This is a genomic window from Candidatus Cardinium hertigii, from assembly GCF_050864855.1.
GTDB classification, from domain to species: domain Bacteria; phylum Bacteroidota; class Bacteroidia; order Cytophagales; family Amoebophilaceae; genus Cardinium; species Cardinium hertigii_C.
Genome location: NZ_JBOZWW010000056.1, coordinates 1 through 57,671, shown reverse-complemented (window position 1 = coordinate 57,671; position 57,671 = coordinate 1). Strand labels below are relative to the sequence as shown.

Annotated in this window: 37 protein-coding genes, 2 tRNA genes and 1 pseudogene (1 of these 40 running past the window's edge); 27 read left to right on the top strand and 13 right to left on the bottom strand. The window is 37.0% G+C overall.

The window, feature by feature from the left end; translation table 11 throughout:
• The 5 genes from queA to tsaE all read left to right on the top strand — a co-directional run.
• Nucleotides 1-865 carry the 3' portion of a tRNA preQ1(34) S-adenosylmethionine ribosyltransferase-isomerase QueA gene (gene queA / locus ACRRVB_RS03155; RefSeq protein ID WP_432466532.1) on the top strand. 182 nt of this gene lie to the left of the window's left edge, so only the last 865 of its 1,047 coding nucleotides appear in the window; its start codon lies beyond the left edge, outside the window; it ends in the stop codon at nucleotides 863-865.
• A gap of 144 nt (nucleotides 866-1,009) precedes the next feature.
• Nucleotides 1,010-3,631 carry a BamA/OMP85 family outer membrane protein gene (locus ACRRVB_RS03150; protein ID WP_432466531.1) on the top strand — a complete coding sequence of 874 codons (2,622 nt, stop codon included), beginning with the start codon at nucleotides 1,010-1,012 and terminating at the stop codon, nucleotides 3,629-3,631.
• A 159-nt stretch (nucleotides 3,632-3,790) separates the two neighbouring features.
• Complete coding sequence (gene topA, locus ACRRVB_RS03145; RefSeq protein WP_432466530.1) at nucleotides 3,791-6,094, top strand: type I DNA topoisomerase; 2,304 nt, start codon at nucleotides 3,791-3,793, stop codon at nucleotides 6,092-6,094.
• A 146-nt stretch (nucleotides 6,095-6,240) separates the two neighbouring features.
• On the top strand, nucleotides 6,241-8,409 hold the full coding sequence (locus ACRRVB_RS03140) for a MutS-related protein (protein ID WP_432466529.1): 2,169 nt from the start codon (nucleotides 6,241-6,243) through the stop codon (nucleotides 8,407-8,409).
• A gap of 9 nt (nucleotides 8,410-8,418) precedes the next feature.
• Nucleotides 8,419-8,832 (top strand): tRNA (adenosine(37)-N6)-threonylcarbamoyltransferase complex ATPase subunit type 1 TsaE, encoded by a 414-nt coding sequence (gene tsaE, locus ACRRVB_RS03135; protein WP_432466528.1) that lies wholly within the window; start codon nucleotides 8,419-8,421, stop codon nucleotides 8,830-8,832.
• Between the two features lie 124 nt (nucleotides 8,833-8,956).
• On the opposite strand, the gene ACRRVB_RS03130 is transcribed toward tsaE, so the two are convergent.
• From ACRRVB_RS03130 to ACRRVB_RS03110, 5 genes are all read right to left on the bottom strand, one after another.
• Nucleotides 8,957-9,631, bottom strand: a complete 675-nt coding sequence (locus tag ACRRVB_RS03130) for a 4'-phosphopantetheinyl transferase superfamily protein (protein ID WP_432466527.1) — start codon at nucleotides 9,629-9,631, stop codon at nucleotides 8,957-8,959.
• Between the two features lie 76 nt (nucleotides 9,632-9,707).
• Nucleotides 9,708-9,860 (bottom strand): hypothetical protein, encoded by a 153-nt coding sequence (locus ACRRVB_RS03125; RefSeq protein WP_432466526.1) that lies wholly within the window; start codon nucleotides 9,858-9,860, stop codon nucleotides 9,708-9,710.
• A 114-nt stretch (nucleotides 9,861-9,974) separates the two neighbouring features.
• Nucleotides 9,975-10,048 (bottom strand) — tRNA-Val (locus ACRRVB_RS03120).
• 61 nt (nucleotides 10,049-10,109) lie between these two features.
• The gene (locus ACRRVB_RS03115; RefSeq protein ID WP_432466525.1) at nucleotides 10,110-11,018 is read right to left on the bottom strand and encodes a site-specific tyrosine recombinase; all 909 of its coding nucleotides are present in this window, start codon (nucleotides 11,016-11,018) and stop codon (nucleotides 10,110-10,112) included.
• Between the two features lie 104 nt (nucleotides 11,019-11,122).
• A tRNA-Asn gene (locus tag ACRRVB_RS03110) sits at nucleotides 11,123-11,196 on the bottom strand.
• 293 nt (nucleotides 11,197-11,489) lie between these two features.
• Between ACRRVB_RS03110 and ACRRVB_RS03105 the strand changes: the two genes are divergently transcribed.
• The 4 genes from ACRRVB_RS03105 to dnaX all read left to right on the top strand — a co-directional run bounded on the left by ACRRVB_RS03105 (nucleotide 11,490) and on the right by dnaX (nucleotide 15,855).
• Nucleotides 11,490-12,089, top strand: coding sequence for a 1-acyl-sn-glycerol-3-phosphate acyltransferase (locus ACRRVB_RS03105; protein WP_432466524.1), 600 nt, complete (start codon nucleotides 11,490-11,492; stop codon nucleotides 12,087-12,089).
• A 133-nt stretch (nucleotides 12,090-12,222) separates the two neighbouring features.
• Nucleotides 12,223-12,945: a nucleotide exchange factor GrpE gene (locus tag ACRRVB_RS03100; protein WP_432466523.1), complete on the top strand. Its 723-nt coding sequence runs from the start codon at nucleotides 12,223-12,225 to the stop codon at nucleotides 12,943-12,945.
• Nucleotides 12,946-14,079 (top strand): molecular chaperone DnaJ, encoded by a 1,134-nt coding sequence (dnaJ, locus tag ACRRVB_RS03095; protein ID WP_432466522.1) that lies wholly within the window; start codon nucleotides 12,946-12,948, stop codon nucleotides 14,077-14,079. It begins immediately after the preceding gene.
• A gap of 30 nt (nucleotides 14,080-14,109) precedes the next feature.
• Nucleotides 14,110-15,855 carry a DNA polymerase III subunit gamma/tau gene (gene dnaX, locus ACRRVB_RS03090; RefSeq protein ID WP_432466521.1) on the top strand — a complete coding sequence of 582 codons (1,746 nt, stop codon included), beginning with the start codon at nucleotides 14,110-14,112 and terminating at the stop codon, nucleotides 15,853-15,855.
• A gap of 318 nt (nucleotides 15,856-16,173) precedes the next feature.
• Here the strand turns inward: dnaX and ACRRVB_RS03085 are convergent, their stop codons facing one another.
• Nucleotides 16,174-16,377 (bottom strand): hypothetical protein, encoded by a 204-nt coding sequence (locus ACRRVB_RS03085; RefSeq protein WP_432466520.1) that lies wholly within the window; start codon nucleotides 16,375-16,377, stop codon nucleotides 16,174-16,176.
• Between the two features lie 1,343 nt (nucleotides 16,378-17,720).
• Here ACRRVB_RS03085 and recG point away from each other — a divergent pair.
• From recG to ACRRVB_RS03060, 5 genes are all read left to right on the top strand, one after another.
• Complete coding sequence (recG, locus tag ACRRVB_RS03080; RefSeq protein WP_432466519.1) at nucleotides 17,721-19,808, top strand: ATP-dependent DNA helicase RecG; 2,088 nt, start codon at nucleotides 17,721-17,723, stop codon at nucleotides 19,806-19,808.
• A gap of 79 nt (nucleotides 19,809-19,887) precedes the next feature.
• Nucleotides 19,888-21,387 carry a carboxypeptidase M32 gene (locus ACRRVB_RS03075; protein ID WP_432466518.1) on the top strand — a complete coding sequence of 500 codons (1,500 nt, stop codon included), beginning with the start codon at nucleotides 19,888-19,890 and terminating at the stop codon, nucleotides 21,385-21,387.
• Between the two features lie 102 nt (nucleotides 21,388-21,489).
• Nucleotides 21,490-21,852: an FtsL-like putative cell division protein gene (locus tag ACRRVB_RS03070; RefSeq protein ID WP_432466517.1), complete on the top strand. Its 363-nt coding sequence runs from the start codon at nucleotides 21,490-21,492 to the stop codon at nucleotides 21,850-21,852.
• The gene (locus ACRRVB_RS03065) at nucleotides 21,794-23,965 is read left to right on the top strand and encodes a penicillin-binding transpeptidase domain-containing protein (protein ID WP_432466516.1); all 2,172 of its coding nucleotides are present in this window, start codon (nucleotides 21,794-21,796) and stop codon (nucleotides 23,963-23,965) included. Before ACRRVB_RS03070 ends, ACRRVB_RS03065 begins: the two co-directional genes overlap by 59 nt.
• A complete protein-coding gene (locus ACRRVB_RS03060; protein WP_432466515.1) occupies nucleotides 23,965-25,440 on the top strand; it encodes a UDP-N-acetylmuramoyl-L-alanyl-D-glutamate--2,6-diaminopimelate ligase in 1,476 nt (491 codons plus the stop codon). The genes ACRRVB_RS03065 and ACRRVB_RS03060 overlap by 1 nt, the downstream gene beginning before the upstream one ends.
• 19 nt (nucleotides 25,441-25,459) lie before the next feature.
• Here the strand turns inward: ACRRVB_RS03060 and ACRRVB_RS03055 are convergent, their stop codons facing one another.
• Both ACRRVB_RS03055 and ACRRVB_RS03050 read right to left on the bottom strand, forming a co-directional pair.
• A complete protein-coding gene (locus tag ACRRVB_RS03055; RefSeq protein WP_432466514.1) occupies nucleotides 25,460-28,996 on the bottom strand; it encodes a sodium:solute symporter family transporter in 3,537 nt (1,178 codons plus the stop codon).
• Between the two features lie 202 nt (nucleotides 28,997-29,198).
• The gene (locus tag ACRRVB_RS03050) at nucleotides 29,199-32,759 is read right to left on the bottom strand and encodes a sodium:solute symporter family transporter (protein WP_432466513.1); all 3,561 of its coding nucleotides are present in this window, start codon (nucleotides 32,757-32,759) and stop codon (nucleotides 29,199-29,201) included.
• A 342-nt stretch (nucleotides 32,760-33,101) separates the two neighbouring features.
• Between ACRRVB_RS03050 and ACRRVB_RS03045 the strand changes: the two genes are divergently transcribed.
• The 3 genes from ACRRVB_RS03045 to gltX all read left to right on the top strand — a co-directional run bounded on the left by ACRRVB_RS03045 (nucleotide 33,102) and on the right by gltX (nucleotide 36,275).
• A complete protein-coding gene (locus ACRRVB_RS03045; RefSeq protein WP_432466512.1) occupies nucleotides 33,102-33,938 on the top strand; it encodes a phosphatidate cytidylyltransferase in 837 nt (278 codons plus the stop codon).
• An 83-nt stretch (nucleotides 33,939-34,021) separates the two neighbouring features.
• A complete protein-coding gene (locus tag ACRRVB_RS03040; RefSeq protein WP_432466511.1) occupies nucleotides 34,022-34,678 on the top strand; it encodes a phosphatidylserine decarboxylase family protein in 657 nt (218 codons plus the stop codon).
• 97 nt (nucleotides 34,679-34,775) lie between these two features.
• Nucleotides 34,776-36,275: a glutamate--tRNA ligase gene (gene gltX / locus ACRRVB_RS03035; protein WP_432466510.1), complete on the top strand. Its 1,500-nt coding sequence runs from the start codon at nucleotides 34,776-34,778 to the stop codon at nucleotides 36,273-36,275.
• 185 nt (nucleotides 36,276-36,460) lie between these two features.
• On the opposite strand, the gene ACRRVB_RS03030 is transcribed toward gltX, so the two are convergent.
• Together ACRRVB_RS03030 and ACRRVB_RS03025 are read right to left on the bottom strand one after the other, a co-directional pair.
• Nucleotides 36,461-36,667: an ankyrin repeat domain-containing protein gene (locus ACRRVB_RS03030; protein ID WP_432466567.1), complete on the bottom strand. Its 207-nt coding sequence runs from the start codon at nucleotides 36,665-36,667 to the stop codon at nucleotides 36,461-36,463.
• Between the two features lie 50 nt (nucleotides 36,668-36,717).
• A pseudogene (locus ACRRVB_RS03025) lies at nucleotides 36,718-38,123 on the bottom strand (IS5 family transposase).
• A gap of 220 nt (nucleotides 38,124-38,343) precedes the next feature.
• Between ACRRVB_RS03025 and ACRRVB_RS03020 the strand changes: the two are divergent.
• The 3 genes from ACRRVB_RS03020 to ACRRVB_RS03010 all read left to right on the top strand — a co-directional run bounded on the left by ACRRVB_RS03020 (nucleotide 38,344) and on the right by ACRRVB_RS03010 (nucleotide 44,980).
• On the top strand, nucleotides 38,344-39,012 hold the full coding sequence (locus tag ACRRVB_RS03020; RefSeq protein ID WP_432466509.1) for a hypothetical protein: 669 nt from the start codon (nucleotides 38,344-38,346) through the stop codon (nucleotides 39,010-39,012).
• Nucleotides 39,013-39,727: 715 nt separating this feature from the next.
• Entirely contained in the window at nucleotides 39,728-40,462 is a 735-nt protein-coding gene (locus ACRRVB_RS03015; protein ID WP_432466508.1) for a hypothetical protein, read from the top strand.
• Nucleotides 40,463-40,723: 261 nt separating this feature from the next.
• The gene (locus tag ACRRVB_RS03010) at nucleotides 40,724-44,980 is read left to right on the top strand and encodes a translocation/assembly module TamB domain-containing protein (protein ID WP_432466507.1); all 4,257 of its coding nucleotides are present in this window, start codon (nucleotides 40,724-40,726) and stop codon (nucleotides 44,978-44,980) included.
• 515 nt (nucleotides 44,981-45,495) lie between these two features.
• On the opposite strand, the gene yihA is transcribed toward ACRRVB_RS03010, so the two are convergent.
• Entirely contained in the window at nucleotides 45,496-46,101 is a 606-nt protein-coding gene (gene yihA, locus ACRRVB_RS03005; protein WP_432466506.1) for a ribosome biogenesis GTP-binding protein YihA/YsxC, read from the bottom strand.
• A gap of 356 nt (nucleotides 46,102-46,457) precedes the next feature.
• Here yihA and ACRRVB_RS03000 point away from each other — a divergent pair, with 356 nt between their 5' ends.
• A complete protein-coding gene (locus ACRRVB_RS03000) occupies nucleotides 46,458-47,669 on the top strand; it encodes a trans-sulfuration enzyme family protein (protein WP_432466505.1) in 1,212 nt (403 codons plus the stop codon).
• 93 nt (nucleotides 47,670-47,762) lie between these two features.
• Here the strand turns inward: ACRRVB_RS03000 and ACRRVB_RS02995 are convergent, their stop codons facing one another.
• Nucleotides 47,763-48,917 (bottom strand): mechanosensitive ion channel family protein, encoded by a 1,155-nt coding sequence (locus ACRRVB_RS02995; RefSeq protein WP_432466504.1) that lies wholly within the window; start codon nucleotides 48,915-48,917, stop codon nucleotides 47,763-47,765.
• Nucleotides 48,918-49,394: 477 nt separating this feature from the next.
• Here ACRRVB_RS02995 and uvrA point away from each other — a divergent pair, with 477 nt between their 5' ends.
• From uvrA to ACRRVB_RS02965, 6 genes are all read left to right on the top strand, one after another.
• The gene (gene uvrA, locus ACRRVB_RS02990; protein ID WP_432466503.1) at nucleotides 49,395-52,250 is read left to right on the top strand and encodes an excinuclease ABC subunit UvrA; all 2,856 of its coding nucleotides are present in this window, start codon (nucleotides 49,395-49,397) and stop codon (nucleotides 52,248-52,250) included.
• A 255-nt stretch (nucleotides 52,251-52,505) separates the two neighbouring features.
• Nucleotides 52,506-54,110, top strand: coding sequence for an AAA family ATPase (locus ACRRVB_RS02985; protein ID WP_432466502.1), 1,605 nt, complete (start codon nucleotides 52,506-52,508; stop codon nucleotides 54,108-54,110).
• A 199-nt stretch (nucleotides 54,111-54,309) separates the two neighbouring features.
• Nucleotides 54,310-54,903 carry a hypothetical protein gene (locus ACRRVB_RS02980; protein ID WP_432466501.1) on the top strand — a complete coding sequence of 198 codons (594 nt, stop codon included), beginning with the start codon at nucleotides 54,310-54,312 and terminating at the stop codon, nucleotides 54,901-54,903.
• Nucleotides 54,884-55,648 (top strand): DUF6048 family protein, encoded by a 765-nt coding sequence (locus tag ACRRVB_RS02975; protein ID WP_432466500.1) that lies wholly within the window; start codon nucleotides 54,884-54,886, stop codon nucleotides 55,646-55,648. The genes ACRRVB_RS02980 and ACRRVB_RS02975 overlap by 20 nt, the downstream gene beginning before the upstream one ends.
• 48 nt (nucleotides 55,649-55,696) lie before the next feature.
• A complete protein-coding gene (locus tag ACRRVB_RS02970; RefSeq protein ID WP_432466499.1) occupies nucleotides 55,697-56,308 on the top strand; it encodes a signal peptidase II in 612 nt (203 codons plus the stop codon).
• Nucleotides 56,309-56,319: 11 nt separating this feature from the next.
• Nucleotides 56,320-56,955: a lipoprotein signal peptidase gene (locus ACRRVB_RS02965; RefSeq protein ID WP_432466498.1), complete on the top strand. Its 636-nt coding sequence runs from the start codon at nucleotides 56,320-56,322 to the stop codon at nucleotides 56,953-56,955.
• Between the two features lie 129 nt (nucleotides 56,956-57,084).
• On the opposite strand, the gene ACRRVB_RS02960 is transcribed toward ACRRVB_RS02965, so the two are convergent.
• Nucleotides 57,085-57,369 (bottom strand): hypothetical protein, encoded by a 285-nt coding sequence (locus ACRRVB_RS02960; RefSeq protein ID WP_432466497.1) that lies wholly within the window; start codon nucleotides 57,367-57,369, stop codon nucleotides 57,085-57,087.
• Nucleotides 57,370-57,671 lie beyond the last annotated feature (302 nt).

Here is a 57,671-nt window from a genome sequence, read left to right as displayed (position 1 = left end):
TAAAGTATTACCTTGTAAGCTTTATGGTTGTAAAGAAAAAACAAATGCACAAGTAGAAGTACTTTTATTACGAAAATTAAATGATGAGCATGGTTTGTGGGATACCATTGTAGAGCCAGCACGCAAAATTCGTATAGGGAATAAAATTTATTTTGGAAATGGTGAGTTGGTGGCTGAAATTATAGATAATACAACTTCAAGAGGCCGTACCCTTAAATTGTTGTTTGACCGCACGGAAGAAGAATTTTATGCACTGATCAACCAAATTGGCCATATGCCTTTACCTCCTCAAATAGGACGTTCTTCTAAGCCAGAAGATAGAGACTATTATCAGACTATATTTGCGCAAAATATAGGTAGTATTGTATTGCCAGCTGCTGGATTGCATTTTACCCCTTATCTATTGAAATATTTAGCTTTACAGAACATTTCTGTTGTACCGGTTACATTGCACATTGGTTTAGGTGAACTGAGTACCATTGATATGGAAGATCTAACCAAGGTAAGGGCTTCTTCTGAGCGTTTTACGATCACCCCAGAAACGGCAATGGTGGTAAACGACAGCTTGCAGCATCAAAAAAAAGTTTGTGCTGTGGGGACTTCAGTATTAAGAGCTATAGAATCCTCTGTTTCAGTTGCTTGTCAAATAAAACCAGCCAGTGACTGGACCAATAAGTTTATTTTACCTTCTTATTCTTTTAAAGTTTGCAATGCATTATTGACTACCTTTCATCTTCCTTCTTCTATTTCTTTGGTGAGTGTAGCTGCTTTTGGAGGAGAGGAATTAATTTTAGATGCGTATGCCGAAGCAATCAAAGAAGCCTATCGATTTTTTCTGTATGGCGATTCTATGTTGATTATATAATTATAATGTAGTGCATTTTAGTATGCCATACCATTAATAATTCCCTATATTCGGAAGAAGTTGTCTCGTGGTAAGCTGTATTTTTTGAATCTTCAACGAAAAAGAACATTTATTCTATTTATTATGCTAATGATTGCTACAAATATGAAAAAAATTAAGCGGTTGTGCGGCTTATTTATTCTGTGCTATCTACATATAGGATGGGCACAACCCACTCTTAATACAACTGGTTATACTGTACGCAAAATTCAGGTAGAAGGCAATCTTTTTGTAGATACTGACGTATTGATTAGACTTTCTGGTTTACAAGAGGGCAAAATAATTGATTCATCTTCTGAACAAATTCCTCGTTCTATTCGAAAAATTGCCAAACATGATGGTATCAAATCTGTTGCGATCTATTTATCTGAAGTGGATCAGATCAATCATTTAGCAACGTTTATTATTCGTGTAGAAGAGCATCCTCAGTTGGTCAACTATCTGTTAGAAGGGTTAACCAAAAAAGACCAAAAAGCCCTTCTAGAAACCGTTCCCATAGATAATAATATTGCATTGTCTCCACTTTTTCTTCAAAAAACGATTGCTAAGATTAAAAAATTCTTTTTGGAAAAAGGCTTCAGGAATGTGCTGCTCTCTACAGAATTGATTCCTTTTCAAGGAATGGATCAAAAAATTACCTTAAAACTTAAGATAGATAAAGGTAAAAAAAGTACAGTGCATAAAATCATTCTCGAAGGAAACAACCATTTAGATACCGATCTCTTACTTTATAATATTAAAGCGTTAAAGGAAGCACCCCATTTTACACTGGTCCAGGATATTTTAAAAAAAAGTATCACCCTAGCACCGATTCGAAAAGGCGGTGTACTGTTGCAATTGCCTAAAACGATAGATGAAGTGAAGCGTTATTTATTTAGTCATGTTTCTTTTTTCCCTTCTGTTTTCACAGAAGAAAAATATCTAAAGGCTAAAGAGAATTTGATGCTTTTCTATCAATCAAAAGGATTTCGAGACGTACATATTGCAATAGAGCGTTTGAAACCTTCTAGGGCTGGAAAGCTAAATATTTATTTAAAAATTAATGAAGGAAAGCAATATACGATCCGCCATATCAAATGGGTAGGTAATTATATTTATAGTGATCAAGTACTAGATAAGTGGTTAAACCTGCAGAAAGGAAGAGTCTATGATCCAGACTATATTAAGAGCCGATTTACTCCTGGCATTGCAGCCCCAACCATTCGTGATTTATATGCCAATAATGGATATTTTAATTTCTGTGCAGAAGTTGTTGAAACCAGTCTAGAAGACAATCAGGTGGATCTAGAAATTAGAATGCACGAAGGTAAACAGTTTACCATCGGTCAAGTAGATATTATAGGCAATACATTAACCCATGATTACGTTATTCGCCGTGAGCTACTGACCTTACCTGGAGAAAAATACAACGAAGGACTTGTTCGAGCATCCATACGCAATTTGGCAATGTTAGAATTATTTAAGAATGAAAAATTAAATCCAGATATACAACCAAACCAAGCAAAAAATACAGTAGACCTGATCTATTCAGTAGAGGAACAGCCTAAGTTTGATATTAAACTCAATTGCACTGGTGGTCACGGTATTATGGCCGGGCTTACGCTTGGTTCTAATAATGTTTCTTTAAAAAACCTTTTTACAAAAAAAATACCCATAGGAGGTGCGCAGGAGTTGCATGTAACCGCTCAGATAAATGGTAAAGATTACAAAAATTTCACTTTTTCTTTTCAAGAACCTTGGCTTTGGTTAAAAGCCCATCCTTATATATTTTCTATAAGCTTCAATAGTGCCTTTCAAAACGCTTTGTACATTGGAAATCATGCATTGGACGATTGGGTAGACTTAAATATATTCCCAGTTGCAAAACAAGATAAAAAATGTACAATTTCCTCAATTGGTGGCCGAGTAGGCCTAGGAAAAAAGTTTGCTAAATATTGGGAAATCCATTGGGGACTGGACTACCACTACCACAAGTATACATCCTATCCATTATTACAAGATCAGACAAAAAGATCAGGACCCGTACATGATTTTACATTAGATTTTGCCTGCCAATATTCTAGTATCAATCATCCAAACTATCCTACTAGTGGAGCTTCTTGGTCTAACTTTTTAACCTTAACACCTCCCTATACTTTGTTGGGTTATAGGCCCTCTGTAACAACAGCTATACCACGGGTTAAAGAATTTGGGAAATTTATAATGGATGGATATTACTTTAAACGTTTGTTTGGTAATGTTGTCTTGCATTTTCGGGGCCATGTTGGATTTTTACACAGTTTGTCTAGAAAAAACATAGGACCTTTTGAGCGATTTTATTTGGGCGGTACATCCAGTACGCCGATAAAATTATTGGGTACTAATTTTGTTACGCTACGTGGTTATCCAGATGAGTGTCTTACACCAGAGGACTATACAAGAAATATAAAAGGGGGTGTTTTATTTAATAAGTTTGTTTCAGAGTTGCGTTACCCAGTTGCGTTGGCACCTATTTGTTGCTATTTATTGGGATTTGTAGAAATAGGCGATAGTTGGTTAAACTATAAAGATTTCAATCTATACAATATGAAAAAATCTATAGGTGGTGGCATACGTCTTATCTTGCCTATACCTCTTATACCAATGCTTGGTTTGGATTTTGGTTATAGATTGGATCCTGTAAAAGATATACGGAGTGCTAAAAGTTCTTTTGAATATCATTTCACCCTTGCACCTAGTATCCGTTAGTTAGCATAATGTATTGTTCAGGCCACTATACTAATCATGAAAAAACCATACGCTGCTTTGCACAAATTAGTATTTGTGTAAGTTTGATATTATAGCTCTATAATCATTATATTATATAATGTCATTGTAACATACGATTTTATTACAACAAAGATTGCTATGGTAAAAAATTTAGTTATTGTTGAGTCACCTGCAAAAGCCAAAACGCTAGAACGTTATTTAGGCAGTAACTATCAAGTAGCCTCTTCTAATGGTCATATTAGAGATCTTATTAAAGGGAATAATGCCATTAACATTGAGGAAGGGTTTTTGCCTAGTTACGAAATCAGTCCTGGAAAGGAACGGGTGGTACAACATCTTAAAAAATTGGCTATTGGTTCTGATTGTGTTTATCTAGCTAGCGACGACGATCGAGAAGGGGAGTCTATTTCATGGCATTTAAAAGAGACGCTTGGGTTAAAAGACAATCAGGTGCAACGCATTGTCTTTAGAGAAATTACTAAAATGGCTGTTTTAAACGCATTGAAACAGCCACGTGCGATTGACTCAGCTTTGGTAGATTCGCAACAAGCCAGACGTGTTTTAGACAGACTTGTAGGCTATGATCTATCGCCTTTATTATGGAAAAAGATCAAACCAGGTCTTTCTGCAGGCCGTGTACAATCTGTTGCGGTAAGGATGGTTGTAGAACGAGAAAGAGCTATTGATCGTTTCGTGTCAACTGCCCATTTTGCCGTATCGGCTTTTTTTATTTTACCAACGCAACAGTTGTTGAAGGCAGATGGTACAAAGAAATTTAAAACAGCAGAGGAAGCCTTTGCATTTTTAGAACAATGCCAAGAAGCCATTTTTTCTATTAAAGCATTGGATACTAAAGCATTAAAACGGTCCCCTTCTCCCCCTTTTATTACTTCTACATTACAACAAGAGGCTAGTAGAAAACTTGGCTATTCTGTAAACCGTACTATGGTACTGGCTCAGCAGCTCTATGAAACCGGTAAAATTTCTTATATGAGAACGGATTCAGTTAATCTGTCCAAAGAGGCGATACAAAGTATATCGGAAACGGTTTCAACTATCTATGGGGCTACTTACTTTCAGGCTAGAGCGTATACCACTAAATCATCTACTGCACAAGAGGCACATGAAGCAATACGACCTACTGATTTTGCACTAAAAGTAGCCAGTAGCCATAAAGACGAACAACGGCTGTACGAATTAATTTGGCGCAGGGCCATCGCTTCTCAAATGGCTGATGCACAAATAGAAAAAACAATAGCAACGGTCCAAATTTCTACAACAGAACAGCCACTAATCGCAACCGGGGAGGTATTAAAATTTGAAGGCTTTTTAAAGGCATATCTACACGATCAAGTTGATGAAGCAGAAGATTGCAAAACAATGTTGCCACCGCTTCATATAGGTCAAGAACTTGTTCTGGAAAAAATATTGGCTAGAGAACGGTTCAGTAATCCGCCTGCTCGTTATACAGAGGCTACTTTGGTCAGGGATCTAGAAGAAAAAGAAATCGGACGTCCATCTACTTATGCACCTATTATCGCGACCATTCAAAAAAGAGGGTATATCAAATTGGAATCTCGTGAAGGCTTTCCACGAGCTTATAAGTTATTGACGCTACAAAATAAACTGATTCATACAGAAACACTAACTGAAATTGTTCGTGCAGAGAAGCAAAAGCTTTTCCCAACGGATATGGCTGCTGTCGTCAATGACTTTCTCGTTAAACACTTTTCTGATGTAACAGACTATAATTTCACTGCACATGTAGAAAAAGAATTGGATAAGATTGCACAGGGTACAAAGATTTGGAATCAGATGCTAAAAGAATTCTACAATAGCTTTTACCCTAAAGTGCAAGCTACTGCGGACATAGACCGAACTATGGTAAACTATACGAGGCTTTTAGGAAAAGATCCAGCAACCAATGCTTCGTTAATAGTCCGATTGGGTAAATATGGTCCATTGGTTCAGTTAGGCATTGAAGAAGATGGTCGTGAGGAACCACCTCGTTTTGCAGGGCTACAAGCCAATCAGCGTATGGAAACCATTACCTTAGAAGAGGCCTTGGAACTTTTTAAACTACCGCGCCTAGTAGGGACCTTTGAAACCCTTCCACTCATGGTCAATATAGGCCGATTTGGGCCATACATTAAACATGGTTCGCTTTTTTATTCTATACCAAAAACAGATGATCCGTTTACCATGAATGAACAAAATGCAATAGCAATTATTGAAGCCAAACGGAAAGTAGATGCTGAAAAATTGATCAAAACTTTTCCTGAAGATCCAAGTATACAAATTTTAAATGGAAGATGGGGCGCTTATATTAAAAATGACAAAAAACATACCCGTATTCCTAAAGATATTACAGATCCTAAGTCGCTTAGCTTAAAAGAATGTTTGAATATTATGGAAAACAGTCTAAAATCAAAAAATAAATAAAAAATCGTTATTGCTTACTTATTGAATAAAACAGTAACTGGATTTTTTAATCCATAAAACCTTATATGTAGATTAGATATAGTAAAAAAGGGGAACCAATTTGTTTGTAACAACTTCAAAAGTAATTTTTATTTTTTTTACCCATTATGCGTCACAATAAAAACCGTAATACCGTCATTATATTTTGTTTTACCTTATTACTCCATTGCATGCGTAGTGACTGCGTATGGGCTGACCCAAAGGTAGCCTATGAATCAACTACTGCAAAAATTGCACATCATTACCTAAGGTCTTTTACTATTCTTCCTCCCTCTTCTACTTTGTTACCTTCAAAAACAAAGACAAAAAACATTTTACAAACGGATAGTATAAAATTGGCTGAAAGCACCCAACGCAAAGTTGTATTACGTACAATATTTGCTAATATTGGTGTCAATATTCCGACAGATAATGGTAGTATATTAAACAATAATGCATGGACAGATTTAATGCTTTTTTGTGGGAGACCTAATAATCTAGCTTATCACTTCCTGTCACGCATTAATCGTACCACTACTGTACTAGGTGAGTGTGCATTGGCTACACTTTTAGTAAGACCAACCAGTGATATTGCAACACTGACCAACCGTCAACAAACCTTGCAACTATTATTAGAAAATCCGACTTGTTTGACACGTTTAAAACAAACTTTGGCATCCTACCAAACGGTAGAACAACGTTTGATTTCTTTATGGACCCATACAGATCCACTGTATACCCAGGCATATAAGAATTATATGGATCAGCGGTTCCTATCATCTAATCCTGCTGCTAATAAAATAGCGCATAAGCTTAATACCCGGATTTTTTTTAGAAACCTTTTAGATATATATGGGGAATTTGTTTCCCTTCCGATAGTAGGCCTGTTTTGGTGTGAAGCTACCTACTGGATGACTTCTATTTCAAAAGGCGGTTATTTACAAGGCAGTAGAAGCAGTAGCTATGCTCCCTTTCCCTTATTTCTACCCATTTACTCCATTGGATGTGTTATAACGCATTATAAGGGTACCAATGGACAGCCATCGCTTTTACCTTTTTTAGGTGTAGCGGCTACGCACACAGCAGCTGTATGGCGCGGTTATTGTGGCATAAAAAGTTATAAAGAGTATAGTGCCGTTTTTCGCAACCTAGCCAGCCGTATGCGGGATGTACAAATTTTCATGCAAACCATCCAAAAGATCAGCAATATTATAGGAGCCAATCAAGCATTAGAAGACAATTATGGACCATCCTTAACTGCAATACGGACCTTATTGGAAAAACGTAAAGAAGCGAGTGAAATAGGCATTTTAATAAGGAATTTGCTAGATATGAAGCTTAATAATTGGTCCTATATTCGCGGAAACAGTGGTAAATTACTGGCTACATACAATTTGTTTATAGAACATAAAGATTCCTTAAAACCGGCCATGTATGCATTAGGTCAGTTAGATGGTTTTATCAGTATAACCAGTTTAGTAAAAGAAGCCAAAACAACCTTTCCAACGCACTGTTACACTTTTACCAAGTTTTTAGATCGTTCAGAACAAACTACTCCATGTATAATGTTAGATGGAATGTGGTATCCAATGTTAAATCCTGAAACAGTTGTAGACAATACTATAGAAATGGATGCCCATAATACGCGTAATATGATCCTTTGTGGACCGAATGCAGGTGGAAAATCTTCTTTTATTGCTGCTGTAGCAACTAATTTACTACTCAGCCAAACTTTTGGGATTGCAGCGGCTAAAAGTGCAACCATTACTCCTTTTGATAAGATCAACACCTTTATAGAACTCAAGGACGATATAGCGTGTGGGGCCTCTCTCTTTATGGTAGAAGTGGAACGCATGCATCGGTATATGAATATGCTGGAAAACGCCAAGCCAAATGAATTTATTTTTACTATTTCTGATGAACCTTTTGCCCGTACCAATCCAGTTGAAGCCAGTGCTGCAGCTTATAGTATATTGGCTGGTATGGCCAAATACACTAATGCGCTTCATATTGTTTCTACACACTATCCAATTTTAATGCATCTAGCGGATAAATTTAAAGACAGAGGCATTAGAAATTTTAAGGTTTTTATAGATGAAAAACCAGGTCAAAAATTACACTATACTTATAAAGTTGTGCCAGGTGAGGCCGACCAATCGATTGCTTTGAGGATACTTGAAAAGGAAGGATATGATCCAGCATTATTGAAACAAGCAGAAGATATTGTTCAAAATACTCAAAAGTGGCCTTTGTTAAAATACTTTCAAGGGAAGGATAAAAAAAGGGATAAAATGTAGCAACCACAGATGATCTTAAAAAGTGTTTGGGAAGAGCTACAAGAGACAGCTTGTCAATTGCTAGCTTATGCAGCTAGCCACAAAATATGGTTACTAGAAGGGCCTATAGGCTCTGGTAAAACCACTTTAATTAAAGCGCTTTGTAAAGCGCTGCAAACGGTTCATACTGTCGATAGCCCAACTTTTCCAATTATCAATGAATATGAAACGGTAGATCATACGCCTATTTACCATTTTGATTGCTACAGGCTAGATAATGTTGATGATGCAATTGCACTAGATTTTGAAAGTTATTTTGCTTCTGGTTGCTATTGTTTTATAGAATGGCCTTCAAAAATTGAATCGATATTACCTTTACATTGTTTCTTGATTACAATAGAAGTAAAAACACCAACAAGTAGAAATCTAATTTGTCATCTATAGTAGCTGATGTTGCCCTGTCGCGTCTGTTGTTGATTTTGTATAAGAATCTCTCCTATTCCAAATTCTGGGTATAGGGAATCATATCCATTAAAGTTTTAAATGAAAAACATAATTTAAGTGTTTTTTAAAACAAATGCGAGAGAACCCTTACACTTGGCTCATGCGCACAATATACCAAAACATGTCGCGGTAGCCCTCTCTCTACTATTTGCTGATAGCCCATTGTGTACTTTTTTTGATGCAAATGAGCTATAATTTTCCCTTTGGCCCCTAATGGAAAGGGCTCTACAAAAATATCCTTAAAAGTAGGGATGGCCTGCTTATGTAAACGTTTATACAATGCTTCTTTTGCAGACCAATAGATGGCTAATTTTTCCAAGGAACCATTGGCGCTTTCAATTTCTTCTGCATTTAAATACTTTTTTTGTATCGTATACAAGCTAGATTTTACTATTTCTATGTCAATTCCTATAGGGTAAGTGGTAGATAATGCTACTGCAGCCAAATAATGGGTATGGGTAAAACTAACGTAAAAACTACTATTATCTAAAATAGGGCTACCTTGTTCATTTTTAGCAAGCGTTAAGATAGGTAAATTTAATTTTTCTAATAAACAGTGAAGGGCTATTCTTACCGCTAAAGACTGCCGCATTCTATCTTTTGACGATAGATTGGCATTTTGAAAATCTGTTAAAAAAAGAGGATGCAACTGAAGGCGCAATTTTGCCAAGCTTTCTTCAATTTTCCAAATAAGACAAGAAGCATTAGAAGAAAGCAGGAAAAAATCATAAACAGGCATAAGAAACAAGCTATAGCTTAGAAAGTTGACCTGCTTTATACAACAATTTTAGGTAAATATATATAAATCAATAAAATTAAAGAGTAGTACGGTCAGCAAAACTTTTACGTATCGCTGCCACATCTAAACATTTAATAACGGGCACAAACATAAGGCGCTTGATGGCAGCTTTGCGTTGTGCTGCTTTTATTTTATTTTTTCTTGCTTTGCGTTGCAATCTAACAGGCATAGGATCTAAATTTTAAGTTTAATAGAAAGGCCTTTTATTGGAAAATTTTAACAGCAAGCTGCCCAATATCGTAGCTTTTCTAGAATCTGTAATATAGAAAAACCATAAATAATGTGGGCCCTGTAGGATTCGAACCTACGGCCTTCTGTGTGTAAAACAGATGCTCTAACCAGCTGAGCTAAGAACCCAATCAAGAGGACAAATATAGTTATTTTTTTTCAAAAAAGCATTGATGGTATAGGACCGACATTATGTATTGCGATGGTTTAGGTGACTTCTTGGATGGTAATCTTGCATGATTTGTTGAAGATAATTTCTATCCAAATGGGTATATATTTCGGTAGTGGTAAGCGCACTATGTCCCAACATTTCCTGTATGGCACGTAAATCTGCACCTCCCTCTATTAAATGTGTAGCAAAAGAATGTCTAAAAACATGAGGGCCTACTTCTACATTGATTTTAGCTTTTCTAGCAAGTGCCTGTACCATTAAAAAAATCATTACCCTAGTCAAGCTACTTCCACGTCGATTTAAAAACAGAATATCTAAATAGCCGGGTTTTATGTCCATATGGGCACGCACTCCCTCTATATAAAGTTTAATATGTTTTAGTGCCATGGCACCAATAGGTATCAAACGTTCTTTATTACCTTTTCCAATTACACGTATAAAATTTTCTTGGAAGTAGATATAGCTTAACTTTAAAGAGATCAACTCAGAAACACGTATTCCTGTGCCATAAAGCGTTTCTACGATGGCTCGATTGCGTACACCGATTGGTGTAGAATGGTCTATCGCCTTAATGATCTGCTCAATTTCCGATATAGACAAAATAGATGGTAGATGTTTACCTAAATGAGGACTTTCTATAAGCTTAGTAGGATCCTTAGTGATGTGGTGACCCAAGGATAAAAACTTGTAAAAAAGACGCAAGCTAGAAAGCATTCTCGATTGACTGGTAGCTTTTATGCCAATTTGGTGTAGTTCCTCTAAAAATTCTTGAATATGAGCGCGATCAACGGTAAATGGTGTGACCGCTTTATGGAACAAAAACTGGATAAATTTTTTTACATCAGCAAGATAAGCTTTGATAGAATGGTTGGCAAGTAAACGCTCCAAGCGGAGATAGGTCTCAAATTCTTGCAAAAGAAAATTCATGCTTGGTCTATTACAAAAACTGAAGACAAAATATAATTTAAAGACTTTCTATACCTCCAAGAATCAAAAGCAATAACCAAGAGCCGATAAACCCATAGCCTAAGCTCCCCCTGCTGGACTCGAACCAGCGACCCTTTGATTAACAGTCAAATGCTCTAACCAACTGAGCTAAGGAGGATTATAACCATTACAATTTTACCATTTTTTTCTTTCATAAACAATAAATCATCACAAAAATGACCAACTTTACCATGCCATTGAATAGATGGTACATATTATATTTAAATTAATTTTAATAGCTTTGACTAAGTCAATTTCCTTCTTTCTTTTTTGTCAAAAAAGAGATAAAAGAGATAAGGTTAGGCCAAAACAATTGAATTTTGTAGGAGTGTACTCAATCTTAAGGTAAATTTTTTATATTATATTTCAGCCAATAACATCGTGGTTGATCTAAATCAAATGGATTACATCATGACTTCCAAAAATAGCACGACCAAGCCAGCAAAGAGTTGGATCGAAAAATCTGCAATGGCGTTTATTAATTTCTTAGGTTGGAAAATTAATAACACAACGCATCCAACTACTTGGAAAAAAGCAGTAATGGCATTGGCGCCACATACTAGTAATTGGGATTTTTTTTATGGCATGTTGTTTAAACTTAGCCATCCCAATCTAACGATTAAATTTGCCATAAAAAAAGAAGTAATGTTTTTTCCACTTTCCTACCTAATGAAAAAGCTGGGTGCTATTCCAATAGATAGAAATAAAACAATCAAGCACACCAATATGGTAGCTGTAATGGCAGAGATGCTCAATAGCGCGGATGCGCTTGTACTAGCCATTGCACCCGAGGGTACAAGAAGCTATGTAAAACGCTGGAAAACAGGATTTTATAGATTGGCTGAAGCAGCAAATGTTCCAATTATTTTAGGATACATACACTATCGTAAAAAAGAAATGGGATTGGGTCCAACTTTCTATCCTACAGGCAACATAGAAAAAGATATAGCAAACATTCAAAGTTTTTACCGAAATATACTTGGCAAATATCCAAAGCAGGGTGTTGTTTGATATGACAAATTGACACTATGAAAAGCGTTTGGCAAAAAAATTGCATAACCATATAGCATGAACGCAAGCGATTACTTTTAACTTTTATATTTCAGTTATGAGGCCATCTCATCATATTCAATACATATAAAGCATGAAGTTACAAGATACACATACAAACGAAACAAGATGCTGCTCATCGGAAGTAGATAAAAACCAAACAGGTTGCTGCAATGGAGGAAACAAAACCAGTCAACCATGTTGCTGCAGTGGCGAAGAAGCTATGGATCAACCATGCTGCTGTGGCCCACAAGAGCATGAAATAAATTCTAGCAATCCACGAGAAACAGAATTGCATATGGGTTGCTGTCAGTCAGGTGATAGGCTAGATGATGTACATAAACAAATATTGAATCCTGATATAAGTTCATTCCATCAGCTGCAATCACTACTAGAGGAAACAAATAACAAATACCTTCGCCTTTATGCTGAATTTGATAATTTTAAGAAACGTGCGGCTAAAGAACGTATAGCCCTTACCAATAAGGCCAACGAGCAAACACTAAAAGAACTCTTACCAATTATAGATGATTTTGAGCGATGTATAATGGCCTTACAGGATACACAAGCAGTCGTTCAACATCTTGAAGGTATCAAACTAATCTATGATAAATTATGTGGACTTTTAAAAAAGTATGGTGTAGAAGAAATAGCCATAGAACAAGGCAGTACATTTAATGCCGACTTGCATGAAGCGATTATGCAGCAACCCGTAGATAATCTTGAAATGCAAGGAAAAATTGTAACAGTAGTAGAAAAAGGATACCTAATTAATGAATATGTGTTACGCTTCGCTAAAGTTATAATTGGAGTATAAATGGAAAAAGATTATTACAATATTCTGGGTGTAGAACGCAATGCCACTGCAGAAGAGATTAAAAAGGCCTATCGAAAGATAGCTATGCAATACCATCCTGACAAAAATCCAGGAAATAAAGCAGCAGAAGAGAAATTTAAAGCTGCTACAGAAGCCTATGATGTGTTAAGTAACCCAGAGAAAAAACAGCAATATGATCAATTTGGTACAACTGGATACCAAGGAGGAGGCAGGCCTTATGAAGATGATATTTTTGAGGGTGATTTGAACGATCTATTTCAAGATTCTCCTTTTGGTAGTTTTTTTAGTAGCGGCAGAAGAACAAGACGGGCCGCTAATCGTGGCGAAGACTTACGCATAAGAATCAAACTAAACCTTGAAGAGGTTGCATTAGGTACGGAAAAAAAAATCAAGGTAAAACGTTATACAAGTTGTGAAGCATGTGGCGGTAATGGAGCAGAAAATGGACTTTCTGTAGAAAAATGTGTCCCCTGTAAAGGGCAAGGTGTAGTACGTAAAACGACCCAAACCATGCTGGGCAATATGCTTACAGAAGCCATTTGCAACCACTGTACGGGAACGGGTAGCCGTATTAAAACATCTTGCATTGATTGTCAAGGAGAAGGAAGAAAATTTATAGAAGATCTTATTACCTTTAAGATACCCAAGGGGGTAAAAAAAAATATGGAGCTGACCCTACGTGGCAAAGGCAATGCTCCACTCCGTGGCGGTACACCAGGTAGTTTGATTGTCCAAATAGACGAAGAAGAAAACGATCTTTTAAAGCGTAAAGGCAATAATATTTGTTATACTTTACACGTTAGCTTTATAGATGTCACCCTAGGTTGCGAAATGGAAGTCCCCACTATATATGGCAAAGTTCGGCTTAAAATCCCACCTGGAACATCATGTAGCGAGGTTTTTAAATTAAAAGGAAAAGGTATTACAGATATAAATGGTTATGGCAAAAAGGGAGATCAGTTGGTTTTTATCCAAGTTTGGATCCCACAAGAGCTTACAAAAGAAGAAAAAGAGATGCTACTTTCTCTTAAGGACTCGCCTAACTTTATACCTAAACCAAATAAGAAAGAAGAAAGCTTTTTTGATCGGATTAAATCTTTTTTTCAAGGATAGCACCAATATGCTATCGTTTAAAGTGCTCCCATGACCCAATTTGTAGTTTCTGCACGAAAATATCGTCCTACTACTTTTAAAGATGTAATCAGTCAGTCCCACATTACAACCACACTAAAGAATGCAATAGCTACGCAACAGCTTGCACATGCTTTTCTTTTTTGTGGTCCACGTGGTGTGGGTAAAACTACTTGTGCGCGTATATTGGCAAAAGCCATCAATTGCTTAGAAGTTACAGCAGCAGTAGAGCCTTGCAACCATTGTGCCAATTGTCTTAGCTTAAGTAGCAATCGCGCGCTCCATGTCTATGAGTTAGATGCAGCCTCTCATAATTCTGTAGAAGATATGCGTGACCTAGTGAGTCAGGTCCGGTACGCGCCCCAAACGGGTAAATATAAGATATACATTATAGATGAGGTCCATATGCTCTCTAATGCTGCCTTTAATGCTTTGCTTAAAACACTTGAAGAACCCCCTAGTTATGCTATATTTATATTAGCTACTACAGAACGGCACAAAGTTTTACCTACGATTTTATCTCGTTGTCAAATATTTAATTTTAACAGAATTAAGTTAGAAGACATTGTTACACAGCTTAAAACAATTGCTAACCAGGCCTCTATTGGTTATGAAGAATCTGCACTGCAGTTGATTGCCCAAAAAGCAGAAGGTGCGATGCGGGATGCGCTTTCTATGTTTGATTTGATCACTACTTCTGCAGGTATATCGGGTACGGTTACCTATACGAATACACGCGATCATCTTCAAATCCTGGATTATGACTATTATTTTAAATGTACAGAAGCTTGCTTAACAGGCAATATTTCTGCGGTTCTTTCCCTCTATGATACGGTCTTACGCAAAGGATTTAACGGCCACCATTTTATAATAGGATTGGGCGAACATTTACGCAATGTATTGGTTTGTAAAGACAGCGCTACGCTTCCGCTTTTAGAAGTTACTGACAATATTCGTCCACGTTATGCTGAATATGCTACTAGATGCACGATGTCTTTCTTATTGAAAGCGTTGACCCGTTTAAACCAGTGCGATATAGGCTATAAGTCTAGTCAACACCAAAGATTGCATGTAGAGTTGGCACTGATTGAACTAGCTACTCCCCATCTTTCTATTCCAGAAAGCACAATAGACCCATTGCCCAAATTAGATCACTCTCAAGAAGCAGTTATAGCCAAATCTAGATCAGCTGATTCGGTCAGATCATCTGTAACACCATTGGCCCAGTCAAACCATACTTTGGACCATCTGGTTGTGAAGCCGGTAACATCTACTCAACAGCCAGAGACCATAGCTATTCCTAACTTAGCAAGCCTAAAGGCTTCATTGGCTGGAAAGAAAAAATCAAACACGGTCGATTTAAAAAAAAAAATAGAACATGGATGTGATTGGAAGGAAGCAATATCGGAAGAGATGGTTCAAGCTTGTTTTGCTGATTATAGGCAACAACTTAAAAATAATGGTTGCATAGCTGCTTATCATCTTATGGGTCAGCCCATCAAGATAGAAGGTTCTGTTGTTACCATTTCATTAATCAATCCAATACAAGCAGAACTGTTACAAAGTCTAAAAGAAGAAATTTTGTCTACCATTCGCAAAAAATTGAGCCATCCTACCATTACTATTCAAGGTATTTTGGTCAACCAGACCGTTCCTGAAAAACCTTATACAGATCAAGAAAAATTAAGCTACTTGAGTAAAAAAAACAGTGTCATAGCACTACTCCAAGAACGATTTATGTTGGAAGTAGCTTACTAATGGGTCAACCTTAATCGACTACCTACCTGAGTATTAACGTGGATTAGAATTGGTTTAATTTTATTACTACTGTAATAATCTGTGTGATTCGTATAGATTGTTACAATAAAAATGTAAGATTAAGTTATGGAACAAATTTTTTTAAAATTCATCAATAGTATAATATATTTCTACTAGTTTTGATACATGCATAATTGCCTCCTTTGGTAATTTGGTTTTTTGAATCTCCAAATTTAAAAGACAAAGGAGCTGTTTCAACATACTTAAGTAAAAACCTAATCCCGAATTGACGTTAACTTAAAACAGATAGTGTAATCACTATTTTTGCTTTTTTCTTGCGTTTAGGCTACACATTCTATTGCTCAGCGTAGGTATGCGATTATTCAATTGGTCTATAGTAATTTGGTCTGTAGCAGTCAAACTACTTGTTTGTTCTTGATTATCTCTATCTGTTGTTTCTTGGCTAAAATTTCTATTATTAGATGTAGCTATGCCATTATTGAACGGTTCTATAGCAATCAAGCTATCTGTTTTTTTTGATGATCTATATGCATTCCTTATTTAGTGTGCATACAAGAAGATAAACTGCTTAAACTTAACAAACCAATGTGTAAGGCTACTTTACCGTTTATTTTTTTCATAGATTAGATAAAATTGTATACAAATAATATTTAAATGGTACAAAAGCATGGAATGGATCTAGCATGCTGAGCTATTAAACACGCTTTAAGCGTATGTACATTTGGATGTAATATTTGACTAAAAGTCAGATGCAAGTCTATAAAAATTAGTAGAAAGGTACAATATATTTAATGTTTTGCTGATAAAATTTACGCATTATGTATGCGAAGCAATTACTTATTCATCTTGCAAGTAATCCACACATTTACGCATAATAAAGGGCTAAACAATTATAGGTCGTTGGGATAGAGTTTTTAACTATAGATTAAAAAGATAACTTTTTAATCTATAGTGGGTTTAAACATACTCAGTTATGGAGACAAAGAAAAAGATTTTCTCTCAAACACTCAGAGCAATATAATAAATCTATATTTTAGGTTCTTTACGATATTTATTAAAGATTTTACACAAAAACTCTACATATGAAGCTTCTTATGAACCTGTCCAGCAAAACAAACCATGTAAAAATAACACCATCAATAGTTATACACTTGATATAACCAAAACTATTAAGAAAAAGGTTATACACTTTTTATCCATAGTCCCGCCCTGTTTATTGTTTAGGTAGGTTTTAAATCAGAAAATATCTTTTTGATGAATTTTTAATCATAATTTTACAGGAAGATATGTTTCAATATATATGATGATCATATTATATGTTTATTTTTTTAAGTCACAAGATAGATAAGAAATAGTTTTTATAAATTTTTTAAACTGATTATCAAAATACAATAAAAATCAATTAAAATACAACTAAAAATCGTTTGCAATGGATGTACATTTTAAATACAATATGGCCTCGAAAATAAATATATTTATTTGATATACAATTAAATATATATTACACATCAAATATGTACCATATTTATAAAAACTGAGTTATTGAAGTTGATTGTAAAAACTTTTCAAGTTACCATTTAGAATAGAGGCAGAGATTCATTGTAAGGCCAAATGGATAGTGGATAAACCAGTCACTTTCACAAACAGTTATACACAATTTTCTTTTTAAGATATGTTTTCCAGATATCCACTAGATAATAAAAACTTAATTCTTTTTTTAGATCAAGTTATTTATAATGCTTCTTGAGTAGATGGGGATAAGTATGAAAGTGTAGGTACTGCTGTGACCGAATAGTAGTATAATGGTTTAATCGATTAAGATAATCTAGAAAATAGGGGTAACCATGGATGATTTTTTCTCTAGAGATATAACTTTACTTGCAGGACTGGATAAAGGGCGTCTGCTTAAAGATGAACTCAATATACATACCTATGAAGATCTTTTAAAACATTATCCATTTCGATACGAAGATAGAAGCCGTATTTTTACAATTGCATCGCTAGCGTCTGCTCCTTCCAGTGTACAACTACAAGGATACATTACCAAATTGGAAAAGATTGATAAAGGAAAGAAGAAACTGGTGGCACAGTTTGAAGACCAAACGGGACAACTGCAATTGATATGGTTTCATAACTTTTCTTGGATTATAAAAAAAATTAAACCAAATGTATTGTACCGTATCTGGGGTAAACCTGTTTTTTTACCACAAGGTCCGATACAAATGATGCACCCAGAATTTTGTTTTATAGAGACTCATCAAAAAAAAAAAGATAACCTATTGCCTTTGTATCATACTACAGAAAAACTAAAGCGGCATCAGTTAGATACAAAGGGAATTGCGTTTCTGCAAAAAAAGTTGTTGAGTCAGATCTGTACAACGGTAGAAGAAACTTTACCCAATTATTTGTTAAGACGCTATCAACTGTTTTCTTTAAAAGAAGCTTTTCAAAATATTCATTTCCCTAATGATGAATCGGTACTAAGACAGGCCCTAAGGCGGCTGAAGTTTGAGGAGTTATTCTATATTCAATTAAAGCTGCTTAAGCAAAAACAGATTTATGCTACCAAACAAGATGGTAAAATTTTTAATGATTTATCCCTGTTCCATGCATTTTACCACCACCATTTACCTTTTCATTTAACCGATGGCCAAAAGCAGGCTATTAAAGAGATCTATCGTGATATACGTTCTGGAAATCAGATGAATAGACTTTTACAAGGTGATGTGGGAAGCGGTAAAACGATAGTTGCTTTTTTGGCGATGTTAATGGTGGTGAGTAGCAAAGTACAGGTAGCGGTTATGGCGCCTACTGAGATTTTAGCCCATCAGCATTTTGAACGTTTTCGGGTTTTTGCACAACATCTACATTTAAATATTGCTTTACTCACAGGTAGTACAAAAAAAAAAGAGAGGGACCATATTTTGTATCGCCTAAAGGTAGGTCTACTTACTATTGTGGTAGGTACCCATGCGTTACTTGGTGATGCGGTTGTATTTAATGAGCTGGGCTTTTTTATAATAGATGAACAACACCGTTTTGGTGTTGCACAACGTGCTGGTCTTTTGACTAAAAATCAGGTTTATGCGCCACATATACTGATTATGACGGCTACGCCTATTCCAAGGACTTTGGCCATGACTTTTTATGGTGATTTGGATCTTTCCACTATTTATGAATTGCCTTCAGGGAGGAAACCTATTAAGACGCAACACTACTATGAAAATTTTCGGTTAAAAGTTTTTCAACTGATAAAAGAACAACTTCTATTAGGTAGACAGATATACATTGTGTATCCTCTTGTGGAAGCTTCTGCTGTGTTGGATTACCACAACCTTATGGATGGCTATACCTCTGTTTCTAGGGCTTTTCCAGATACGCCTATTGGCATAGTACATGGAAAGATGGATGGTTTGGCCAAAGAAATAGAAATGAAGCGTTTTGAAAAGAACGAGACACGTATTTTAGTGGCAACAACGGTTATAGAGGTTGGCATTAATGTACCCAATGCTACCGTAATCCTTATTGAAAGCGCGGAGCGATTTGGATTGTCCCAATTGCATCAACTGCGTGGCAGGGTAGGACGTGGTAGTGCGCAATCTTATTGTATATTGATGACCGACTATCGTTTAAATAAAATAGGAAAAAAACGAATGGAAGTAATGGTCAAAACCAATAATGGATTTGAAATAGCTGAGTTGGATCTTAAACTCCGTGGTCCAGGTGACCTAATGGGCGTGCAACAAAGTGGCCTACTAAATTTAAAAATAGCTGATTTGTCTAAAGATGCTGCTATTTTAGAAGCAGCACGTGGGATTGCTAAAGATATTATTCAACAAGACCCAAATTTTCAACAGCTTGATCATTTGGTAATTCATAAGGAATATACTAGATTACTAGCTTCCGCTGGAGATTGGAATAGAATAGGATAAAAGCGCTTTTGTATACATAATAAAAGATTGAGCAGGTGCCATTCGTTTTAACTTTCTTGGGTTCATTTTTAACGAAAATATGATGTTACTATACAAAAGTTTTGTAGAAAAATTTAGCCATGTTCAGTTGCTTCGTCAGATAAAAGGACTCTTATCATGGGATCAGCAAACCTATATGCCAGCTGGTGCGGTCGATATACGTGCCAAGCAACTTGCTTATGTTGCTAGCTTAGCGCATGGAGAGGCAACCAGTAGTAGATACCGAGATGCCTTGTCAGAAATGGTTGATATAGAAACAGAAGAAATTAAGTTAAAAGGTTTATCTGCAATAGCAGCATCCAATCTCAAGCAGTGGTGTAAGGATTTTAAGCGGATCACTAAATTGCCACAATCTTTTGTTCAGGCATACTATGCTACTACCACTGCTGCAACGGAAGTATGGAAACAGGCTAGAGGAACTTCTGATTTTGCCTTATTTCGTCCTTGGTTGCAAAAAGTAGTCGATCTTAATCGAGAAAAGGCTAATCTATTAGGCTATGTAGCTAGTCCTTATGATGCATTAATTGATTTGTATGAACCTGGTGTAACGGCTTCTACTTTGTCCACTCTTTTTGCCGACCTATCTTCTTTTTTATCTGCTATCGTGAAAAAGACCGATGGAAGAGGTAGTCCTTATAAGGTGTCTTTTGACCATTCTTTTCCAGAAGAAGCACAAATGCGATTCAACCATTTGCTCTTAAAGACCATAGGGATTAGTGGTGAAAATACCAGGTTAGACTGTTCTGCACATCCTTTTTGTTCGGGTATACATCCTTCTGATGTAAGGGTAACTACCAATCTAGAAGGTGGATTGTTGCAGAATATCTTTGCTGTTTTACATGAAGGTGGCCATGCACTTTATGAATTGGGCCTTTCTAAAGAAGACTGGGCTACACCTTACGGCCAAGCTGTTTCAATGGGGGTGCATGAAAGTCAATCTAGGTGGTGGGAAGTGATGGTAGGTCAGTCTCTTCCTTTTTGGTCCTATATGTATCCTATTTTTGAAAAATATTTTCCTCATTTTAAGGAGTTATCACTTGCCAATTTTTACCGCCACATCAATCATGTGCAAGCTTCTTGTATTCGTATTTATGCGGATGAAGTAACCTATCCATTGCATATTATCCTTAGGTTTGAACTAGAAAAAGCATTGATAGAGGGGACTATGGATGTATCAGATGTGCCAGAGATGTGGAATGTGAAGATGCAAGCGCTTTTGGGGATTACACCTAAAAATGATGCGGAAGGATGTTTACAAGATATTCATTGGTCTTCGGGTCATTTTGGTTATTTTCCAACTTATGCATTGGGTAATATCTACGCGGTTCAATATTTTGCTGCTTTTGTTCAATCTTTTCCAGACTGGGATGTAAAGGTAAGAGAAGGATCATTTTCCTTTATGAAGGATTGGTTGTATGCCCATATTCATCAGTTTGGTAGAATGTATAATGCTACGGAAAGTATGCAACGTGTTACCGGTCATCCTATATCTACGCAACCCTACAAAGATTATATTAGAAAAAAATATCAAAATTTGTAATCCTATCAAAATTGTAGTTAGGTTCCTATGCCGACTTATTTTTTATATTAGCGGTGGTAAAAAAGTAGATTTTTAAAAAAGTTATGGCTTCTGATGATAGAAATGAAGGAAAATAGTTATAAACCTATTAAAAGATTCACTTTATTCGGTCGATTGGAAAAAAAGTTGGGTTTAAAAGACATCTCTTTAGATACCCCTTACTATGTATTTCGTCTATTGTACCTTTTCTGTTTAGGGTTGCTTTATATTTGGAATGCCCATTACCATGAAAAAATTTTGCATAAAATCCATCAGCTCCAGCCTATGGTAGATGGGCTTCGTGTGAAACATATGCGGTTGCAATCTAGGTATATGTTTGACAGCAAACAATCTGAAGTAGCTAGAATGGTTGCACCATTGGCTATTTATGAAAGTAAAACCCCCCCTTACACCATTAGATACAATAAAAAAAGTGACGCATACTAAGGCAATTTTATTACGTGCCAGAATAGTCTTTCTTTCTGTTCTATTTTTTGTCGGGGTCGTTATATGGAAGATAGTGCATTTACAGTTTTTAGAAATAGACAAGTGGCGCCATCGTGCCAAAGTGGCACAATTGGAATATAGACCTATTCTAGCCACTAGAGGTAATATTTATGGCGATGATGGCGCTTTATTGGCCACTTCTCTTCCCTTTTATAGAGTTGCTTTAGACCCTGTTGTGGCTTCAGATGTCTGTTTGAAAACAGGCATAGATCCACTTAGCCAAGCATTGTCTGATTTTTATAAAATCCATCCTCCTGATTATTACAAAAAGTTAATTACAGATGCGCGTGCCAGAAAACGGAGGTACCTACTGTTGGATCAAGGATACATCACCTATGAAGAAAAGAAAATGATGAGCCGTTGGCCTATTTTTAATCAAGGTAGGTTTAAGGGAGGGGTGATTTTTGAAGCGCAATACAAAAGGTATAATCCTTTTAAAGAATTGGCCAGACGTACCATTGGCATGCAAAGGGAAACACATGGGTATGGTTTAGAATATTCCTTTAACCAGGTATTAAAAGGGGTAGATGGAAAAGCACTTTATCAGAAAGTAGTAGGTGGTAAGAAAGGAGTAGATGAAAAGACACTGTATCAGAAAGTAGCAAGTGGCAATTGGAAAAGTGTTCCAGAGGGTACCGTGATACCACCTATACATGGATGTGATTTGGTCACTACATTAGATATCAATTTACAAGATGTAGCCCAAAGCAGTTTGTTAACCGTTCTTGAGCAAACAGATGCGCAAAATGGTTGTGCGATTGTAATGGAGGTTGCTACTGGAGCTATTAAAGCAATGGCTAATTTGTCTCGTACAGAATCTGGAAAATATATAGAAGCCTATAACTATGCCATAGGCCATCAAGGTAGGGTAGAACCTGGTTCAATTTTTAAGTTGCCATCTATGTTGGCTTTATTAGAAGAAACCAGATGGCCGCTTACCAAGCCAATAGATACCGGTCAAGGCGTCGTACGCTTTTACAACAGATCGATGAAAGATGTTAAAAAAGGAGGATATGGATTGCTTACCCTGCAAGAGGTATTTGAAAAATCATCTAATGTGGGTATCTCTATGGCCATTCATGAAACATTTGGTGCAGATCCTCAAAAATTTATCCATTATATGGAGCAGTTGGGTATCCACCAACCATTGGGGATTGAACTAGCTGGAGAAGGGAAACCCTATATGATTACTCCGAAAAGCAAAATGTGGAGTGGCGTAGCACTTCCATGGCTTTCTATTGGTTACAACGTACAGGTAACCCCACTTCAGATGTTGGTACTCTATAACGCAGTAGCCAATAATGGTAAAATGGTTAAGCCTATGTTTGTGCAACATATACAATCAACCCATGGCATCATCAAAACTTTTCCAATTACAGTCTTAAAAGAAAAGATCTGTTCAGATGAAACCTTGCATAAACTGAAAGTTATGTTAGAAGGAACCGTAGAAAGGGGGCTTGCACAACGCATTAAGCATGGATTTTATAAAATAGCTGGCAAGACAGGTACTGCTCAAAAATTGCTGAATGGAAGGTATACAGACCACCACCTTACCTCATTTGCTGGTTATTTTCCAGCAGATCGTCCCTATTATAGTTGCATTATTGTAGTAGATGATCCACAAGGTGCAACCTTTCGCTTTGGTTCAGAAGTACCTGCACCTATATTTAAAGATATTGTCGATAGAATAGCTGGGAAGGATTTGCAGGCAAGACAACCCATTAATGGATCTCTAGGGTCACATCCCACTTTACGCTCTAATGTAGGTAATACCCATGAACTCCGTTTTTTGTGCCAATGTTTGCACCTCCCTGAACCTATAAATGATATAGCCGCAGATTGGGGCACTATGCAGATCAGTCCTACAGGTGTAACCTTTCAGCACAACCCTTCTTTAAAAGAAGTACCTTATGTATTGCATATGAAGCTACAGGATGCACTCTTTTTATTAGAAGAACATGGCCTTAAAGTTACAGTAGTGGGTAATATACATGGGGCAGTATCCAAACAATCTAAAATAATCGATAACCATATTACTATTTCATTAAAGTAATGATGCACCATCTTCAACAGCTTCTAGTGGGCATTTCTGTAAAAAAAATATGCGGTTCAGCCGATCTATCTGTAGAAAGTATTTGTTTTGATAGCCGTAAAGCAGTACCCCATTCTTGTTTTATTGCTATAAATGGTAGCCAATTGGATGGACATAGCTATATATCAATGGCCATAGCAGCAGGTAGTAGCGTTATTGTATGCGAATGGCTGCCTGAGTCCATTCAGGAACATATAACCTATATAGTAGTTTCTTCTACCGCTAAAGCACTGGGGATCATCGCTGCTAATTTTTATCAACAGCCTAGTAAAAAACTAACTTTGGTAGCAGTTACTGGTACAAATGGTAAAACTACTATTGTACACTTATTGTATCATATGGTTCGGAAAATGGGCTATAAAGCTGGTATGTTTTCTACCATATACAATAAAATTTTAGATGAAACCTATCCTGCTAGTCATACCACGCCAGATCCTTTGCAATTACAGTCATTCTTACATCTTATGGTCGCATCGGGTTGCCAATATTGTTTTATGGAAGCCAGTTCACATGCCATAGTGCAAGAAAGGTTGGCAGGCCTCCATTTTACAGGTGCTATTTTTACCAATATTACCCATGAACATTTGGACTATCACCTTAACTTTTCCCAATATATTCAGGCTAAAAAAAAACTATTTGACCATTTGCCTTCTACTGCTTTTGCCCTTATGAACCAGCAAGACAAACACAGTCCAATACTGCTTCAGAACTGTAAGGCTCAAAAGTTTACTTTTTCACTTCAAGACGTTGCTGATTTTAGAGCAAAAATAGTGACCAATACTTTAGATGGGTTGGAGTTGAACTTAGCCCATCAATCGATATGGTTTCAACTGCTGGGTGCCTTTAATGGCAGTAATCTGTTGGCTGCTTATGGTACCGCTCAGTTATTGGGGTTAAGTAGTCAAGAATGTTTGGTAGCACTTTCGGCGATTCCCCCTATTGTAGGAAGAATGAACCGGGTGCACCATAGAAAATCACAACAAGTTATAATAGACTATGCCCATACGCCAGATGCCCTTCAAAAGGTAATGGATACCTTGCATGCCATCCGCCCTGCTGGCAGCAGGCTTATTGCGGTTATGGGATGTGGAGGCAATCGTGACCAACAAAAACGGGCAATGATTGGAAAGATTCTATCTCAAAATAGTGATATCGCTATATTTACCAGTGATAATCCAAGAGAAGAAGATCCACAAGAAATTATCAATGCGATGCAACAAGGTGTACCTAAAGTAGCCTTGTCGAAAGTGCTTCATATCTTAAATAGAGCAATGGCCATTAAAACAGCTTGTTTACTGGCGCAGGCAAACGATCTGATTTTAATAGCAGGGAAAGGCCATCAATATTATGAAGAGATCAAAGGGGTAAAATATCCTTTTTTTGAAGCAAAAATTGCTCAAGAAATTTTAGGCGATGCAAAAGTAGTTGAGTTGTAAACCAACTTATTGTTCTGCTTTAACTATGTTGGTCATTTTCGGAAAGGGTACACAGCTCCAATGCGGCTTTAGCAGCCTCTTCTAATGCTTGTCCTATTGATGGGTCCAGATATGTATTGGCGATCTGTACATCTATATTCAGTGTTTCTTGCGCCATATGCTTCACTTCTGATAGATGAATGTATCCAGCTGCATGACGTAAATCATACAGCCGTTCAGCCAGTTTTATAAACAGTACAGAAAGCTGTAAATGTTCTTCTTTAATGGCTTGTGCCAGTCTATTCTGCACATACAGCAAAGAGGGATGGTCTAATTCTTCTCGTTTGTCTATTTTTATTACATTGGATACAAAAGCATAGACGCCTAAGTTATAATGTTCCTTGATATAAGAAAGCGGCAAACAGGTACGGCGTACCAATCCGTAGAGCAAAGCAGCATAGACCACCTTAGGGGAGTGAAATGCCCAATCTACTACCAGTTGGGCAATCCCTACTATCCGTACATAAAACAATTGTCCAGAGATATGGCGCTTAAATCCAAAGTGCTTCCTGAGCAATAGAAGTATACCTGAAATAATCTTTACATCAATAGGATCTGTTTCACACGACGCTTTACAGACATGGTCATGGAATTGCATCAGCTTCATCATCGAATCCGCTTGCTCCTTAGGGGTAATAGGGGCTTCTGTCGTTAAAGAATCTATAGGCAATCTAGCAGTCATGTTATGCAGAATATCGCTAACATCTATAGGCAATACCATAAGCATAGCAGACTGTTTTTGGTCAAAAGAAGTTTCTAGGTAACCATAATGGGCACGGACGACACTAAATAGGGTATCCTGTTCTAAATCTATCGATGGTGGCGCCTCTTTTTCTTCTTTAAGATCCATACAATCTATTTCATGGTAGCACGCTTTTACCTTAGGCAGGGCATTATAATCGACAGTAGAAGAGCTGATTACTAGTGCAATAGCTTGAAAATCGATATATACAGGACCACTGTTTCCAATACCATCAGCTTGTTTAAACTGCAAAGCAGTAGGATGGAGTGTTACTTTAACAATCGGTGGAATCGTTTCGGTTAACTTACCCATTCGTAAAATAATTTTAACCAATGCGTAGGTTACTTGATGGATATCACATACTATATCGGTACCCAATGGGTTATTGGGCGCTCTTATTTTTTTTACCAGTAGTTTGGGTGGATGTTCTATCTCCTGAGACAAAGTAACCTCTACTTTACGCATCAGCTTATCTAAAGTAATTTTAGTAGGTTGCAATAGTGCATGTGCTTTGGCCATTTCTCTGCTGTTAAAATAGGAAATCCAATCGTAAAACTTATGGATAATGGTTTGAAAGTCTTCTTTATAAAGGGGTGTATGGTTGTCTAGAAAGGAAATAGATTCTTCTATTTTACGCACTACTTGGGCTAAAATCGATCCATACCTTTTAGGAGCAGTAGCACGCGTAGAGGGAACCAAAGCCGCCTCATAGAGGGATGCTTTTAGCTGTTGCGAGGCTCTAATCTTTTCTTGGTCTTTTAGATAGATATTTTGTCTGGTAAGCTTATTTATTTTGGTTTTAAAAAAGATCATAATGGCAAAGATACATAAGCCGGCTAGGAATAGTGGCCATAGGGAAGCGAATAGGGCAAAAGACCCCCCAAATGCAATAAGGCCCCCTAAAAATGTAGTGACTACTACCCCTATAGCCAGATGGAGCGGCAATATCCATAAAATTACCGCACAATGGGTCAAAGATAAAGCTAGACTAAAGATGGGATCTACCATATCCCACCAGTTCTCAATCAGTTTTAAGGGTAGGTAAACCGCTAAGGTTATGAGTGCAACTAGGTTAATCAACCAGTTGGGAACTATTTTGCCCAAGAAAGCTTTAGAAACTATAAAAAAGGCACCTACAACCACTTGGATTATGGCACAATCGATGCAATCTGGTTTAATAAACCAATAACTTAGAATGGCGGTACTGATTGTATAAAGTCCTATTAAATATAGGGTAAGGTCATTGGGTATCAGTTTAGATAAAGTATCTTTTCTATTGCTCCAAGCATTTTGTATGGCTTCTTTTTGCTCCGTGCGCTTACGGGCATTTTCTTGTTGGATTTGTCTAAAAGTATTATCAGGTTTGGTCCAACCGGTACCATCCGGCTGTTTCAGAAAATAGTGGGCTCCTAGCATAGCAAGGCCATTGGCCAGCATAGCAATAAAGGCACCATCCATTTTTGTTTCAGGCTCCACCCATTTATTCCAGGTTAAGATAGTTAGCATACCTGTAGTCATACCGATTAAAGCAGTACGAGAAGTTCCTCGAAACCCTAAAACAGCCAAAATAAAAGGGGGTGCTATAATAGGTACACTGCAATCGATAGCCAAATAGAGTAATGTTAATAAATTTCTATATTTAAATCCTATTAGCATGGCTAATAGCCCGACCACTAAAGTGGTACACCTTGCTATTCTAAGTTTATAAGCGTCAGATATTTTTGTTTTGTTTTGTATAGCTTGCAGTATATCATTACTAAATATAACAGAACAAGCATTTAATTGAGAGTCTGCTGTAGACATCGCCATAGCCAGCAAACTAATAGCAAGAAATCCTTTAAAGACAGGTGGGATATGAGCTATAATATATCCCCAAATTTCTGTTATAGGTAAATCTGGTGCTTCTGCAACAATAAATAGACTAGTTAGAATAATAAAAGACCCTATAATAAAATCAAAAAACATTGTATATGCAAAAACTTTTTGAGCCTGAATGGGTCCAGAAGCCATATAGATCCGTTGCATAAGTCCAGGACTCCCATACGGAATTAAACCAGTTATAAGTAGTAGGAACAGACTTATCAGCTGGGTGTTAAAGCCAACTAAGTTTCTAAATTGAAACTTAGTTTGACTTTGTAGCATAGGAATAATTTCTGAAACTGGTTTGCCTACTTTTATAAACATAAACCAGGTTAAAAGGGGAATAATAATGGCAAAAGTTATAAACTGTAATACATCTGTATAAGTAACGGCACGAACACCGCCAAAAGTAGAATAAAAAATAAGCAGTAAAGTGGAAAAAATAGTTAGTAGATAGAGGTCAGTCACTCCCAGACACATTGAAAGAGCCTTGGATATTGCAATAATTTGCATAGTTATCATAACGGTAGAATGCAAAATACTAAACACAGCAGTAACAATCTTGGGATAGGTACCATAAATACTACCTATTGTTTCTGGGATAGAAAGGTGTTGCATAAATGGACCCATACGTAATGCGAACTTACTTATAACCCAGCTACCAAAACAATCTAAAGTTAGCATCGTTATCCAAAATAACCCAAGATCATAAACGCATTCTATGTTACGTACCAATCCTCCTCCACTATAAGTAGTAGCCAACACCGTAGCCACCAAAGTAGCCGTAGAAAATTGTTTATTCCCCACCGCATATTCTCGGAAAGTGGTTTTTTTTCTACTAAAGTAAATGCCTACCACTAGTGTTAACAATAAAAAAGCCGTTACTATTGCTATAGCCATATTTAAGTAAATCATAAATCAATAAGTTAAAAAAGGTATAGAAAACAGTATAGAGAACCTATGAACTTGAATAATACAAATTTTGGTTAAAAAAACCAAATAAAAATAGAGCTATCGGGGTATATTAAAAGAGTGGTAAATCAGACTTTGTGTCGTTTAAGGCGATCGTTCTTGCAGGGTAAATAAAACGGATATCCATTGGATCCGCATGCAGCCTCTAACTATGTTGGTCTTTTTCGATTGGGATACACAGCTCTAATGCCTCTTTAGCAGCCTCTTCTAATGCTTGTCCTATTGCTGGGTCCAGATATGTATTGGCGATCTGCACATCTATATTCAGTGTTTCTTGCGCGATATGCTTCACTTCTGATAGATGAATGTATCCAGCTGCATGACGTAAATCATACAGCCGTTCGGCCAGTTTTATAAACAGTACAGAAAGCTGTAAATGTTCTTCTTTAATGGCTTGTGCCAGTCTATTCTGCACATACAGCAAAGAGGGATGGTCTAATTCTTCTCGTTTGTCTATTTTTATTACATTGGATACAAAAGCATAGACGCCTAAGTTATAATGTTCCTTGATATAAGAAAGCGGCAAACAGGTACGACGTACCAATCCATAGAGCAAAGCAGCATAGACCACCTTAGGGGAGTGAAATGCCCAATCTACTACCAGTTGGGCAATCCCTACTATCCGTACATAAAACAATTGTCCAGAGATATGGCGCTTAAATCCAAAGTGCTTCCTAAGCAATAGAAGTATACCTGAAATAATCTTTACATCAATAGGATCTGTTTCACACGATGCTTTACACACATGGTCATGGAATTGCATCAGCTTCATCATCGAATCCGCTTGCTCCTTAGGGGTAATAGGGGCTTCTGTCGTTAAAGAATCTATAGGCAATCTAGCAGTCATGTTATGCAGAATATCGCTAACATCTATAGGCAATATCATAAGCATAGCAGACTGTTTTTGGTCAAAAGAAGTTTCTAGGTAACCATAATGGGCACGTACTACACTGGATAGAGTATCTTGCTCCAGATCTATAGATGGTGAAGCCTCTTGCACTCCTTTAGGACCTATGCCATCTATTTCATGATAGCACGCTTTTACCTTAGGCAGATGATGAGCATCAGCAGTAGCCAGACTAATTATTAGCGCAATAGCTTGGAAATCGATATATACAGGACCACTGTTTCCAATACCATCAGCTTGTTTAAACTGCAAAGCAGTAGGATGGAGTGTTACTTTAACAATCGGTGGAATGGTTTCGGTTAACTTACCCATTCGTGAAATAATTTTCACCAATGCGTAGGTTACTTGATGGATATCACATACTATACTGGTACTTAATCCATTATTAGGCGGTCTTATGTCTTCTACCAGCAACTTAGGTGGATGATCGATCTCCTGGGATAGGTTGACCTCTACTTGACGAATCAGTTTAGCTAAGGTAATTTTAGTAGTTTGCAATAGTGTATGGTCTTTCGCTTTTTCTCTTTTATTAAAATAAGCTATCCAGTCATAAAATTTATGGATAATAGTCTGAAAATCTTCTTTATAAAGTGGCGTGTCCTTGTCTAAAAAGGAAATAGATTCTTCTACTTTACGTACTACTTGGGCTAAAATGGATCCATACCTTTTAGAAGGCGCAGCATGCGTAGAAGGAATCATAGCTGCCTCATAGAGGGAGGCTTTTATTTTTTGTGATTCGCTAATCTTTTTTTGATCTTTTAGATAAATATTTTGTCTGATAAGATTTTTTATATTTATTTTCAAACAAATAATAATGGTAAATAGGAATAGACCTGCTAGAAGTAGTGGCAATAAGGAGCATAATACTGGATGGGGAAATCCACTATAGATGGGATATATGGATAGCAATAGGGTAACGGATATAGCAGTTATACCAATATAGAGCGGCAATACCCATAAACTTACAGCAAGGTGGGCTAAAGACAAGGAAAGGTTAAAGTAGGGCTCTACCAAATGCGACCAGTTCCAAAGTACATTTAAGGGTATATAAACCGATAAAGCTATTAGCCAAAATAGGCTAATAAACCAATTTGGAAGGGCTCTTACTTTTTTCGAAATAGCATAGAAAAATGGATAGCCCAAACAACAAGCTGATCCAATCAGGTGAAATACAAACCAATAAAAATGATTTGTAATACCCGTTGTAAAATAATATAGCAAGCCAGTAATGAAAAAATAAAATCCTATATATGCTATTGTAGCATGGCTCGGTTTTAGATTGGTTAAGCTTAGTTTTTTATTTTTCCAACCATTTCTAATCGCTTCTTTTCGGTCGGCCCGCTTACGGGCATTTTCTTGTTCCATTTGTTTAAACCGGTGATCTGGTCCAACCCAACCTGCACTTTCAGGCTGCTTCAGTAAATAGTGGGCTGCTAGCATCGCCAAGCCATTGGCTAGCATACAAGGGAAAGCGCCGTGTATGTCAGTTGTTGGAGCAATCCATTTGTTCCAAGCTAAAATAGATAACGTACCTGTAAACATACCAATCAAAGCAGTACGAGCGGTACCACGAAACCCAAAAATAGCCAGTATGAGAGGAGCATCTGTTATGGGTGTTCTAACATTAAGAGCTAATTTGAGTAATGCTAATAAATCTCGACAAGAGAAAGCTAACAACATAGACAATAAGCCTACTATTACACTGGATATTCTAAGCAATCGAAGTTGATAAGACGAAGTAGCTTTTTTTACTCCTCGTATAACTTCTACTATATCATGGCTAATCGTAACTGAGCAAATGTTTAAATAAGAATCAGCTGTAGACATAGCCATGGCTATCATGCTAATACCAAGACAGCCTTTAAACATAGGAGGAATACTATTCATAATGTAATTCCAAATATTTGCTACAGGTAATTCTGGCGCATCTATGAAAACAAAAAGACTTACTAGAATTATAAAGATTGTTATAATAATGCGAAAAATACCAGAATAAAAAAACACCTTACTGGCTTGAATAGAATTAGAAGCCATATAAATCCTTTGTATTGTTGTAGGGTTTGAAATAGTTAAAGAACCTAATAGGATGAACAAAATATTTATCAGTTTAGCATCAAGATGGAACAGGTTTTTGAACTGAAATTTAGATTGACTTTGCCAAATAGGAATCATTTCTACTATTGATTTTCCTGATTTTACGAACATAAACCAGGCCAAAAGCGGAATAATGATTGCAAATGTGGTAAATTGCATTACATCAGTATAGGTAACTGCACGAATACCTCCAAAAGAAGAATAGAAAATAAGAATTAAAGCTGAAAATACCGTAATAATTTCAGCATTATCCGAGCCTATACATATACTAATACCCTTAGATATTGCAACAAGTTGCGCAGTAATTGTAACAATACAATAACAAATAGTAGAGATACTAACAACGAATCTAGGGAGCTTTCCATAGATACGTCCTATGCTATCCGCTAGAGATAGATGTCGCATAAATGGTCCCATACGTAACGCTAACCAAGCTGTTACACAGTAACCTAAGGAAACGCCTCCAATGACCTTAAGCATCCAATATAAACCCTGATTATAGTACTCTTGCACATTACGAATCAATCCTCCTGCACCAAATCCAGTAGCCAATACCGTAGCCACTAAACTAGCTGTAGAAAATTCTTTATTTCCTACAGCGTGTCCCTGTAGTGAAGTTTCTTTTCTACTAAAGTAAATACCTACTACTAAGGTTAATCCCAAAAAAGCCCCTACTATTGCAATAGGCATGTTTAAGTAAATCATATAATGGAACAAATTAAAAAAAGTGTAGAAAATACTATATAGAAGACATGAATTATATAATACAAATTTTTGTTTAAAAAACAAAGCCGTACAAGACGGGGTATGGTAAAAATTTTCTACAATCTGGGTTGGTGTCGTTTGAGACGGATGGTACTTTTAGTGCTGTAATGGGTTAATTCTATAGCTTTACCCATACCAAATGGGGTAAAAAGCGCTACGTGACAGCAGCTATTTTGTTCCTCCTATTAAATTTTATATCATTGTAACAACCTTTTACTGGCTCTTGGGTATAAGACATTATCCAAGGGGTCTATTCTGTATTTAAAAACAGCTCCTATGGCTATGTTGAAAAAACAAAACAATTTTGTACAACGTTTTTTTTCGATTGTCTTCTTTACACCTGTTATTGTTTTTGCGATTTTTTGGTCCGCATGGACCTATTTTTTTCTTTTTTTTTATGTAGTCATGCTGGCAATGCTGGAGTTTTATAAGCTGCTTAAACAAGCAAATGTTGCGCCTATGCGTGGCTACGGCATTTGGCTAGGCTTGCTTTTGTATACGCTAGCCTTCTCCTATTGTCTTCAAGATAACTTTTCACCCTTATTAAGTTATGGATCTATTTTATTCACTATTTTTATATATATCGCTGCATTGTATAGGCATAAGCCCTCTAATCCTTTTTTAGATATTGCGGTTACCTTTTTGGGTATTGTATATATTGCGGTTCCTTGTGGCATGTTACATTATTTGGCCTTTTTTAAAGGCATCTATTCGCACCAATTGATACTGGGTTTACTGGTGATTGTTTGGAGCCAGGATACAGGGGCCTATCTAGTGGGTGCTACCATAGGGAAATCTAAATTCTTTAAGCGAATTTCTCCTCAAAAAACATGGGAGGGTTTTTTGGGAGGGGCATTGTTTGCCCTTGTAACAGGTCATGGTATAGCCTATTTTTTTACTATTTTACCCCCATGGCAGTGGCTGGCCATCTCGGCCATTACCATACTTACAGGGACCTATGGAGATTTGGTCGCCTCATTGCTTAAAAGGAGTGTAGATGTAAAAAACGCTAGCGAAATGATTCCAGGACATGGAGGACTTTTGGACAGAGTGGATAGCCTATTGCTAACCATTCCTGCCGTAGTTGCATTTTTGCAAATAACTTTGCTATGTGGATAAAAAAGATCAAATCCAGTCTACTGGTAGACCAATGGGTGATCTATAAAACGCCACTATAGCCATAGATTGTAAGGCTTCTAATAATGAAAATACATAAAGAAGGAAAAGGAATTTTATTATGGACACCCGTTGTATTGCTGCTGATTTATTATGGCATGCATAAAAAAGTGGTCTTTAGTTACCGCCAATCCATAGGATTTACAGTAGTAAGTGGTGCTTTGTATTTGTGGTTGATCTATTTTTTTAGGGATCCATACCGGATCATTCATACCCAAGATCAATATATATTGGGGCCCGCAGATGGTAAAATTTTGGGTATTCAAAAGGTGTATGAGGAAGAGTACTTACGGGAAGATCGCATCAAAGTTAGTATCTTTATGTCTCCTTTTAATGTACATGTCAATCGATTTCCGATGTCTGGCAAAATTGTCTTTTTTAAGTACCACCCAGGTAAGTACCTGGTTGCTTTTCATCCCAAATCCAGTACACATAACGAAAGAACCTCTATTGTAATTGAAAATGATAATGGTCAGCAAATTCTTTTTAGACAAATAGCTGGTTTTATGGCACGTCGCATCAAGTTTTATTTTAAAGAAGGTGAAGTAGTTCAACAAGGTGAAAAATGTGGCTTTATTAAGTTTGGTTCAAGAGCAGAAGTTTATTTACCCCTGGATGCCGATATTCAAGTATCTGTAGGGGATAAAGTAAAAGGTGGACTTACCGTTTTGGCCAAAATATAGCTTCTATCTACTAAATGGCCGTCAGGATAAGCTACTAAATGGCCGTCAGGATAAGTTTTTATAACCATTGTATTTGTATTATTTTTCACATTGATATATGGCAGTACGTGTGCGGTTTGCACCTAGTCCAACAGGCGCACTACATATTGGTAGTGTTAGAACCATTCTTTATAATTACTTTTTAGCCCAAAAAGAAGGCGGTAGTTTTATACTTCGTATTGAAGATACCGATCAAAAACGTTGGGTGGCTGGTGCGGAGGCTTACATTTTAGAGAGCTTGAGCTGGCTAGGGATTGTACCAGATGAAGGGCCTCAAGAAGGGGGGCCATTTGGTCCTTACAAACAATCTGAACGGATCGGGATCTATCAGGAGTACATCCAACCCTTATTGGATAGTGGACATGCCTATTATGCATTTGACACACCAGCAGAAATTGAAGCGATGCGGGAACGACTTAAAGCAGCCAAGGTGGCCAGCCCACAATATAATGCTACTAGTCGTGAATGGATGCGCAATGGACTGACCATGCCTATGGAACAGGTTAAGGAATGGATTGCCGCAGGCAAACCCTATGTGATTCGATTAAAAATACCCCATAAAACCCTTATACGTTTTCATGATGGCATTCGTGGCTGGGTAAAAGTAGATACTACAGTCTTGGACGATAAGGTTTTGATGAAGTCAGATGGTTTGCCTACTTATCACTTTGCCAGTGTGATAGATGATCATCTGATGCAAATCAGCCATGTCATCCGTGGTGAAGAGTGGCTACCCTCTACCCCTATTCATATATGGTTGTACCGTTGCCTAGGTTGGGCAGATACAATGCCCCAATTTATACATCTACCGCTGCTATTGGCCCCCGATGGTCAAGGAAAATTAAGTAAGCGTCATGCCGATCAATATGGCTTTCCTGCCTTCCCTATCGCTTGGAACAGCCCAGATCTCACCGTTGAAAAAGCGTTTAGAGAAGCAGGCTATTTGCCAGAAGCATTGTTGAATTTCTTGGCTTTATTGGGATGGAACCCAGGTACCCATCAAGAAATATTTACCAAAACAGGCTTAATAGAGGCTTTTTCTTTGGAACGATTGGGCAAATCAGGTGTTAAGTTTGATATGGCAAAAGCCAAATGGTTTAACCAACAACATATTAAAAAACAAGGTCCAATTGCTTGGGCGGATTACTTTATAACAGAAGCTGCTCAAGAAAATATAGTTTGTAGCCAACAAGATGCAGTAGCCATTTGCAACTTGGTCAAAGATAGAATTACTTTTCCAAAAGATTTCTGGCAAGAAGGTAGATTTTTTTTCTTTGATCCTGTAGATTATAACGCTGAACTAATCCAGCAAAAATGGCATCACCAAACCAAAGAAGGAATCATGGCTTTTCATAAAGGGCTTTCTACCCTCGTAGGATGGAATGCGCATGAGCTTAAACAGTTGTTACAAGCAACCTGTATTACTGGTATGATGCCTTTGTTGCGTATGGCCCTTACAGGCAAAATGGCTGGTCCAGACCTTATAGAAACTATAGTCCTACTGGGTAACAAGAAGACGCATACGAGAATTACTACATTTTTAGAACAAATAGGATAGATGAGCTTATGGTTAAGTGTATCTAAAATAGATTGCATAATCTATTTTAGATACTGGTTATAAAATTAAAATATATAGTTTTGGATTGATGTTATCTAAAGATAAAATTGTTGTTTTTTTGTCTGGCGTTTTTAGCGCACTACAGAAAGATAGCACAGCGCCTTTGTAACCATTTTTAATGTTAATCAAGGCTTATTTCGCATCATTTGTTCTAGCAGCGTAATACATTCCGAATGGTTCTTTGCCTTAGCTAAATCAAGAGCTGTTTCACCATTTTTATTTTTTTCGTTGACTTCAGCATCAGATGTGAGTAATGCGTTTACTATATCTACTCTATTCAAAGATGCTGCAATATGAAGTGGCGTACATCCATCTTCTTTTTTTTCATTGATGTGCGTCCTTTTGTACTTAGTCGGCCCTGAAATATTATTTTTGAATAAATTTATTGAATGGATATTTCTTTATAATATATATGGTTTATCAGGCGCTCTATTTTTCTTACCCAAGATATAGGTATAACTGGTTTTGGATTAAGAATTTTAATTATATAGGTTTTAATTTATTTGACTGTGAGGGTATTAAGAATAATTTTCTTGTAATCAGTCGTAGGTTATGAGCAATAGCACATAAAATAACGTTAAGTTTATCTCCTAAAATACCTTTCAAATAGTTAACGGATAATTTACCATCGGCTTTCATATGACCGATATGCGGTTCAATAGAAGATCTTCTTTTTATAGCTTTTTTTAGAGCAGGGGTTATACCCCTTTTAGAACCACTTATAAATATATCACATTCATTAACAGGAATATTATGACCTCTATAGGCTTTATCTACGAAAGCATATTTTACCTTGGTACCAGATAATTGCTCGGCTTGTAATAAACTCTTCTCTAAAGTATGGCCATCATAAGCATTAGGATGTATCGCTTCTGTAGAAACAATTAAACCTTTTTTATGGGTCAATGTAAATTGTACTTTACAACCATACTCATAAGGATTTCTAGACTTACCTTTACTCACACAGTAGACCGAGGGTTCATGGATACTATAAACTTTATCTTTACTATTTTTTGATTGATTTATAAGTTTTTTACTTATAGATAGTAGGCGCGTAAATTGGTTGCGTATTAGATCATCACAGGATGCTATAGAACGTTCTACATCTCTTATTACCCGACCAAGATAGGTTTTTAATGTTTTAACGCCCTTGGATAAACGTTTATACTGTTTGGCATGAGCATACCTATCAACTTTACGTTTAATAGATAGACCTAACCGCTGATAAGTTTGACGCAGTTTAATACCTGTTTTCTTGGCTATACTGACCAGTTTTTCTCTGGCTTTATTAAGCAAAGAAGAGTCAGTTGGGTAACGGATATTTTTCTCCATTACAGTAGTATCAGCTATAACTTTTTCAAGTTCTTTTCGGGTCACTACTTTTTTTTTTAGCGATAAGTCTATAGTCATAGATAAGATTTTATTGAGACCTTCTTGACCTAATCTATGGCGCCAACGGGTCAATGAACTGGGGTTACAAGGCACCTTAAACTGAAAATAATCATATCCACAAAAGTATTGCCAATAAGGGTTTTCTACCCATCTAACCACTACTTGTTCATCAGAAATATTATACATATGACTGATAATGAGAAGACCTATAATTAAACGAATAGGCAAAGGAGGTTGACCAGGTCCATAGCTAAAACCGCGGTCTAAATCTGATGCTAAGGAGTGCCAAGGAATCGAATCAGATAACTGGAATAAAGGATGTTTCGGGTTAAGAAAACTAGATAAGCGTTGCTCAAACAAACGCTCAAGGCTATTATTTATTTTCTTAGATTTCATCCTTATTTTGCAAGCTTTTTATACAAAACAACTCTAAAACTGGTTATTAACCAATACAAATTTAACCATTTATTTGCTGATTAACAAATAATTATACAGTATTTCAGGACCGACTAAATAAACCTTTACGCTATTGTTGTAATCCTGTTTGGGGCATATGATTACGCGTAATACGTTTTTAATTTTTAATTTTTAATTTTTAATTTTTAATATCATTTTTATGAAAAAGATAAACCATAAAATAGGCCTATGCGTTGGGCTATTAAGTTTAACCACTTTCTCTTCTTGTCTACACACCAAACAAGAAATGAATAGACCTACCGTAGGTAACGCAAAAAGGCACTATAACAGGCACCAGAAAAAATATATCATTGGTGGAGTCTGTGCTGGCTTATTGGCAACAGCTGGACTGAGTGGTGGTGGTACTTATTGCTATCTTAACGGTTGTTTCGAAACCAAGGATAAAAACCCTGAGGTTATAACGCCATCTCCAAATTTAACTAAATCAGGCAATGACATCATGATACCACCAACACCAGGCTCACCCAATAACTACACAACTGGCTCTAATTATAGTGACAATGCTCAGAATAACAGCTACCGTAATTCAAGGCCACCGGAAGCCTCTAAGGATAACAAAACAGATGTCGGTGGTACAACCGAAAACCCTAAGGCTCAACAACGAAATACCAGTGGTACAACCAAAGCCAATAGCACTGAGAAACCAGATGCCAATGGTACAACCAAAGCCAATAGCACTGAGAAACCAGATGCCAATGGTACAACCAAAGCCAATAGCACTGAGAAATCAGATGCCAATGGTACAACCAAAGCCAATAGCACTGAGAAATCAGATGCCAATGGTAAAAACGAAGACCCTAAGGCTTAACGGAGATCTACATACAAAAGTTATAGCAAGGATAGCTTTTTAATGCATAGAGGCAACAAATAAGTAATATAGATGTTGCCCATTGCCCAGTTATTGATAGAACAAGGAAAAATCAAGATAGACAAGATAATGCTGGAAAGATTGCTTTAATCTATGAATAAAGACGTTAACTAAACACTGCAACCTTTCAAAACCCTTTTTAAGGCGTATAAGAAAATAGGAAATCCAAATTTCGCTATTCCATTAAGATGGTTGCGTTTATGTTGACGTCTATATGGTCGATGTAAAAACAAAGATTTGATCTTGATCCTATATATTCCACTCAATTGGTTTCTATTGGTTAAATGTAATCTATCAGATTTACCTTTAAGGTATCTAAGTGAATGATTTTTTTCAAAGACTAATTTTTTATATCCCTCCAAGGTTGTATAAGGTGTTTTATCCTAACAATACTTTCAGTTTAATGATCAAAACTTATCTCTTGTAGGTATTCTATTTCCTAATCCAATTTATTTGGCATAGCATCTATTTTTTATTCTTATAAATCAAAAGAAAAAAATAAATACTGCACTATCATTTAATTGTTTTTGATCATTGCAGTTCCTTAAAGCAGAAGAGACAATAGGGCTACATAAACCTTTCTGCTATTGTTATAATCCTGCTCGGGCTATATGATTACGCGTAATACGTTTTTACATATTTTAATATCATTTTTATGAAAAAGATAAACCATAAAATAGGCCTATGCGTTGGGCTATTAAGTTTAACCACTTTCTCTTCTTGTCTACACACCAAACAAGAAATGAATAGACCTACCTTAGGCAACTTAAAAAGGCACTATAATAGGAACCAGAAAAAATACATAGCTGGAGCCTATGCTGGTTTATTGGCAACAGCTGGACTGGGTACTGGGGTGTTTTGGCTCAAAGATAGTGTACCCGGTTCACCAGAGGGAAATGGTTCTAATTTGACAACTACGACGCCATACGACCTATCCCCAACTTATCCTTCATCCACACCAGAAGCGTCCAACGCAACCGAAGGGAGTAGTACTGCGCTTACGCCTACCACGCCATACGAGCTATCCTCAGCTTATCCTTCATCCACACCAGAAGCGTCCAACGCAACCGAAGGGAGTAGTACCCAGTCTACACCTACCAGTTCATCCACATCAGGGGTGTCCACGATGACAACCGAAATGAGTACTACTACGTCTACTAAAGCCAGTACTACTCAGTCTACCGAAGCCAGTACTACTCAGTCTACAACTACCACGCCATACGTACCATCCACATCAGAGGTGTCCAGCACAATGGAATCGGCAAGTGGACAAAATCCAAGCAACGAAGAAGAAAAAGATCCATATGATCCGTATGGAGGGGAAATAGAATATCCATATGATCCTTCTGAAGTCGACCGAGTATCCAACTCAAGCCATCCAATGGCCTGAACACAAAACTACCAACCTAAGGAATCCAGGCCTATAATGAAGTAGAGAAAGTAACCTTTCCTGCTTCATTAAGCTACTTGGATTTAGGTTGCACTCGATGGGCTCTTTAGTAACTTGGCGATGCTATGAAAAACGTGCCGATCAAAGCAAAATAGAGGTAAATAAAACTTTTATCTAGTTAGCGGTTGGATCTGGATGCAATTAAGCGTATCATTACACTACATAGGCATCCCAATAGCTTGTATACCGCTTCTACTTGTTTTGAAAAAGATAAAAAAATCTTTTAATAAAATTAAAAAATGGTTCTTAAAACCAGTTAAAAGGCTCTTGTATGGTCTAACTGTACTTGTAGCAACCGTCATGGCTTTATGCCACATACCTGTCGTACAGCAACAATTGCTTGGTAAGCTACTCAACTATTTTCATCAAACTACTCATTACCGTATTACCTGTGACCAATTTCGCTTAACCTGGTTCCGCCAGCTTACATTGGTAGGTGTAACGGTTAGAGACCCTCAGCACAACCCTCTATTTTCCATTGATGGCTGTAAAGGTCAACTCAATCTATTGGATTTGCTTTTGCTGAAGCCCAATATGATCCATTCTATTTCAATAGAGGGAGGTGCCGTTTATCTAGAAAAGAATAAAGGGCAACCTTTCAATATGGTCACATTTTATGATAAGGCTATTTTACCCTTTGTACCAGTATCTGATAGAGCAATATGCATTCATAAGCTTGAACTACATGGCCTCAACTTATACTACCACAATCAGATCAATAGACAAAAAATTAGTGTAACCCATATCGATGTATCTATAAACGATTTTAAATCTGTTTCGGACCATTATTCAGGTAGTCTAACGACACTATCCTATCAAACAACCGATGTCCTGCCCTTGGTATTGAAAAAGATGATGGCGCAATTTACCATTACCCCCGATAGAATAATGCTACAAAATTGTCACTTGATGACCAAACATAGTAGCCTACAAGGCGATTTCACATTAAAGCAGACCGAACAACTGCCCCTACTCGGCCATAAAGAGAATATGCTACTAGAGGCCACATTGCACCAAACTGCGCTATCATCCATTGAATTACGTAAATTTTCAGATTTTTTTAAAGGGGCGGATACGTTATATAGGTTAAATGGCCTAGTTTCTTTAACGCCTCATGATATGGCATGGAAAAATTGCAAACTGGTTTTTGGTGCATCAGATAGCTACATTGAAAGTACAGGCTGCTATAATGGAGTGGATGCAACGCTTTGCATAAAAAAGGGTAAGGTCTATGTAAGTGATCTCCAAAAGCAGATGCCGGTTTATTTCAATACATTGCAATACATCGGTCTAAACAATGCCACTTTTGTAGGGAATAGCCAAAAAGCTACCTTGACGGGCCATATTGCCACCCATATAGGTGCCATGGAAACGGATTTAACCCTACACCATTTAGGTAAAGCCATACAAAGGGTAACGGGTAGCCTAACCTTAGATAAGGTAGCTGTAGCAGCGCTGCTACCTGCTCTTCCGATTAGAGCCCTTTCTGGAAAAGTGACCATACAAACGCAAGGAAAGGACTTCAATACCGTAAATGCAGTAACCGATCTAACAGAGATAGAAACCAACCATTATACCTATCAACAGATAAAGGCCTCTTGTAGGGTGGCCAATGCCATGGTACAATTTACTTTAGATAGCAAAGATCCAAACGCAAAGCTAACCCTAGCTGGCCGCTATGATATAACGCCTCATAACTATTTACAAGCAAAGGGCATCATTGAACAGATCAATCTAGAAAAACTTGGTTGGGTAGCGGACCCTTTTGTAGGTAGTACACAATTTGCGTTGAAAATAAAAGATTTATTAAGTGAACGTCCACGTGGAAAAGTTAGTTTAAATCAATGTATCATACAAAAATTGAACAAAAAAGTAACCTGCCCACAACTTGTGCTGCATGGCCACCAACATGGCAAAGAAGATCTGCTTACCCTGACTTCCTCCCTTATAGAGGGTAGGCTACAAGGGAAATTTACCCTTAAAGACTTAGTAAATCATACGAAATACCTTATTGCACGACTTAAAAATTCGGGAGATCTAGCCGAAATACCTGGTGCTAAATTGCATCTAGATTACACCATCCATTGCAAAAAAATAGAGACAATATTGAATTGGTTTTCAAATCATCTATATATATCCGATGCTACAACTTTTTCGGGTCATTTTGCTTATAATACAGATTATGATTTTTCTTTAGAGCTACCTACTGCGTCGACCTTTTCTTTTAAGCAGTTTAGTTTGACCAATAGCAAAATAAAACTGCACATCGGTCATCTGATGGATGTTAAAAAGCGCTTGGTGCAACTATCTATTGCTTCAGACAAGCAGGATTGGCATTCCATCGTTCAAACAGCTCATCTAGATCTTCAATTCCGGATGGACAAAGATACATTTACCTTTTCAAATAAATTGGTGCACCAGCATAGCCATCTATCCATAGCCTGTTCAGGTACCCTTAGAGATGGTGGGATAGAAATAGAACTACTCCCTTCTAGGCTAACGACTAAAGGGCAAATATGGACCATACAAGCAAAAAGGCCCAGTTTTATTTCCAAAACTGCCATAGCGATTGGAGGGCTATCTATAACCAGCGGTCAGGCATCCATTTGCATAGACGGTAGCCTGACTCCATCAGCTGCTACCACTCCGTTATACTGCACGATACACCAGTTTCCCTTAGACTACACTTCAGCAGTAGGTCCGATTAAAGGCATTATAGAGGCAAAGCTCGTAGCTAAAAAAAATCAGCTTATTCCAACTGGTAGCTTACGTATAGAAAAAGTAACCATTCAAAACTATGCGGTAGGTACCCTAAAGATAGATTGGAATGTATTAGAAAATACATTAGGGTTAGCAGCCATTCTGGAAAAAGCAGACCAACGATTGCTGGAGATAAAAGGGGACTATGACCTCGCCCATCCTTCTAATAATTTAGCCATTACCACTACATTTAACCAAATGGATCTACAGTTACTCAATCCTTTATTTGCATCCGCTTGTTCAGCTATACAGGGCAAACTAAGTGGTCAATTCCAACTAACTGGTCAGCTCAGTGCACCTAAGATAAATGGAAAAGGATGGATAGATCAAGGACAATTTACCATTAACTACTTGAACACCTCTTGCCAAACAAGCGGCCCCATCAAGATTCGAGAGAATCGATTATACCTGAACCAACTTGATTTTAGAGATGGTGCGTCAGGACGTATGAGCTTATCTGGATATGTTGCACTACAAAATGGATTCCCTTTAATGTTTGGAGGTCGTATGGAAACTTTCCATCTGCTACACACCACTCGAACCCATAATCCCGACTTCTATGGAGACCTATATGCTACTGGGACTTTACAAATGGAAGGTTCTATCTATGATTTACTGGTTAAAATAAAAGCTACAACTGATCAAGGTGACTTTACAATTGTGGCACACGATAAAGAAAATATAGAGAATACAACAAAATTGGTACAATTTATTTATAAAGAAGAAAAAAAACAGACAGATCAGCCCTCTCAAAGTGAAGATGACACAATGATTAAATTAATCCTTGACCTAAACATACAACCCACTGTAAAGGTTCAAGTATTATTTGGCTCTAATGTCAATATGAGCGATAGGTTACAAGGCCAAGGCACTGGCGCGATTCAACTAGAAGTAGGCACGAATCGCAAGCCATATGTAATGGGAAACTACCTTTTCCAAAGTGGTACCTATACTGTTTCTGTTTATAATTTAATTCAAAAAACATTTACCATTACACCTAATAGCCAAGTGAATTTTAACGGTTATCCCCAAGAAGGTATGGTTCATCTTGAAGCATCCTACACGCAAATGGCATCCGTAACCGCACTATACCCTCAAAGTAATGACAAGCGACCTATCCCAGTAACAATTTCTCTTTCTGCATATGGAAAGCTGACCCATCCACATATTGCTTATCAACTTCTCTTTCCCGTAAAAAGTATGGATTTTGAACTAAATACGGCTCTAGAAGCATGTGCCGCAAAGGCATTATTAGACAAACACTACCTCAATAGACAAATTTTAAGTTTGATAATAGCTAAAAGAATCTATGATGAGCAAAAAATAGATGGCTGGGCTGCATTAAACAATAGCATCAATGATTTGCTTTCCCAAAGGATACAAGATATGGCTTCTAAAATGATCCATCCTAATCTAGCAATAGAAACCGATCTAGGTATACATCAATTGGAGCATCACGACCAAAATATATTGCAAAGAACAAAGATTAAAGTGAGTTATCTACTCCTGTCAGAGGATCTCAAACTTTCTAGTACCGTAGGGCAGTACTCTTGTTTCATCAATGATTGGGAGATTTCCTATCGGATTTCAAAAGTTTACAACATGCATGCCAAGTTTTATCAACAACCTTTACAAACAGGATCGACAAATCTGGCCCTTTTTGGTATAAGTTTTGGTTATGTTAAGAAATTTTGGTAGCATCGGTTTAGCTATCTGATCAGGCTATTTTAAAGCAAAAAGCAGCCTCAACAGGCTGTTTTAGCCTAGTCTCAACAGGTAGTCTTGGTGTAGTGCACCGATTTGAAACCGTTTCTATAGATAGTTATTATAATTTTTGTTGCTTTTTTAGTGTTATATTGTTTGTGGTTTTTTAGGTTAAGAACCTATAAAATTCATTATTTATTGGTTGTGAACTTTATTTTTGTTCATTTTAGATAGCCCCCCTAAACTATAGTGGACTGAAAAAACCGGACAGACCAAAAACCAGTTTTGTTTCTCGATAGTATATTTTCATCAAATTAATACAAACGTACGACGCACGTTAAGTATAATTATCAAAGATTTCATTCTAGCATTAACTATTAAAAACCGATGCAGCTTTATTTTAGGAAATTAAAAAATTTAAGCTAGAAAATGGACAAAAATAGGAAACAAAATCTATAAAATTTTGTCCAGTTTTTTTAGTTCACTATACAACAGTCTCGATGCATCTTTTAATTTCCCTTTTGGGGTTGTGTAACCAATTGAATATAATCTAGAAGGTTTCCCATCCCTACCCTATCATGTGCAGAAACCATAAAAATAGGTGGCATGGTCTCCCAGCCTTCCTTTAAAGTAGCCGTTAGGGCCATATAATGTTTTTGAACCACCCTTTTATTTTTTTTATCTGCTTTTGTAAGTACAATGGCAAAAGGAATGCCATGTACTCCTAGCCACTCTATACATCCAAGGTCAATCGATTGAAGACCAATTTTTGCATCCATTAACAAAAAAACTGTAACCATATTGGGCCTATACAGCAGATAGTTTTGTAACATTTTTTCCCATTGTATTTTGGTCGCACGTCCTACTTGTGCCCATCCATATCCTGGAAGGTCTACAAAATACATTTGGTTGTTTACCAAGAAGTGATGGATCAGTTTTGTTTTCCCAGGCATTTTAGATACCCTAGCCAATTGTTTCCGTTGCAAAAGCGCATTAATTAAAGAGGATTTCCCTACATTCGAACGACCTATAAACGCAACCTCTGGTCTAGCCTCATGGGGACATGTTTGGTAACGCACGCTACTGGATACAAGACGAACAGAATTAATTTTCATATACAATCAAGATGTTTGGTGGATAAATCTAAATATTTTCAAGGACTTTATACCCAATGCATTGCTTTTTTATCCAATTTTAAAATTGGTTTTTAACGATTGCGCATCTAAAAATAAAAGTTTACGCATGGTTTCAACTCCATATTGAGAAATGTGCATATACTTTAGGTGGTAAGCCAAAGACATACTATTATTACCATTGAATCTATTGATAATATTGGTAATCCGACATCCTATTGCTTATATAGAAGGATACCTATTTTTCTTTTCACAGCTATTTTTTTTAATTTGCGATCAATCTTAAAGATGCTATTGCAAACCCATTGCTTTCCTAGTCTCATATTACTTTTTATACGATGCCGAATCCACTATCCTTTTCTGGTCCCCATAAATGGGCTACTAAACATTTACAGGTAGCTACTGAAATGGTACATGCTGGTGTGGAGCCAGAACCCCATACAGGTGCTATACTTACACCTATTTTTCAATCATCTGTATTTGTACAAGCCTCCATTGAAACTTATCTAGAAAAAGGGCATTCCTATTCTGGTTCAAGAAATCCTACGGTTGCTGTACTAGAAGCAAAGATTGCTGCTTTAGAAAAAGCAGCAGTAGCTTATTGTTTTGGTTCGGGTATGGCGGCTATTGTTACCACTATGGCCACTTTTTTACGCCATGGCGACCACTGTATCCTCTCAAATGGTTGTTACAGCACTACACAAGAATTGGCTCGCGACCTTTTTGGCCAACTGGGCGTAACTTTTTCTTTTGTAGATTTTACAAATATAGTAGCCATAAAAGCAGCTATACAAGCTAATACCAAACTGATTTTTTCAGAGTATCCCACCAATCCTACCCTTGCTTTAACTGACTTAGCCACTGTGAGTCAATTGGCCCATCAAGTAGGTGCCAAACATGTATGTGATAGTACCCTGGCCTCACCTATGGTAGTTTGCCCGTTGGAATTTGGTGCAGACATGGTTATCCAATCTACCACCAAATACTATGACGGACATAATATAACCATTGGTGGCGCAGTAGCTTGTGCATCTGAACAAGATGGCCCTCAAATTTTTACTTATAGAAATAGACATGGAAGTATTATGAGTCCTATGGTCGCTTTTTTTACCTTACAATCGATCAAGACCATGCACTTACGCATACGGGAACAGTCTAAAAATGCAACACAAATTGCTGCATTTTTAGCAAGCCATCCTAAGGTAGAAAAAGTAGGCTATCCAGGATTGCTTGGTTTTCCACAAAAATCATTGGCCGATAGACAACATAAAAATGGATTACATGGTGGAATGTTATATTTTGTATTGAAAGATGGAGCAGATGCCAGTAGCAAATTTATACAGTCACTGCGTCGTCCATGGAGTTTTGGCGCCAATTTAGGTAGCGTAGAAAGTTTGATCTCATATCCGACTGTAATGTCCAATGGAACAATGGATGCAACACAACTAGAATCCATTGGTATAAGCAAAGGTTTTATACGTGTATCATGTGGAATTGAAGATGTGCAAGATCTGGTTTATGCGCTGGATGCAACGCTTAATGAACTATAAAGACACTCAGATCACCGTACCAACTTGCAAACAAGTGGGCTACTTTTCTAGCCATCTGGTAACTTTTTCTTGCAAGAAGGGAAAAACGGCTTATCATACTTTTCCCAAACGTATATCAAGTTGATGGGCAAGTTCTAAGATAAGCGTTATGACCTTATTTTTACAGGCATGTTCTAGAATGCTTTCAGTAGTATCTAAATGGAAATTAAAAATAATTATAAATCCATTTTCATTCATTTTATCAAGGTATATGGTTGTTTTTTCTGGTTGTACCAATGGTTGCGCATCGGCAATTTTCCGTAATGCTTTTGTAAATTTTTGCAACGATTCCAAAGATATGGCGTACCCAATCGGCACTTCCAGAGAAACCATTCGTGCCGTTCTTTTACCGAAGTTATCAATATAAGCATCAGCTAATTTTGCGTTGGGTATGTAAACCAAAGATCCTTGTCTGGTACGCAATAAAGTAGAACGTAACCCCACCTCTTCTACTTTCCCACGAATGCCTCCAGAAACAATTTCATCACCTACACTAAAAGGTCGATCCATTGTAATCATCAATGATCCAAATAGGTTTTTAATGGTATCCTGACAAGCTAAACCAAGACCCAGTGTGCTAAAAGAAAGTGCCTTAACGAAATATTCTGTTTTAAATCCAAGGTTTTCAACTGTTTTTATCAAACCCACAATCCCTACAATAATTTTAGCGGTTATGCTAAAAAGAGGCAAAATATGGATCATAAATTTATGATGTTTTTTGTCAATTTTCAGCCTATATTGTATTAAATTGATGCATTCATAAGCCAAACACATTCCTACCAATGAAGTAGAAGCATTTATGATGCGATTGATCAAAGAGTCTAAAGATTCAGATTGGAAGACGGTAAGGGCTTGCTTTAAGAAGTATATATTTACCACTAGAATCAACAACCGTTCTATAGCCAATGTTTTTTTATGGAAATTGGTATTGGAATTCCGAATCCATTTGTATAATATAAGCTTCAAACAATAAGGCATAATTTTATAGGTAAGCCAAATCATAACCGCCCACCCTATACATAAAATGTATTGCCACATCTCAAAGTTAAATAGCTGTTTTTTACAAAATGCTTCTGGTAAAAAGTGATAGAAGCAAGTATGGATGTCAGCTGGTTTATTATATGCTTGTAGCATCGTTGGCATCATACATCCAGCTATCACAAAAGCAGTGCATCGCGTTGGCTTGATGCGTAGGCAATAGGTTGCCAACCTAATCAGGTTTATATACATTCGACAGATCTTATTTATGCTTGTTTAATTATGGTTTCAATCCATATCGGATATAGCTGTTTGCTTGCTACATTAAGCGATAGCTTGCAGTTTACACAAAAAATAGGTATTTAACATCTTTCATAAGTAACCATTTTGAAAAACAAATGGGTACATCTTATTTTTAAACCAATTGTAAAGATACACGCCCGATTGAAATAAGAACCCTTCCTAATGCTTGGGGGTGTTTGTTTTTTAAGAACTGTTTATATTTATGCAAGCAACTCATATGGCGTCATCTAACTTTTGTACAACACATTTGTTTCAAGGCCTCCAGTGGCTTTGATCATTCAATGGTCCGATCGATATTCTTATGTTATGTTGTATTTTGTTTGCATAGGTCGTGGCCTATGCGCCACCAATAGGTTATCTAACAGTGAAAATGGTGTTCAGCCTTTATTTAATTAAATTTTCCATATGGCAAATAAAATGGATATCCCACAGGCCCATCACGCCACGCAACCACGTTATGGTTTTGATTATGTAGAAGTACTGGGTGCAAGGACCCACAATTTAAAAAATATTGACGTTACTTTTCCACGCAATCAATTGGTAATCATTACAGGTGTAAGTGGTAGTGGAAAATCTTCTTTGGCTTTTGATACCATAAATGCAGAAGGTCAAAGACGATACAGGGAAAGTTTTAGTGCCTATGCACGGAGTTTCTTAGGTAGCTTAACTAGGCCGGAAGTAGATAAAATAAATGGACTCAGTCCAGTTATTGCCATTGAACAGAAAACAACCCATCGGAATGCCCGCTCTACGGTAGGAACTACTACAGAAATTTATGACTTTATGCGCTTGCTTTTTGCACGTGTAGCCGATGCCTATGCCCATACAACAGGCAATAAAATGGTCACCCAAGATGAAGCGCAAATCGTTGCCCATCTATTGCGCACCTTTTCTGGTCAAAGGGTTACCTTAATGGCCCCTCTGGTTAAAGGAAGAAAAGGCCATCATGAAACACTCTTAAAACGTTTTATTAATCTGGGATTCAATAAAATTAGGGTGAATGGTGTAATGGTTGAGTTGACGGATCGTCTACAATTGGCCCGCCATAAAAAACATGATATTGCTTTGATTATAGATCATATGCGCATAGATCCAAAAATAGTAGACCGCATCAAAAATGGATTAGCATTGGCCCTTCAACATGGCAAAGGGACATTATTAGTGGTAGATACTGCGCAAAAAGATTACTATTTTTCTACCTGCTTAGTAGATGAAGAGACAGGACTTGCCTATGGTCCACCAGAACCCAGCCTTTTTTCTTTTAATACACCCTATGGCGCATGCCCTACTTGCGATGGATTGGGTGAAACTACGCAAATAGATATAGATAGACTTATTCCAGATAAAAGCTTAAGCATTCAAAATGGGGCCATTCTACCTTTAGGTCCTTACAAAACCTCACTTTTATTTAAAAAAATAACTGCTTTACTAAAGTTTTTTCAATGTCAAATAAGCGACCCCGTTGAGGTACTTCCTCCAGCCGTATTAAATTTGTTGTTATTTGGCAACGTTACAAAATATCGTTCTGGGGTGGTTGCAAATTGCGTAGAACCTTTTGAAGGCATCATCACCGCACTCATCAAACAACAAGAACGAGAAACGGCTACACGGCATGGTAGTCCTGAAGAAGGATTGATCTATACTATTATATGCCCAGATTGCAAAGGGACTAGATTAAACCCAATAGCTCGGTCTTTTAAAATTAAAGACAAAAGTATTGCTGATTTGGTCTCCATGGATCTAGATAGACTCAAAAAATGGTTTGCCACTTTATCCACTGCATTGACCCACAAACAGCAAATCATTGCCAATGAGATTATAAAAGAAATTACCAAACGGTTGCAATTTTTAATAGATGTGGGGTTACATTATTTACACCTTAATAGAAGTTTAAGTACCTTATCAGGAGGAGAAGCACAACGGATTAGACTGGCTACTCAAATAGGCGCCCAACTATTAGAGGTACTTTATATCCTCGATGAGCCAAGTATTGGTCTACACCAACGGGACAATGGACGGCTTATTCATGCCTTAAAAAGGCTTAGGGATATAGGGAATACCATATTGGTAGTAGAGCATGATAAAGACATCATGTTGGCAGCAGATTATCTGATTGAAATAGGGCCTCGCGCAGGCATTTGTGGAGGCGAAGTAGTAGCAGCAGGTTCTTTAGAGTCGTTCCTAGCACAGCCTAGCGCTACAGCCGAATTTTTAACCAACAAAAGACGCTTTCTTTTTTCATCTGATCGCAAAAAAGGCAATGGTAAAACCTTAACCATTACAGGATGTAGTGGGAATAATTTAAAAAATGTAACCTTAACCATTCCATTGGGTCTAATGATTTGCGTAACAGGGGTATCAGGGAGTGGAAAGTCTTCGTTGGTTCGTAAAACCCTTTTGCCGATTGTTAAAAAACAGCTTTACAATAGTCAGGTTATGCCATTACCCTATATAGAAGCGACTGGATTGCTCCATATTAATAAAGTAATAGAAGTGAGTCAGTCACCTATAGGTAGAACACCCCGTTCTAATCCTAGTACCTATACTGGTATGTTTGTAGATATACGCAACTTTTTTGCGATTCTCCCAGAAGCTAAAATAAGGGGTTATAAACCAGGCAGATTTTCTTTTAATCTAAAAGAAGGCCGCTGTAACACTTGTGAAGGCGCTGGTATTCAACGTATAGAAATGGGTTTTCTGCCAGAGGTATACGTAACCTGCGACAACTGTAAAGGCAAGCGATACAATCGTGAAACATTAGAAATACAATATAAAAGCAAATCTATTGCCGATGTTTTGGATATGACGGTATCGAATGCCATTCCTTTTTTTGAAAGCCATCCCTCTATACTGGTCAAGCTGCGCACCCTAGAAGAAGTAGGGCTGGGCTACATTACCTTGGGACAACATGCTACTACGTTATCAGGAGGGGAAGCACAACGGGTGAAATTGGCCACCGAATTGGCCAAAAAAAGCACAGGCGATACCCTATATATTTTAGATGAACCCAGTACGGGGTTGCACTTTCAAGATATTGTAGCGCTATTGTCTGTATTAAAAAAATTAGTAGACCACGGCAATACAGTACTCATTATAGAACACAATATCGATATTATAAAGGTAGCAGATTATGTCATTGATATAGGACCCGATGGTGGACGAGATGGAGGATATCTAATCGCAGAAGGTACCCCAGAAGCAGTTGCTAGGGTACCCGAAAGCCATACCGGTTATTTTTTAAAAAAAGAGTTGAAATTGTAAAATACTAGTCTGAATGGTTTGAATGGGTGGACTGGTTATTGCCTTACCTGAATGGACCATTACAACTAGATTATATAGACGATATAGCTATGCGCTTCATAAAAATGTATTTAGGTAAATCGGTCATACAACAAGGCAGCATGCATTTGTATAGACAAATTTGCAAAAGAGGCCTATTTTTAGATCTTTTTGCTTCTCTGAATAATTTTTATCAGGTTGCGACCCTATTCCCCATATCATATAACTATTATTTTTATGGCAGATTATTTTTTCCAATCTAATGCTTCTTACTTCACGATGTTATTTAGGCGAAGCTGCTTATATCTTATGTTTGCTACATTGGGCGGTCTGGATATAATTCCTCTCCATGCAAAATCAAAAAAAAAAGGTAATATAGCGCAAAAAATAGATTATAATCAAACAACTATTTCTATCAAAGCTTCTTCAAAGCAGCAAGCAAAATCTATATTAGCTCCCTACAAAAAGAAAAGAACCAAACAAAATGCTTTTGTAAAAGAGCAAGTGGGCGAATTATTTCGATCTAGTACACAGTTATGCGTGTCAGCTGGCTTAATTTTTGCCTTACACAAATTTAGCAACAAACCTTTTGAATTATCTACTTTAGTGGCGCCACTCATTGGGAACCTAGCTGCCGATCCACTTAAAGCTATAGGGCGTTCTTGTGCTATGTTGTTTTGTCCTTCCTTATCCCAGCCTAGATTAAATGAAGCTATACATTTAAAAAAACAGTATGAAGCAAGAAAACACACTTTGTCGAGAAGTATGCAAAGTTTTATAGAACAGCTATTGAGTGAACATATTTGGTGTATACAACGATTTGATTACTATAGTCATGAACGTGCCAACGTGATCAAAGAGGTCTTACAATTCCCTGTAGGTCCTAAGCAAATTGTTCCTGATACAGCAGTTATACAACAGTTTATGTGTAACTATCCAGACCAGGTTCGTTTGGCTATTGGTGAGTGGGTTGCCACTATAGTTGAGGATGCCAAAAGTAGTCAATTGACTAAAAAATCAACACCCATCATGTTTGTAGGGCCGCCTGGAACTGGGAAAACCTATTTGGCTAAGCAGCTGGCAACTTTGTTGCAACTTCCTCTGCAATCTATCGATATATCTAAATATAAAAATGTACATGGGGCTCATTATTATTCTTCTGATCCTGAAAAAGGGGTCATAGCAGAGGCATTGATAAAATCAACGAGTCAGGAGCAAAACTGGTCTAATAAAATAGTTGTACTAGATGAAATTGATAAAGCCCTAGCTATGGATAAAGATGGCAGATTTCTATCTAATAATGGAGCAGAGGTATATAGTATGTTGCATACTCTTCTAGAAGCACAAGAAGTAGCTATTCCTTTGTCTCGCTATGACAACGCATCCCCTGACATCTCCCAGATAAAAATTGTTTTGATCGCCAATAAAACTTTTACAGAAACCCTAACAGCAGATAAGGCAGCGGCCTTAGAAAGTCGTGTAAAAATCATCTCCTTTGATGAAGGTTTTAGGCTTGAAAAAAAGCAAGTCATTGTAACGGATTATGTGGATCAGCTGCTTAGTAAAAAAGGCATTGATCGGGCGATGCTAGATCAAAAAGTCATAGATAGGATTATAGCAGAAGATGACCGTATAGGTTTAAAAGGGGTTCGTATTTTGCTGAGTGTGATCGATCGATACATCGATACATTAAAGTCGCAAAAATTGATCTATGAAATTGCAGGGATACCAATCCCTACTTTTGATGTCAAGCAAGCTTATACGCCTTATCATCCTCAAACAGAACCATTAACTACATTAGATGATAAAAAATTGCCTACTAAAAAGGGCTTTAAAAAATAGAGTATGGTTGAGGCATCATACCCATGATAGGTTTGCTTGCTATCTTTTTAAAACGTAAATTTAGGATTGAATTTTATCTTTTTTAGGTGCAGTAGCATGCAATTTCCATCCAAGCGTATATCTTTGCACACGCTGCCTTAATCTAGGTTTAGCTTTTTTGTAGCGTTTTTCAACCATTATTTACAACCTTTTTTGCTACATGCTTGCTTTTTTTTCGGTCTTTCATGGCTTGCTAAACTACCTCCGAAAAGGTTTGATCTACTTCTGGCTATTGGGCCTATGGGGCTGTAAAGACTTTAAAAATTGGGAAAGTATATATGGGAATGTATTAAATATTAAATTTGAAAAAGCAATGGATGAATGGGCACCAGGCGTACTAGAGGATCTGGGTAGCGAAAAACTTTCGGAGCTGCATTTTCTAAAAAATATAACTTTCCCAAATAAGAAAAACGATAGTCTCTCCATAATAAATTCAGATGATGATAAAATTCTTCAATTAACTACTAATCTACGAATAGAGCTCAAACCAAATACCAATCAAGTCAGCGTTAAGCTGATAGGGGCTACAAATAAACAAAACCCGTATCATCAAAAAGTTACCATTTACTATGAAACCATTGTTTCCATGATTTCTCCTCAAGCAGGCGGGCTACAAATACAATACCGTATTAAAGATATACAGTTTGATAAAAATACCAACAAGCCTATTTTCAAACGTTTTGCAATCGAACATCCAGTTCTCTTAAAAAAAGAAGAAGCACAATCGAATGCTAATGTTACGTTATATTATTAAGCCATTTCTAGCCGCATTTTTGTTGGCTGCGCTGCCTCAGTATATAGTAGCCAAGGATCAGTTGCCTTCCAATAGGATTTGGCCCTCTACCTGCTGCATTGGTATAGATCTTGCAAAAACTTGCGTGGGTTGGTACCAAAAGACAGGCTCTGCCTATGAAATGAATGGATCTATTGATTTTAGCCGTATTTTATTAGATCTAGACTATGGGATTGGAACCATACAGCGTGACCATAGGCAAGATAAAGGCTCCTTTACATTTTCTGAGGGGTACTATTTTAGAATAGGCCTAAGCTATAATTTTATGCCTCCTACCATAGACCACAATCAATTTTTTATAGGCTTCCGCTATGCTAAGAGTTTTTTTGATTTTCAACTAAAAAGTAATAAATTACAGTGCGAGCACCTGTCAGATAAGCCGTGTAGTGAAAAATGTACGCCACCCAATGGCTTACCAGTTTCCTTGCAGAAGCGCCAAGGTGGTCAAATAGCCCACTGGTGGGAATGGGTAGTAGGCGGGAAGGTATATTTAATGCCTATGCTATCGATTGGTTGTACAGCTCGTTACAAGTTTAGTAAAAAACTAGAAAAACCTCTAGCTACTTTTCCGTTTGATATTCCAGGGTTCGGATTAGCAGAATTTGACCATGCTTTTGGTTATAGTTTGTATCTTTTAATCCGCATTCCTCTAGAGAAACCAAATAAAATATGCGATCAAAGTTTTGCGCAAAAAAGTACAACTTAAGCAAATGATGGCTAGCTCTATATACCATACATTAGACCCTATTGTATCATGAATAAATATCTAAAATACTTTGTAGTATGGCTGCTGATCATTCTTGCCGATCAAGGATCTAAGCTTTGGGTGTATAGCCATATGTCATTGGGGTTAGACCACCATATTAAAATCTTGGGTAACCTATTTAAGTTTACCTATGTATTAAACTATGGTATGGCTTTTGGGTGGCAATTTAGCTTTAAGTATGGAAAGTTACTGATTACTTTGGTCCGTCTTTTTGCTTCTTTTTACATAACCATCCATATTATTCGGCTATTGGTACACACTGCCCCTCCTATTTGGATTTGGGGCTGGATATTGCTTTCAGCAGGAGCAATCGGCAATTGCATTGATAGTGTTTTTTATGGTATTTATTTAAACAATGCACCTGATACAGCCCCAATGAAGTGGTTCCATGGTCAAGTTATTGATATGCTTCATATCGATTTTTGGTCTGGTATCCTCCCCGATTGGATACCCATTTGGGGAGGACAAGAAGTCTGTGTGCTGCCTATTTTCAATATAGCAGATATGGCTATTTTTTTTGGATTGGGGCTTCTATTCTACGCTTTTAGAAGATTGCTTACATGTCAAAAAAAAGAGCAAACAACCAATTTTATCTTATAAAACATTTTATCATGAAACAGTTTATAAAGTACTTTTTTATCATATCGTTGATTGTTCTTGCAGACCAGGCCTCTAAACTCTGGGTATATGCCCATATGGAAATGGGGCCCGATGGACAAATAAATCTTTTGGGAAATGTCTTAAAACTTACCTATACTTTAAATCCAGCTATGGCTTTTAGCATGCATCTTGGTTTCAAGTATGAAAAAGTATTGATTACAGCCTTCCGTGTTTTAGCTTCTTTATATATCTTTTGGTACATCATTCAATCCATAAGAAGAAAGGCAACTGCGCTTTGGACCTTAGGATGGAGTTTGATTTTAGGGGGGGCTATTGGCAATAGTATAGATAGCGTTTTCTATGGTGTTTACTTAAATAACGCGCCTACCGATGCGCCTATGAAATGGCTATATGGTCAGGTCATTGATATGCTCCATATCGACCTTTGGTCTGGTTTTATGCCTAGTTGGCTACCTATTTGGGGGGGATACTATGTATATTGCCTTCCTATTTTTAACATAGCAGATGTAGCAGTATCTGCTGGATTAATCGTTGTTTTGTACGCCTTTCATCTAAAAGATGATACGAATCCTTCATCTTTAGACTGTTGCAATAGAAAATTAAAACCTACGAAAAACAAAAAATAGCTATATAATTGTTATTTTATGTCCTACACAAGACATAAATATGCAGTATTTTACTGAACAAATATCCAATAATGGGCGAAATATTCTTTGTAATGTTCTATTGCAACGGTCTCATAATTTAAGTGTTATTTACAATAAAGCATCCATAGAATAATTTGATAATGATCCAGTTTCGCTAGTAGTTGACAAAGAAACCACAACACGATCACCTTCCCTTTTATGAGATAAATGACCAGTAAATTCTTCTTGACTTGCCACACTAGACATTGATGCCACTAAATTTCCAGATGTATCATGATCTGAGCCAGCTGGTTTTACAAAAAGATTAGATTCATTTTTAGAAGGACTACACAATATATCTAACGTTTTCTGAGAACTTAATCTCCCTGCTATAGAAAAAGCTGTTAATCCCATTTTGAGACCGTTGCAATAGGTTTTTAGATTTTAGTATAAAAAAGTAATTGTTAATTTTATTAAAAGTTTAACTTGTAATTAGTCGGTCCTGAAATACTGTATAATTATTTGTTAATCAGCAAATAAATGGTTAAATTTGTATTGGTTAATAACCAGTTTTAGAGTTGTTTTGTATAAAAAGCTTGCAAAATAAGGATGAAATCTAAGAAAATAAATAATAGCCTTGAGCGTTTGTTTGAGCAACGCTTATCTAGTTTTCTTAACCCGAAACATCCTTTATTCCAGTTATCTGATTCGATTCC

Bases quoted from the DNA above. Each gene is read 5' to 3' on its own strand.
- ACRRVB_RS03150 (WP_432466531.1), top strand. From the start codon at position 1,010: ATGAAAAAAATTAAGCGGTTGTGCGGCTTATTTATTCTGTGCTATCTA.
- topA (WP_432466530.1), top strand. From the start codon at position 3,791: ATGGTAAAAAATTTAGTTATTGTTGAGTCACCTGCAAAAGCCAAAACG.
- ACRRVB_RS03140 (WP_432466529.1), top strand. From the start codon at position 6,241: ATGCGTCACAATAAAAACCGTAATACCGTCATTATATTTTGTTTTACC.
- tsaE (WP_432466528.1), top strand. From the start codon at position 8,419: ATGATCTTAAAAAGTGTTTGGGAAGAGCTACAAGAGACAGCTTGTCAA.
- ACRRVB_RS03130 (WP_432466527.1), bottom strand. From the start codon at position 9,631: ATGCCTGTTTATGATTTTTTCCTGCTTTCTTCTAATGCTTCTTGTCTT.
- ACRRVB_RS03125 (WP_432466526.1), bottom strand. From the start codon at position 9,860: ATGCCTGTTAGATTGCAACGCAAAGCAAGAAAAAATAAAATAAAAGCA.
- ACRRVB_RS03115 (WP_432466525.1), bottom strand. From the start codon at position 11,018: ATGAATTTTCTTTTGCAAGAATTTGAGACCTATCTCCGCTTGGAGCGT.
- ACRRVB_RS03105 (WP_432466524.1), top strand. From the start codon at position 11,490: ATGACTTCCAAAAATAGCACGACCAAGCCAGCAAAGAGTTGGATCGAA.
- ACRRVB_RS03100 (WP_432466523.1), top strand. From the start codon at position 12,223: ATGAAGTTACAAGATACACATACAAACGAAACAAGATGCTGCTCATCG.
- dnaJ (WP_432466522.1), top strand. From the start codon at position 12,946: ATGGAAAAAGATTATTACAATATTCTGGGTGTAGAACGCAATGCCACT.
- dnaX (WP_432466521.1), top strand. From the start codon at position 14,110: ATGACCCAATTTGTAGTTTCTGCACGAAAATATCGTCCTACTACTTTT.
- recG (WP_432466519.1), top strand. From the start codon at position 17,721: ATGGATGATTTTTTCTCTAGAGATATAACTTTACTTGCAGGACTGGAT.
- ACRRVB_RS03075 (WP_432466518.1), top strand. From the start codon at position 19,888: ATGATGTTACTATACAAAAGTTTTGTAGAAAAATTTAGCCATGTTCAG.
- ACRRVB_RS03070 (WP_432466517.1), top strand. From the start codon at position 21,490: ATGAAGGAAAATAGTTATAAACCTATTAAAAGATTCACTTTATTCGGT.
- ACRRVB_RS03065 (WP_432466516.1), top strand. From the start codon at position 21,794: ATGAAAGTAAAACCCCCCCTTACACCATTAGATACAATAAAAAAAGTG.
- ACRRVB_RS03060 (WP_432466515.1), top strand. From the start codon at position 23,965: ATGATGCACCATCTTCAACAGCTTCTAGTGGGCATTTCTGTAAAAAAA.
- ACRRVB_RS03055 (WP_432466514.1), bottom strand. From the start codon at position 28,996: ATGATTTACTTAAATATGGCTATAGCAATAGTAACGGCTTTTTTATTG.
- ACRRVB_RS03050 (WP_432466513.1), bottom strand. From the start codon at position 32,759: ATGATTTACTTAAACATGCCTATTGCAATAGTAGGGGCTTTTTTGGGA.
- ACRRVB_RS03045 (WP_432466512.1), top strand. From the start codon at position 33,102: ATGTTGAAAAAACAAAACAATTTTGTACAACGTTTTTTTTCGATTGTC.
- ACRRVB_RS03040 (WP_432466511.1), top strand. From the start codon at position 34,022: ATGAAAATACATAAAGAAGGAAAAGGAATTTTATTATGGACACCCGTT.
- gltX (WP_432466510.1), top strand. From the start codon at position 34,776: ATGGCAGTACGTGTGCGGTTTGCACCTAGTCCAACAGGCGCACTACAT.
- ACRRVB_RS03020 (WP_432466509.1), top strand. From the start codon at position 38,344: ATGAAAAAGATAAACCATAAAATAGGCCTATGCGTTGGGCTATTAAGT.
- ACRRVB_RS03015 (WP_432466508.1), top strand. From the start codon at position 39,728: ATGAAAAAGATAAACCATAAAATAGGCCTATGCGTTGGGCTATTAAGT.
- yihA (WP_432466506.1), bottom strand. From the start codon at position 46,101: ATGAAAATTAATTCTGTTCGTCTTGTATCCAGTAGCGTGCGTTACCAA.
- ACRRVB_RS03000 (WP_432466505.1), top strand. From the start codon at position 46,458: ATGCCGAATCCACTATCCTTTTCTGGTCCCCATAAATGGGCTACTAAA.
- uvrA (WP_432466503.1), top strand. From the start codon at position 49,395: ATGGCAAATAAAATGGATATCCCACAGGCCCATCACGCCACGCAACCA.
- ACRRVB_RS02985 (WP_432466502.1), top strand. From the start codon at position 52,506: ATGGCAGATTATTTTTTCCAATCTAATGCTTCTTACTTCACGATGTTA.
- ACRRVB_RS02980 (WP_432466501.1), top strand. From the start codon at position 54,310: ATGCTTGCTTTTTTTTCGGTCTTTCATGGCTTGCTAAACTACCTCCGA.
- ACRRVB_RS02975 (WP_432466500.1), top strand. From the start codon at position 54,884: ATGTTACGTTATATTATTAAGCCATTTCTAGCCGCATTTTTGTTGGCT.
- ACRRVB_RS02970 (WP_432466499.1), top strand. From the start codon at position 55,697: ATGAATAAATATCTAAAATACTTTGTAGTATGGCTGCTGATCATTCTT.
- ACRRVB_RS02965 (WP_432466498.1), top strand. From the start codon at position 56,320: ATGAAACAGTTTATAAAGTACTTTTTTATCATATCGTTGATTGTTCTT.
- ACRRVB_RS02960 (WP_432466497.1), bottom strand. From the start codon at position 57,369: ATGGGATTAACAGCTTTTTCTATAGCAGGGAGATTAAGTTCTCAGAAA.